This window comes from Pseudomonas sp. PS01270 (assembly GCF_029959775.1).
Taxonomy (GTDB): domain Bacteria; phylum Pseudomonadota; class Gammaproteobacteria; order Pseudomonadales; family Pseudomonadaceae; genus Aquipseudomonas; species Aquipseudomonas atacamensis.
In genome coordinates, this window is sequence record NZ_JASCPT010000003.1 from 57,672 (window position 1) to 113,505 (window position 55,834).

The 55,834-nt window shown below is 58.2% G+C and carries 59 protein-coding genes and 1 pseudogene (2 of these 60 only partly in view); 29 read left to right on the forward strand and 31 right to left on the reverse strand.

The genetic code is table 11. The annotated features are described in order from the left end of the window. The 3 genes from QMX86_RS01850 to QMX86_RS01860 form a co-directional block, all read left to right on the forward strand. A protein-coding gene (locus QMX86_RS01850) for an ABC transporter transmembrane domain-containing protein (protein ID WP_282382632.1) crosses the window boundary here: on the forward strand, positions 1–581 show its 3' portion. It extends 298 nt beyond the left edge of the window; the window shows 581 of its 879 coding nt (coding positions 299–879); its start codon lies beyond the left edge, outside the window; it ends in the stop codon at positions 579–581. Positions 582–803: 222 nt separating this feature from the next. Then, positions 804–1,466: a hypothetical protein gene (locus QMX86_RS01855; protein WP_282390380.1), complete on the forward strand. Its 663-nt coding sequence runs from the start codon at positions 804–806 to the stop codon at positions 1,464–1,466. Further along, positions 1,459–2,178: an AAA family ATPase gene (locus QMX86_RS01860; RefSeq protein WP_282382638.1), complete on the forward strand. Its 720-nt coding sequence runs from the start codon at positions 1,459–1,461 to the stop codon at positions 2,176–2,178. Before QMX86_RS01855 ends, QMX86_RS01860 begins: the two co-directional genes overlap by 8 nt. A gap of 54 nt (positions 2,179–2,232) precedes the next feature. Here the strand turns inward: QMX86_RS01860 and QMX86_RS01865 are convergent, their stop codons facing one another. The 5 genes from QMX86_RS01865 to dadA all read right to left on the reverse strand — a co-directional run bounded on the left by QMX86_RS01865 (position 2,233) and on the right by dadA (position 6,261). Then, on the reverse strand, positions 2,233–2,646 hold the full coding sequence (locus QMX86_RS01865; protein ID WP_073470925.1) for a c-type cytochrome: 414 nt from the start codon (positions 2,644–2,646) through the stop codon (positions 2,233–2,235). A gap of 181 nt (positions 2,647–2,827) precedes the next feature. After that, the gene (locus tag QMX86_RS01870; RefSeq protein ID WP_016772566.1) at positions 2,828–3,376 is read right to left on the reverse strand and encodes a cupin domain-containing protein; all 549 of its coding nucleotides are present in this window, start codon (positions 3,374–3,376) and stop codon (positions 2,828–2,830) included. Positions 3,377–3,464: 88 nt separating this feature from the next. Continuing rightward, the gene (gene alr, locus QMX86_RS01875; RefSeq protein WP_051600813.1) at positions 3,465–4,538 is read right to left on the reverse strand and encodes an alanine racemase; all 1,074 of its coding nucleotides are present in this window, start codon (positions 4,536–4,538) and stop codon (positions 3,465–3,467) included. A gap of 93 nt (positions 4,539–4,631) precedes the next feature. Further along, complete coding sequence (locus QMX86_RS01880; protein WP_016772564.1) at positions 4,632–4,985, reverse strand: RidA family protein; 354 nt, start codon at positions 4,983–4,985, stop codon at positions 4,632–4,634. Further along, positions 4,957–6,261 (reverse strand): D-amino acid dehydrogenase, encoded by a 1,305-nt coding sequence (gene dadA, locus QMX86_RS01885; protein ID WP_282382647.1) that lies wholly within the window; start codon positions 6,259–6,261, stop codon positions 4,957–4,959. The genes QMX86_RS01880 and dadA overlap by 29 nt, the downstream gene beginning before the upstream one ends. Positions 6,262–6,414: 153 nt before the next feature. Between dadA and QMX86_RS01890 the strand changes: the two genes are divergently transcribed. Next, entirely contained in the window at positions 6,415–6,903 is a 489-nt protein-coding gene (locus tag QMX86_RS01890) for an Lrp/AsnC ligand binding domain-containing protein (RefSeq protein WP_010465173.1), read from the forward strand. 120 nt (positions 6,904–7,023) lie between these two features. Here the strand turns inward: QMX86_RS01890 and QMX86_RS01895 are convergent, their stop codons facing one another. Further along, positions 7,024–7,377, reverse strand: coding sequence for a YkgJ family cysteine cluster protein (locus QMX86_RS01895; RefSeq protein WP_123441968.1), 354 nt, complete (start codon positions 7,375–7,377; stop codon positions 7,024–7,026). 146 nt (positions 7,378–7,523) lie between these two features. Between QMX86_RS01895 and QMX86_RS01900 the strand changes: the two genes are divergently transcribed. After that, positions 7,524–8,834 (forward strand): FAD-binding oxidoreductase, encoded by a 1,311-nt coding sequence (locus QMX86_RS01900; protein ID WP_282382651.1) that lies wholly within the window; start codon positions 7,524–7,526, stop codon positions 8,832–8,834. 134 nt (positions 8,835–8,968) lie between these two features. On the opposite strand, the gene QMX86_RS01905 is transcribed toward QMX86_RS01900, so the two are convergent. Next, complete coding sequence (locus QMX86_RS01905; protein WP_122692327.1) at positions 8,969–9,211, reverse strand: DUF1127 domain-containing protein; 243 nt, start codon at positions 9,209–9,211, stop codon at positions 8,969–8,971. A 175-nt stretch (positions 9,212–9,386) separates the two neighbouring features. Between QMX86_RS01905 and QMX86_RS01910 the strand changes: the two genes are divergently transcribed. After that, positions 9,387–10,808, forward strand: coding sequence for a PLP-dependent aminotransferase family protein (locus QMX86_RS01910; RefSeq protein ID WP_282382656.1), 1,422 nt, complete (start codon positions 9,387–9,389; stop codon positions 10,806–10,808). Positions 10,809–10,869: 61 nt separating this feature from the next. Continuing rightward, positions 10,870–12,438: a phospholipase D family protein gene (locus QMX86_RS01915; RefSeq protein WP_282382659.1), complete on the forward strand. Its 1,569-nt coding sequence runs from the start codon at positions 10,870–10,872 to the stop codon at positions 12,436–12,438. A 33-nt stretch (positions 12,439–12,471) separates the two neighbouring features. Here the strand turns inward: QMX86_RS01915 and QMX86_RS01920 are convergent, their stop codons facing one another. Both QMX86_RS01920 and QMX86_RS01925 read right to left on the reverse strand, forming a co-directional pair. Beyond that, positions 12,472–13,617, reverse strand: a complete 1,146-nt coding sequence (locus tag QMX86_RS01920) for an MFS transporter (protein ID WP_016772557.1) — start codon at positions 13,615–13,617, stop codon at positions 12,472–12,474. Positions 13,618–13,877: 260 nt separating this feature from the next. Then, positions 13,878–15,371, reverse strand: coding sequence for an aldehyde dehydrogenase (locus tag QMX86_RS01925; RefSeq protein ID WP_016772556.1), 1,494 nt, complete (start codon positions 15,369–15,371; stop codon positions 13,878–13,880). Positions 15,372–15,607: 236 nt separating this feature from the next. Between QMX86_RS01925 and QMX86_RS01930 the strand changes: the two genes are divergently transcribed. Continuing rightward, positions 15,608–15,970 (forward strand): cupin domain-containing protein, encoded by a 363-nt coding sequence (locus QMX86_RS01930; RefSeq protein WP_073470919.1) that lies wholly within the window; start codon positions 15,608–15,610, stop codon positions 15,968–15,970. A 203-nt stretch (positions 15,971–16,173) separates the two neighbouring features. On the opposite strand, the gene rpmG is transcribed toward QMX86_RS01930, so the two are convergent. Together rpmG and rpmB are read right to left on the reverse strand one after the other, a co-directional pair. After that, positions 16,174–16,329 (reverse strand): 50S ribosomal protein L33, encoded by a 156-nt coding sequence (gene rpmG, locus QMX86_RS01935; protein ID WP_016772554.1) that lies wholly within the window; start codon positions 16,327–16,329, stop codon positions 16,174–16,176. 11 nt (positions 16,330–16,340) lie between these two features. Continuing rightward, entirely contained in the window at positions 16,341–16,574 is a 234-nt protein-coding gene (gene rpmB / locus QMX86_RS01940; RefSeq protein WP_007920377.1) for a 50S ribosomal protein L28, read from the reverse strand. A gap of 446 nt (positions 16,575–17,020) precedes the next feature. On the opposite strand from rpmB, the gene QMX86_RS01945 reads away from it, so the two are divergent. After that, positions 17,021–18,610, forward strand: coding sequence for an ABC transporter substrate-binding protein (locus QMX86_RS01945; RefSeq protein WP_282382668.1), 1,590 nt, complete (start codon positions 17,021–17,023; stop codon positions 18,608–18,610). A gap of 84 nt (positions 18,611–18,694) precedes the next feature. On the opposite strand, the gene radC is transcribed toward QMX86_RS01945, so the two are convergent. Then, complete coding sequence (gene radC / locus QMX86_RS01950) at positions 18,695–19,369, reverse strand: DNA repair protein RadC (protein WP_056791587.1); 675 nt, start codon at positions 19,367–19,369, stop codon at positions 18,695–18,697. A gap of 133 nt (positions 19,370–19,502) precedes the next feature. Between radC and coaBC the strand changes: the two genes are divergently transcribed. From coaBC to QMX86_RS01980, 6 genes and pseudogenes are all read left to right on the forward strand, one after another. Continuing rightward, a complete protein-coding gene (gene coaBC / locus QMX86_RS01955; RefSeq protein WP_016772551.1) occupies positions 19,503–20,711 on the forward strand; it encodes a bifunctional phosphopantothenoylcysteine decarboxylase/phosphopantothenate--cysteine ligase CoaBC in 1,209 nt (402 codons plus the stop codon). A 5-nt stretch (positions 20,712–20,716) separates the two neighbouring features. After that, positions 20,717–21,172: a dUTP diphosphatase gene (gene dut, locus QMX86_RS01960; protein ID WP_016772550.1), complete on the forward strand. Its 456-nt coding sequence runs from the start codon at positions 20,717–20,719 to the stop codon at positions 21,170–21,172. Positions 21,173–21,411: 239 nt separating this feature from the next. Further along, a pseudogene (locus QMX86_RS01965) lies at positions 21,412–22,815 on the forward strand (phosphomannomutase/phosphoglucomutase); the annotation flags it as partial. Positions 22,816–22,832: 17 nt separating this feature from the next. Next, positions 22,833–23,738 carry an acetylglutamate kinase gene (gene argB / locus QMX86_RS01970; protein WP_016772548.1) on the forward strand — a complete coding sequence of 302 codons (906 nt, stop codon included), beginning with the start codon at positions 22,833–22,835 and terminating at the stop codon, positions 23,736–23,738. 436 nt (positions 23,739–24,174) lie between these two features. Continuing rightward, on the forward strand, positions 24,175–24,747 hold the full coding sequence (locus tag QMX86_RS01975; RefSeq protein WP_122748289.1) for a hypothetical protein: 573 nt from the start codon (positions 24,175–24,177) through the stop codon (positions 24,745–24,747). Next, on the forward strand, positions 24,734–25,117 hold the full coding sequence (locus QMX86_RS01980) for a hypothetical protein (RefSeq protein WP_110644510.1): 384 nt from the start codon (positions 24,734–24,736) through the stop codon (positions 25,115–25,117). Before QMX86_RS01975 ends, QMX86_RS01980 begins: the two co-directional genes overlap by 14 nt. Positions 25,118–25,257: 140 nt before the next feature. Here QMX86_RS01980 and pyrE read toward each other — a convergent pair whose 3' ends face one another. Further along, the gene (gene pyrE / locus QMX86_RS01985; protein WP_016772544.1) at positions 25,258–25,902 is read right to left on the reverse strand and encodes an orotate phosphoribosyltransferase; all 645 of its coding nucleotides are present in this window, start codon (positions 25,900–25,902) and stop codon (positions 25,258–25,260) included. An 82-nt stretch (positions 25,903–25,984) separates the two neighbouring features. Here pyrE and QMX86_RS01990 point away from each other — a divergent pair, with 82 nt between their 5' ends. Beyond that, complete coding sequence (locus QMX86_RS01990) at positions 25,985–26,764, forward strand: exodeoxyribonuclease III (RefSeq protein ID WP_016772543.1); 780 nt, start codon at positions 25,985–25,987, stop codon at positions 26,762–26,764. Between the two features lie 67 nt (positions 26,765–26,831). Here the strand turns inward: QMX86_RS01990 and gltS are convergent, their stop codons facing one another. The 3 genes from gltS to rph all read right to left on the reverse strand — a co-directional run bounded on the left by gltS (position 26,832) and on the right by rph (position 29,526). Beyond that, a complete protein-coding gene (gene gltS / locus QMX86_RS01995) occupies positions 26,832–28,040 on the reverse strand; it encodes a sodium/glutamate symporter (protein ID WP_073470914.1) in 1,209 nt (402 codons plus the stop codon). Between the two features lie 370 nt (positions 28,041–28,410). Beyond that, positions 28,411–28,779, reverse strand: a complete 369-nt coding sequence (locus QMX86_RS02000; RefSeq protein WP_016772541.1) for a DUF4870 domain-containing protein — start codon at positions 28,777–28,779, stop codon at positions 28,411–28,413. A 24-nt stretch (positions 28,780–28,803) separates the two neighbouring features. Continuing rightward, positions 28,804–29,526 (reverse strand): ribonuclease PH, encoded by a 723-nt coding sequence (gene rph, locus QMX86_RS02005; protein ID WP_024014799.1) that lies wholly within the window; start codon positions 29,524–29,526, stop codon positions 28,804–28,806. A 268-nt stretch (positions 29,527–29,794) separates the two neighbouring features. Here rph and QMX86_RS02010 point away from each other — a divergent pair, with 268 nt between their 5' ends. From QMX86_RS02010 to QMX86_RS02035, 6 genes are all read left to right on the forward strand, one after another. Beyond that, the gene (locus QMX86_RS02010) at positions 29,795–30,658 is read left to right on the forward strand and encodes a YicC/YloC family endoribonuclease (protein ID WP_016770639.1); all 864 of its coding nucleotides are present in this window, start codon (positions 29,795–29,797) and stop codon (positions 30,656–30,658) included. A 12-nt stretch (positions 30,659–30,670) separates the two neighbouring features. Then, on the forward strand, positions 30,671–31,291 hold the full coding sequence (gene gmk / locus QMX86_RS02015) for a guanylate kinase (RefSeq protein WP_039757364.1): 621 nt from the start codon (positions 30,671–30,673) through the stop codon (positions 31,289–31,291). A 168-nt stretch (positions 31,292–31,459) separates the two neighbouring features. Further along, positions 31,460–31,723 (forward strand): DNA-directed RNA polymerase subunit omega, encoded by a 264-nt coding sequence (gene rpoZ / locus QMX86_RS02020; protein ID WP_008030604.1) that lies wholly within the window; start codon positions 31,460–31,462, stop codon positions 31,721–31,723. A gap of 57 nt (positions 31,724–31,780) precedes the next feature. Further along, complete coding sequence (spoT, locus tag QMX86_RS02025) at positions 31,781–33,886, forward strand: bifunctional GTP diphosphokinase/guanosine-3',5'-bis pyrophosphate 3'-pyrophosphohydrolase (RefSeq protein ID WP_007920338.1); 2,106 nt, start codon at positions 31,781–31,783, stop codon at positions 33,884–33,886. Between the two features lie 24 nt (positions 33,887–33,910). Further along, a complete protein-coding gene (locus QMX86_RS02030) occupies positions 33,911–34,291 on the forward strand; it encodes a RidA family protein (RefSeq protein WP_014340863.1) in 381 nt (126 codons plus the stop codon). 65 nt (positions 34,292–34,356) lie between these two features. Beyond that, positions 34,357–35,097: a hypothetical protein gene (locus QMX86_RS02035; RefSeq protein ID WP_122705554.1), complete on the forward strand. Its 741-nt coding sequence runs from the start codon at positions 34,357–34,359 to the stop codon at positions 35,095–35,097. 140 nt (positions 35,098–35,237) lie between these two features. Here QMX86_RS02035 and QMX86_RS02040 read toward each other — a convergent pair whose 3' ends face one another. Continuing rightward, a complete protein-coding gene (locus QMX86_RS02040; protein WP_110644512.1) occupies positions 35,238–36,095 on the reverse strand; it encodes an SDR family oxidoreductase in 858 nt (285 codons plus the stop codon). A gap of 188 nt (positions 36,096–36,283) precedes the next feature. Between QMX86_RS02040 and exbB the strand changes: the two genes are divergently transcribed. From exbB to QMX86_RS02070, 6 genes are all read left to right on the forward strand, one after another. Further along, complete coding sequence (gene exbB, locus QMX86_RS02045) at positions 36,284–37,237, forward strand: tonB-system energizer ExbB (RefSeq protein WP_024014803.1); 954 nt, start codon at positions 36,284–36,286, stop codon at positions 37,235–37,237. A 6-nt stretch (positions 37,238–37,243) separates the two neighbouring features. Beyond that, positions 37,244–37,672 (forward strand): TonB system transport protein ExbD, encoded by a 429-nt coding sequence (exbD, locus tag QMX86_RS02050; protein ID WP_016772535.1) that lies wholly within the window; start codon positions 37,244–37,246, stop codon positions 37,670–37,672. After that, a complete protein-coding gene (locus tag QMX86_RS02055) occupies positions 37,669–38,415 on the forward strand; it encodes an energy transducer TonB (RefSeq protein ID WP_024014804.1) in 747 nt (248 codons plus the stop codon). The genes exbD and QMX86_RS02055 overlap by 4 nt, the downstream gene beginning before the upstream one ends. A 276-nt stretch (positions 38,416–38,691) precedes the next feature. Continuing rightward, the gene (locus QMX86_RS02060) at positions 38,692–39,621 is read left to right on the forward strand and encodes a hydrogen peroxide-inducible genes activator (protein WP_024014805.1); all 930 of its coding nucleotides are present in this window, start codon (positions 38,692–38,694) and stop codon (positions 39,619–39,621) included. A 9-nt stretch (positions 39,622–39,630) separates the two neighbouring features. Continuing rightward, entirely contained in the window at positions 39,631–41,706 is a 2,076-nt protein-coding gene (recG, locus tag QMX86_RS02065; RefSeq protein WP_282382987.1) for an ATP-dependent DNA helicase RecG, read from the forward strand. Positions 41,707–41,785: 79 nt separating this feature from the next. Then, complete coding sequence (locus QMX86_RS02070; RefSeq protein WP_073470910.1) at positions 41,786–43,186, forward strand: aminoacyl-tRNA deacylase and HDOD domain-containing protein; 1,401 nt, start codon at positions 41,786–41,788, stop codon at positions 43,184–43,186. Positions 43,187–43,270: 84 nt separating this feature from the next. On the opposite strand, the gene QMX86_RS02075 is transcribed toward QMX86_RS02070, so the two are convergent. Together QMX86_RS02075 and QMX86_RS02080 are read right to left on the reverse strand one after the other, a co-directional pair. Beyond that, positions 43,271–45,838: a hypothetical protein gene (locus QMX86_RS02075; RefSeq protein ID WP_282382992.1), complete on the reverse strand. Its 2,568-nt coding sequence runs from the start codon at positions 45,836–45,838 to the stop codon at positions 43,271–43,273. A gap of 186 nt (positions 45,839–46,024) precedes the next feature. Continuing rightward, positions 46,025–46,408 carry a hypothetical protein gene (locus QMX86_RS02080; RefSeq protein WP_007920327.1) on the reverse strand — a complete coding sequence of 128 codons (384 nt, stop codon included), beginning with the start codon at positions 46,406–46,408 and terminating at the stop codon, positions 46,025–46,027. A gap of 434 nt (positions 46,409–46,842) precedes the next feature. Between QMX86_RS02080 and QMX86_RS02085 the strand changes: the two genes are divergently transcribed. Then, positions 46,843–47,205 carry a DUF6124 family protein gene (locus tag QMX86_RS02085; protein ID WP_282382995.1) on the forward strand — a complete coding sequence of 121 codons (363 nt, stop codon included), beginning with the start codon at positions 46,843–46,845 and terminating at the stop codon, positions 47,203–47,205. Between the two features lie 58 nt (positions 47,206–47,263). On the opposite strand, the gene QMX86_RS02090 is transcribed toward QMX86_RS02085, so the two are convergent. The 12 genes from QMX86_RS02090 to QMX86_RS02145 all read right to left on the reverse strand — a co-directional run. Then, a complete protein-coding gene (locus tag QMX86_RS02090; RefSeq protein ID WP_240996702.1) occupies positions 47,264–47,692 on the reverse strand; it encodes a hypothetical protein in 429 nt (142 codons plus the stop codon). A gap of 73 nt (positions 47,693–47,765) precedes the next feature. After that, positions 47,766–48,839, reverse strand: coding sequence for a tetratricopeptide repeat protein (locus tag QMX86_RS02095; protein WP_282383002.1), 1,074 nt, complete (start codon positions 48,837–48,839; stop codon positions 47,766–47,768). Between the two features lie 2 nt (positions 48,840–48,841). Then, positions 48,842–48,970 (reverse strand): hypothetical protein, encoded by a 129-nt coding sequence (locus QMX86_RS02100; protein ID WP_263216313.1) that lies wholly within the window; start codon positions 48,968–48,970, stop codon positions 48,842–48,844. Between the two features lie 38 nt (positions 48,971–49,008). Continuing rightward, positions 49,009–49,554: a hypothetical protein gene (locus tag QMX86_RS02105; protein ID WP_263216315.1), complete on the reverse strand. Its 546-nt coding sequence runs from the start codon at positions 49,552–49,554 to the stop codon at positions 49,009–49,011. 4 nt (positions 49,555–49,558) lie between these two features. Continuing rightward, entirely contained in the window at positions 49,559–50,014 is a 456-nt protein-coding gene (locus tag QMX86_RS02110; protein ID WP_130928473.1) for a hypothetical protein, read from the reverse strand. Positions 50,015–50,102: 88 nt separating this feature from the next. Continuing rightward, complete coding sequence (locus tag QMX86_RS02115; protein WP_282383008.1) at positions 50,103–50,855, reverse strand: hypothetical protein; 753 nt, start codon at positions 50,853–50,855, stop codon at positions 50,103–50,105. Further along, positions 50,848–51,336 carry a cell division protein gene (locus QMX86_RS02120; RefSeq protein ID WP_282383011.1) on the reverse strand — a complete coding sequence of 163 codons (489 nt, stop codon included), beginning with the start codon at positions 51,334–51,336 and terminating at the stop codon, positions 50,848–50,850. The genes QMX86_RS02115 and QMX86_RS02120 overlap by 8 nt, the downstream gene beginning before the upstream one ends. A 137-nt stretch (positions 51,337–51,473) precedes the next feature. Beyond that, complete coding sequence (locus QMX86_RS02125) at positions 51,474–52,841, reverse strand: lysozyme inhibitor LprI family protein (RefSeq protein WP_282383017.1); 1,368 nt, start codon at positions 52,839–52,841, stop codon at positions 51,474–51,476. 20 nt (positions 52,842–52,861) lie between these two features. Continuing rightward, the gene (locus QMX86_RS02130) at positions 52,862–53,323 is read right to left on the reverse strand and encodes a hypothetical protein (RefSeq protein WP_282383019.1); all 462 of its coding nucleotides are present in this window, start codon (positions 53,321–53,323) and stop codon (positions 52,862–52,864) included. A 37-nt stretch (positions 53,324–53,360) separates the two neighbouring features. Further along, positions 53,361–53,873 carry a hypothetical protein gene (locus tag QMX86_RS02135; RefSeq protein ID WP_282383021.1) on the reverse strand — a complete coding sequence of 171 codons (513 nt, stop codon included), beginning with the start codon at positions 53,871–53,873 and terminating at the stop codon, positions 53,361–53,363. A 51-nt stretch (positions 53,874–53,924) separates the two neighbouring features. Next, complete coding sequence (locus QMX86_RS02140) at positions 53,925–54,335, reverse strand: hypothetical protein (protein WP_141681048.1); 411 nt, start codon at positions 54,333–54,335, stop codon at positions 53,925–53,927. Positions 54,336–54,342: 7 nt separating this feature from the next. Next, positions 54,343–55,834: the final stretch of a calcium-binding protein gene (locus QMX86_RS02145; protein WP_282383028.1), read on the reverse strand. 1,559 nt of this gene lie beyond the right edge of the window; the window shows 1,492 of its 3,051 coding nt (coding positions 1,560–3,051); its start codon lies beyond the right edge, outside the window — the gene reads right to left on this strand; it ends in the stop codon at positions 54,343–54,345.

The following is a 55,834-nucleotide window of genomic DNA, read 5'->3' on the forward strand; positions in this document are numbered from 1 at the left end:
TCATCGATGGCGACGTTGATGGCTCGTTATATTTGTATCACTCAATTTATCTGGATGTATCGCTGAACTGCAGCATCATTATCGCTGCGCTCCTGGTGACTGCCCACTATCATCCACTTCTGGCACTCGCACCACTTACCGGCCTCGTTTATGCTATTGCGGCATATATTATAAATCGAAAAAATAGCAACTCACTGTTTGCTGAGTACGTTCAAGAAAACACCGTAACAATAGGCGCCATCTGTGAGCTTTTGCTTAATGCAAAGCCATACACCAACAGGATCAAGATCGATATAAAAAATATCGAGCGCCTCGCTTTTCGCTCAAGCCTCAAAGCCACAACATTCGAATCCATGTCAGGTACATGTTATCCGATAGCGACAGTGGTCTTATTACTGCTATCGGCCCATCTGCTAAGCGTTGGCGAAGCGACTATAGGCTCAATTTTTGCCTCAGCCATCTATCTTGAACGCGTTCTGAGCCCCACGATGTCACTGATATCTATCTACTACTCGAGCAGAGAGGCATCTTATAGACGTAGTCGAATTCGTAGCTACGAACTGCAGCACGAGGGGCATTGAACTATGTTTATATGCTTGCGAAATAACCTGACCGTTTTTCTGCTTTCGGTTATTTGCCTTACCGTAGCAAGTATATGTCAATTGTTAATACCATCAATCGTCGCAAAGAGCCTGTCGGCTCTTAATACTGGCTCCATTAATGCTGAGTTTTATTTCACTCTTATCGCTGTTTTTCTAACCAAGCTATCAACCCAAGCTCTGGGCAGTTCCTTGGCAACGCTCATGGAAGCAAGATCCCGCTTTCTACTTATCAACTTCATTGTGCATGATAAACGCCCCTCTCCATTATGTTCTCGGGTGACATTGATAAAAGAAGACGCGGAAAAAATTGCTTCCGTCATTCATGACACAATCCATCTCATGGGCTCTTGCATTTTGACGGTTTCCGCAGCCCATATTCTGCTCCGGGAAAACATCTATTTCTTCCTGCCCATCGCTTTAATTATTGTGTTGACGTGTGTGCAATTAAGATTTGCCAAGCCTGTAATCCAGCGGTTATATGCAGCAGAAATGTCGAAGGAAGATTTGTACAAAGAGTCGCTTATCAGCGCTTTCAACGCTTCCAGCGACGGCAAGCAAAGTAAAATGCAACTCATTAGAAGCTATGGATATTTGAAGGACACGGTAAGAGCACGCTACAAGTATCTGAAAGCAAGCGCCATACAGTCCTTCTGGCCGGAAATGGCTATCTCGGCAGGTACGGTTTCAGTCATTTTCTTCAGCGCCGCTGCCACGCCGGAATTATTTGGCGAGCGTCTTATTGCCTGTCTCGGTTATATCGGAATTTTTACCATGGCCAGCACGGGTTCGATAAGACTCGGCATCACGATGATTGGCGTGAAGGTATCCGTTGATAGGATCTTTAGAGGGCATCGATATGAATGATCTGTTTATCCAGCAAATACGCCTGAAGCCAGACGTGACGGTGGGTGACCGGCTGCAAAACCTCTTCCCCCTTGAACTGCGCAACTCGATAACGGTTTTTATTGGCGAAAATGGTGCTGGGAAATCCACATTACTTGAAGCTATTGCCATCAAGTCAGGCTGCAATCCAGAAGGCGGTGGGAAGAATTTCAATTTCTCGACTGAGAACACTCATTCAAAACTGTACGAAAGCCTGACGCTCTCAAAAGGCTACCGAAGGGAGAAGGACGTTTTTTTCTACAGGGCAGAAACCTTCTACAACTTGAATACTGCAATTCGCAAGCTTGATGCAGAGGAGAGCTTTGATCCCGAAATAAAGAGCTACTACGGCGGCGTGGATATGCATTGCCTGTCGCACGGTGAAGCCATGGAGGCGTTGTTTCAACATCGATTCAAAGCCCAAGGTCTGTATGTGCTCGACGAGCCGGAAGCATCGTTATCCCCGTTGAGGCAATTGGTTTTTATCAACCGGATAATGGAGCTGTCGCGCGGCGGCGCGCAGTTCATCATCGCTACTCACTCTCCCCTCATCATGTCGATCCCGGGATGTGATCTTAGGCAGATATCAGGAGGGCGCTGCGAGCAAATAGCGCCTGAAGATACCGATGCTTACGTCGTGTACAAAGCGGTGCTCAATTCTGCCGGCGCCTACATCACGAAAAACATGCAGTGAGATTGCAGGCGCAAAAAAACCGTCCGAAGACGGTTTTTTCAAAGCCGGCGCTGATTACAGACCGGACATCTCTTTGATCGCACCCTTGAGCTCTTCATCGGTGCAATCGGCGCAGGTGCCTTTTGGCGGCATGGCGTTGATGCCGGTGATAGCTTTGGCGAGGATGCCGTCGAGGCCACCCTGATGGTCAGCGCGCTCCTTCCAGGCTGCAGTGTCCTTGATTTTCGGCGCGCCCAACAGGCCGGTACCGTGACAAGCGTTGCAGTGCTTGGCAATCACCTCGTCCGGGGTTCTCGCCCCGCCACCGCCGCCAGCCGTCGCGGCCACTTCCATACCCTTGCATTCCTGCCCTTGAACACACACCTGGCCGACGGGCTCGAGGCGTTTGGCGATGTCGTCATTCGTCGCAGCTTGAGCGCTGACAGCCCAGAGGGCCAGTACGGTTGCTGGTGCAGCCAGCATTTTCATAATTAGGTTCACGCGTTCACCCTCAATGGTGGCTATTCACGCCTGCGGCCACGGTTCGCAGGCGGGCGCAAGTATAGCGGGTAGGCCGCTGTACTGAAACAACCCCATGGTTAGAGGGGTCTTGTTGCCCATCGGTAAAACGGTTCTGGGGCCTTTGCCATATCGGCCTGGCGCCTTCTGCTTAAAAATTCGCCGGCGTGGCTGCGCTGATTAGTCGCGCCGGCACGTCGAACGGGTTACGGAAACGATGCGGCTTGGTACTTTCAAAATAGTAGCTGTCGCCGGCTTCGAGGATAAAAGTTTCCAGACCCACCACCAGTTCGAGGCGGCCTTCCACCAGAATCCCGGTTTCCTCGCCCTCGTGGGTGAGCATTTCTTCGCCGGTGTCGGCGCCCGGCGGGTAGATTTCGTTGAGGAAGGCGATGGCGCGGCTCGGGTGGGCGCGGCCGACCAGTTTCATGGTCACGGCGCCGTCGGAGATGTCGATCAGCTCATTGGCCTTGTAGACGATCTGGGTCGGTTGGTCCTGCAGGATCTCTTCGGAAAAGAACTCGACCATCGACATGGGAATCCCGCCGAGCACCTTTCTCAGCGAACTGATCGAAGGGCTGACGCTGTTCTTTTCGATCATCGAAATGGTGCTGTTGGTGACGCCCGCGCGTTTGGCGAGTTCACGCTGGGAAAGCCCTTTGAGCTTGCGGATCGATTGCAGTCGTTCACCGACGTCCAAGGCGGGAGCCTCCTGATGTTGTAAGAATATTGAGCGTTATCATGGCGACAGCGTTCAGTATTTACAACAGCTGGCCCCCGCAGCGGCGTCAACCCTCGGAATAGAGCCTTGGCACCCGTTTCAGGTTGCAGAAGATCTGATACGGGATGGTATCGGCCCACTTTGCCACGTCGCTGGCGAGGATGTTCTTACCCCACAACTCGACGGTCGAGCCAAGCCCCGCTTCCGCTACGTCGGTCAGATCGATGCAGAGCATGTCCATCGACACGCGCCCCAGCAAGCGGCTGGGTTTGCCAGCCACCAGCACCGGCGTGCCGGTCGGCGCCTGGCGCGGGTAGCCGTCGGCGTAACCCATGGCGACCACGCCGATGCGCATCGGCTTGTCGGTGATGAATCTGGCGCCATAGCCGATCGGTTCGCCGGCCGGCAATTCACGCACACTGATGACTTTCGATTCGAGAGTCATCACCGGTTGCAGGCGTTCAGCGACGGCGTTGGCTTCTTCGAACGGGGTCGCGCCGTAGAGCATGATGCCCGGACGTACCCAGTCGCTTTGGATTTCTGGCCATCCGAGCACCGCTGGCGAGTTGCGCAAGCTGACTTCCGCCGCCAGCCCCTGACGCGCCGCTTCGAACACCGCGACCTGCTCGGCACTGCTTTGCGCATGCAGTTCATCGGCGCGGGCGAAGTGGCTCATCAACACGATTTTTGCCACTTTGCCGCTGGCCAGCAGACGCTGATAGGCCGCTGGATAATCTTTCGGATGCAGGCCGACGCGGTGCATGCCGGAATCGAGCTTGAGCCATACCGTGATCGGTTTGCTCAGGACTGCCTGCTCGATCGCTTCGAGCTGCCACAGCGAATGCACCACGCACCAGAAATCATGCTCAACGATCAACGCCAGCTCGTCAGCTTCGAAGAAGCCTTCCAGCAGCAATACCGGCGCGCGAATCCCGGCGGAACGCAGCTCCAGTGCTTCTTCAATGCAGGCCACCGCAAACCCGTCAGCCTCGGCTTCCAGCGCCTGGGCGCAACGTACCGCGCCATGGCCATAGGCGTCCGCCTTGATCACCGCGAGCGCCTTGGCGCCGGTGACTTCACGGGCAATTCGGTAGTTGTGACGCAGGGCTTGAAGGTCGATCAGGGCACGGGCAGGACGCATGGCGGCAGACTTCTGGGCGGTCATGGGAAGAAAAACCGGCGCTGACTGACGACGCGAACCGCCAACAGCACCGGGAGAGGGATCTGTAAAACGTTATGGCAGCGCGGCGACGATGGAGATCTCCACCAGAATGCTCGGCTTGGCCATCTTCGCTTCGACGGTGGCGCGGGCCGGCGCCGCACCTTTTGGCAGCCACTGGTCCCACACCGCATTCATCCCGGCGAAGTGCGCTTCGATGTCGTTCAAATAGATCGTTGCCGACAACAGATGCTGTTTGTCCGTCCCGGCCAGATCGAGCAGACGTTCGATATTGGCGAGCACGTCGCGGGTCTGCTGTTCAATTCCGGCGTCGAAGTCGTCGCCGACCTGCCCGGCCAGATACACGGTGCCGTTGTGGCTGACGATCTGACTCATGCGCTCATTGGTGAGCTGGCGCTGGATTGACATGTTTTGCGGACTCCTGGGTCTGGTTGCCGTAACGGGAAATATCGAGGCCTTCAGCGCTGATCTGCGGCTTTTTCTTCGCCATCAGGTCGGCGAGCAAACGGCCGGAACCACAGGCCATGGTCCAGCCGAGCGTACCGTGACCGGTGTTGAGGAACAGATTCTTGAACGGCGTGGCGCCAACGATCGGCGTACCGTCCGGCGTGGTCGGGCGCAGGCCGGTCCAGAAACTCGCTTCGGCCAGATTGCCGCCCTGAGGATAAAGGTCGTTGACGATCATCTCCAGGGTTTCGCGCCGGCGCGGGTTCAGCGACAGGTCAAAACCGGCGATCTCGGCCATGCCGCCGACGCGGATGCGGTTGTCGAAACGGGTGATCGCGACCTTGTAGGTCTCGTCGAGAATGGTTGAAGTCGGCGCCATCGCCGGATCGGTGATCGGCACGGTCAGCGAGTAGCCCTTGAGCGGATACACCGGAGCCTTGATGCCCAGCGGCTTGAGCAGTTGCGGCGAGTAGCTGCCGAGCGCCAGCACGTAGCGGTCAGCGGTTTCCAGCTTGCCGTCGATCCACACACCGTTGATGCGATCACCGGCGTAATCGAGCTTCTGGATGTCCTGGCCGAAACGGAATTCCACGCCGAGCTTGCGCGCCATTTCGGCGAGACGGGTGGTGAACATCTGGCAGTCGCCGGTCTGGTCATTGGGCAGACGCAGCGCGCCAGCGAGAATGTCAGTCACGCCTGCCAGCGCCGGTTCGACGCGGGCGATGCCGGCGCGGTCAAGGACTTCAAACGGCACACCGGATTCTTTCAGCACGGCGATGTCTTTGGCGGCGTTATCCAGTTGCGCCTGAGTGCGGAACAACTGCGTGGTGCCGAGGCTGCGGCCTTCGTAGGCGATACCGGTTTCGGCGCGCAATTCATCAAGGCAGTCGCGACTGTACTCGGACAGCCGCACCATGCGCTCCTTGTTCACCGCGTAACGGCTGGCGGTGCAGTTGCGCAGCATTTGCGCCATCCACAGGTACTGATCGATGTCGGCAGTGGCTTTGATCGCCAGCGGCGCGTGGCGTTGCAGCAGCCACTTGATGGCCTTGAGCGGGACGCCCGGCGCAGCCCACGGCGAGGCGTAACCCGGCGATACCTGGCCGGCGTTGGCGAAACTGGTCTCCATGGCCGCAGCAGGCTGCCGGTCGACCACCACCACTTCAAACCCGGCACGGGCCAGATAGTAAGCACTGGCGGTACCGATGACGCCGCTACCCAAGACCATGACGCGCATTTTCAATCCCTCATCGCGGCTTTTCGCCGAACTGTTTGTTAGAGCAATGATGGGCGCAGTGTAAAAAAGAAATGCCAGTGCTTTTCACTATATAAGCGCCTATATTTGGCGACAATTCTCGGCAAAAACCCTTTTCACGGAGGCGCATCCCCTATGCGTACCAACACTCAGACCAAACGTGAGCTGGACAAGATCGACCGCAACATCTTGCGCATCCTCCAGGCGGACGGGCGGATTTCCTTCACCGAACTGGGGGAAAAGGTCGGCCTCTCGACCACGCCGTGCACCGAGCGCGTGCGGCGTCTGGAGCGCGAGGGGATCATCATGGGCTACAACGCCCGGCTCAATCCGCAGCATTTGAAGGGTAGCCTGCTGGTGTTCGTCGAGATCAGCCTCGACTACAAATCCGGCGACACATTCGAGGAATTCCGCCGCGCAGTGCTGAAGCTGCCCCATGTGCTGGAGTGCCATTTGGTGTCAGGAGATTTCGATTATCTGGTGAAAGCGCGGATTTCCGAGATGGCCTCGTACCGCAAACTGCTCGGCGACATTCTGTTGAAGCTGCCGCATGTGCGTGAATCGAAGAGCTATATCGTCATGGAAGAGGTGAAAGAGAGCCTTTGCCTGCCGATTCCGGACTGATCACCGCAATGATCGTTCCCACGCTCTGCGTGGGAATGCAGCCCGGGACGCTCTGCGTCTCAAAGGCCGAACGCGGAGCGTCCGAAGAGGCATTCCCACGCAGAGCGTGGGAACGATCGCTTACACCAACACCTGCCGATTCGCCGCCATGTACTCGAAAATCTGCTTCTCGACCCGCGGATGAATCAGCTCCACCGGCCGCCGCTCGTTCGGGCATGGCAGCGTCTTGGTCGTACCAAACAATCGACAGATCAGCGGTCGCTCTTCATACACCGTGCAGCCATTCGGCCCCAGGTGCACACAGTTGAGTTCTTCCAGCGCGGCATCCTGCTCGGCGCGGGTCTTGCGCGGCAGCCGGGCCATTTCCTCGGGCGAAGTGGTCACCGGCCCACAGCAGTCGTGGCAGCCCGGCACGCAGTCGAACGTGGGGATCTGCTGACGCAGGTTGCGGATTTTCTGGCTGTTGCAGCTCATCGAAACGGTGACCAAAGTGGCGGGCTGATGATTGTGCCGCAAAAGCCCGGATCCAGACACCGCAGGCCGACCGATGTTGCCCACGTTCGGGCGGGCGGCTTATGCTCCGTCAAATTTTCTCGACACTCAGCCGTTGGATGATGCCCATGACCGCCCGCGCCCAGACCACCGCGAGCCAACCCCACGTTGCCTCTTATTACGCCGCCAGCAGCCTGCCGCAGCCTGACCATCCCGTGCTGCAAGGCGAGGTGGTGGCGGATGTCTGCGTGGTCGGCGGCGGCTTTTCCGGGCTGAACACGGCGCTGGAACTCGCCGAGCGCGGTTTCAGCGTGGTGTTGCTGGAAGCCCACAAGATCGGCTGGGGCGCCAGCGGTCGCAACGGCGGGCAGTTGATTCGCGGCGTCGGTCACGGCCTTGATCAGTTCGCCAATGTCATCGGTGCCGAAGGCGTGCGCGAGATGAAACTCATGGGCCTGGAAGCGGTGGAGATTGTCCGCCGGCGCGTCGAGCGTTTCGGCATTGCCTGCGACCTGACCTGGGGCTACTGCGACCTCGCCAACAAGCCTTCCGATCTCGACGGTTTTGCCGAAGATGCCGAAGAGTTGCGCGGCCTCGGTTACCGCTACGAAACCCGCCTGTTGCAGGCCAGTGAAATGCACACCGTGGTCGGTTCCAAGCGCTATGTCGGCGGCTTGATCGACATGGGCTCCGGACATCTGCATCCGCTGAATCTGGCGCTGGGCGAAGCGGCAGCGGCGCAGCAACTGGGCGTGCAGCTGTTCGAGCGTTCGGCAGTGACGCGCATCGATTACGGCCCCGAAGTGAAGGTGCACACCGCGCAAGGCTCGGTGCGGGCCAAAACTCTGGTGCTGGGCTGCAATGCCTATCTCAATGACCTCAACCCGCAACTGAGCGGCAAGGTCCTGCCCGCCGGCAGTTACATCATCGCCACCGAACCGCTGAGCGCAGAGCAGGCGCACAACCTGCTGCCGCAGAACATGGCGGTCTGCGACCAGCGGGTAGCGCTGGATTACTACCGGCTCTCGGCGGATCGACGTTTGCTGTTCGGCGGCGCGTGTCATTACTCGGGACGCGATCCGAAAGACATCGGCGCCTATATGCAGCCGAAGATGCTTGAAGTGTTTCCGCAACTGGCCGGGGTGAAAGTCGATTATCAGTGGGGCGGAATGATCGGCATCGGCGCCAACCGCCTGCCGCAGATTGGCCGGCTCGCCGAGCAGCCGAACGTGTATTTCGCCCAGGCCTACTCCGGGCATGGGGTGAATGCCACACACCTGGCCGGCAAGCTGCTTGCCGAAGCAATCAGCGGGCAGCACAGCGGCGGCTTTGATCTGTTCGCCAAGGTGCCGCACATCACCTTCCCGGGCGGCAAGCATTTGCGCTCGCCGTTGTTGGCGTTGGGGATGTTGTGGCATCGGCTGAAAGAGTTGGTCTGAGGGTATCTCGGCGGCCCTTGATGCGCTTTCGCGAGCAGGCTCGCTCCCACAGTAAACGCGTTTATTCAGGCAGAACGCGGTCACTGTTTGGAGCGAGCCTGCTCGCGATTAGGCCGGCAAGAACGATACAGATCTCAGATTCGCCAAAACGGCTTCAACCCCTCCTCCCTTGCCTGCTCTCGCGTCAACCCGACATCCCTGAGTTGCTCCGGTGTCAGGCCTAGCAACGCCTTGCGCGTGTGCAGACGATGCCAGAACAGACCCCAGCGACTGAGGCCGGACGGTGCGTTACGCAGCAGATTGCGCGCGCTGTCCTTCTGCCCTGCCGCCAGTTCCTGACTGTGTAACGTCAGCCGCACATCGCTCAAGCCGTTCATTTTCGTTGCTCCTGTTTACTTGGGTAGCCAGAGATTCCATGATGCGCGGGCGAGCAAAACCATTACAGACTCAAAGAACCTGTATTAACTCCATACAGATTTACCGATTCATCGACTGAATGGCCGATTTTTGCCGCATCTGTACTGGTTTCCACCAAGACGCACCGAGGCCGCTATGACTCTGTATGTAAACCTCGCCGAATTGCTCGGTACCCGCATCGAACAAGGTTTCTATCGCCCCGGCGATCGCTTGCCGTCGGTGCGGGCCTTGAGTGTCGAGCACGGTGTCAGTCTGAGCACGGTGCAGCAGGCGTATCGCGTGCTGGAAGACAGCGGTCTGGCCACGCCGAAACCCAAGTCTGGCTACTTTGTGCCAGTCGGCCGCGAATTGCCGGAGCTGCCCGCAATAGGCCGTCCGGCGCAACGGCCAGTGGAGATTTCGCAGTGGGACCAGGTGCTGGAATTGATCCGCGCCGTACCGCGCAAGGACGTCGTGCAATTGGGCCGTGGCATGCCCGATGTCGGCTCGCCGACCATGAAGCCGCTGCTGCGCGGACTGGCGCGAATCAGCCGGCGGCAGGACATGCCCGGTCTGTATTACGACAACATCCACGGCAACCTCGAACTGCGTGAACAGATCGCACGGCTGATGCTCGATTCCGGCTGCCAGTTGAGCGCCAGCGATCTGGTGATCACCACTGGCTGCCACGAAGCGCTGTCCACCAGCATCCACGCGATCTGCGAGCCGGGTGACATCGTCGCGGTGGACTCGCCGAGCTTCCACGGCGCCATGCAAACCCTCAAAGGCCTGGGCATGAAAGCCCTGGAAATCCCCACCGACCCCCTCACTGGCATCAGCCTCGACGCCTTGGAACTGGCCTTGGAACAGTGGCCGATCAAGGCCATTCAGCTCACCCCCAACTGCAACAACCCCCTCGGCTACGTCATGCCCGAGTCGCGCAAACGCGCCTTGCTGACCCTGGCCCAGCGTTTCGACGTGGCGATCATCGAAGACGATGTGTATGGCGAGCTGGCCTACACCTATCCGCGCCCGCGCACGATCAAATCCTTCGACGAAGACGGCCGCGTGTTGCTCTGCAGCTCGTTCTCCAAGACCCTGGCGCCGGGGCTGCGCATCGGCTGGGTGGCGCCGGGCCGATATCTGGAGCGAGTGCTGCACATGAAATACATCAGCACCGGCTCGACCGCACCACAACCGCAGATCACTATCGCCGAATTCATCAAGGCCGGCCATTTCGAGCCGCACTTGCGGCGCATGCGCATGCAGTACCAGCGCAATCGTGACGCGATGATCGACTGGGTGACGCGCTATTTCCCGGCCGGCACCCGCGCCAGTCGCCCGCAGGGCAGCTTCATGCTCTGGGTGGAGCTGCCGGAAGGTTTCGACACGCTGAAGCTGAATCGCGCGCTGCACGATCAGGGCGTACAGATTGCTGTCGGCAGCATCTTTTCCGCTTCGGGCAAGTACCGCAATTGTCTGCGGATGAACTACGCTGCCAAACCAACAGCGCAGATCGAAGAAGCGGTGCGCAAGGTCGGCGCTGCGGCAATCAAATTACTCGCTGAGACCGACTGACCTTTTTTGCGCGCCCGGCGTCCAAATTGCCGACCTCAGCCGCCAACCGGAACGACCCTACGTGAGCTTCAGACAGCCCTTACTCGCTTTACTGATACTCGCCTCGTTCCTCAGCGGCTGCGCCAGCCTCGATGTGCCGCGCGAACCAAGCCAGGCCCTGCCGGCTTCGGACTCCAGCTTCGGCCGTTCGATTCAGGCTCAGGCCGCGCCCTACAAAGGGCAGTCGGGGTTTCGCCTGCTCTCCGACAGTGGCGAGGCGTTTACCGCCCGGGCCGAGCTGATTCGTCATGCCCAGGTCAGCCTCGATTTGCAGTACTACATCGTCCACGACGGCATCAGCACGCGGATGCTGGTGGAGGAAGTGTTGAAGGCGGCCGACCGTGGTGTGCGCGTGCGCATCTTGCTCGACGACACCACCAGCGACGGCCTCGACCAGATCATCGCGACGCTGGCGGCACATCCGCAGATCCAGATTCGTTTGTTCAATCCGTTGCACCTGGGCCGGAGCACCGGCGTAACGCGCGCGGCCGGGCGACTGTTCAACCTGTCCGTGCAGCATCGGCGCATGCACAACAAGTTGTGGCTGGCGGACAACAGCGCGGCCATCGTCGGCGGGCGCAATCTGGGCGATGAATATTTCGACGCCGAACCCAACCTGAATTTCACCGACATCGACATGCTCAGCATCGGCCCGGTGGCCGAACAGCTCGGACACAGTTTCGACCAGTACTGGAACAGCGCGCTGAGCAAGCCGATCGACGAATTCCTCTCCAGCCAACCGACCACCGCCGACCTGCAAAACACGCGCACGCGCCTGGAAGAATCGCTGGAAGAAACCCGCAAGCAGAACCACGCGCTCTATCAACAGTTGATGAAATTCACTACCGACCCGCGCATGGACATCTGGCGTAAAGAGCTGATCTGGGCCTGGAACCAGGCGTTGTGGGATGCGCCGAGCAAGGTCCTGTCCAAGGGCGAACCGGATCCGCATCTGCTGCTGACCACACAACTGGCGCCGGAACTGACCGGTGTCAGCAAAGAGCTGATCATGATTTCCGCCTACTTCGTGCCCGGCCAGCCGGGGCTGGTCTACCTGACCGGGCGCGCCGATGCCGGAGTCTCCGTGAGCCTGCTGACCAATTCACTGGAGGCCACCGACGTGCCGGCGGTGCATGGTGGTTACGCGCCCTATCGCAAGGCATTGCTTGAACACGGCGTGAAACTCTTTGAACTGCGCCGCCAGCCTGGGGATAACTTTGGCAGCGGGCCGCGGGTGTTCTACAGCAAGTCGTTTCGAGGTTCGGATTCGAGTTTGCACAGCAAGGCGATGATCTTCGATCGGCGCAAATCGTTTATCGGCTCGTTCAACTTCGACCCGCGCTCGGTGCTGTGGAACACCGAAGTCGGCGTGCTCGTCGACAGCCCGGAACTGGCCGAGCACGTGCGCGCACTGGCCCTGCAAGGCATGGCGCCGACCTTGAGTTATCAGGCGAAACTCGAGGACGGCAAGGTTGTCTGGGTCACCGAAGACAACGGCCAGATGCACACTCTGACCAAGGAGCCGGGGAGCTGGTGGCGGCGCTTCAACTCGTGGTTCAGCACCAGCGTCGGCCTGGAGCGGATGCTGTAAGTCCGTCTGTTGATGATCCCTTGTGGGATGCGCTCAGGCTGCTTCCGCCGTTGTGCCAAAGGCGCCTTGGCGCAACAACAAAAGCACCAGGCCAAACGCCCCAGCCGCCATCAACAGCGGCAACGCATGCCCATTGATCCACTGACTGCCCGCCCCTGCCGCCAACGGCCCGACCAGACAACCGACACCCCACAACTGCGCGATATGCGCATTGGCGCGAACCAGCGCATCGTCTCGATAACGCTCGCCAATCAGGATCAGTGACAAGGTAAACAAGCCGCCGGCACTGGCGCCGAACAGCACCCACAACGGCCAGATCAGCAGCGTGTCGAGCAACATCGGAATGGCCAGACTCGACAGCATCAACACCACCGCGCATCCGGCGAACAGCGTGCGCCGCGACAGGTAATCGGCCAATGCGCCGATCGGCAATTGCAGCAGCGCATCGCCGACCACCACGGTGCTGACCATGGCCAGCGCGATTTCGGCGGTGAACCCTTGTTGCAGGCAGTACACCGGCAGCAGTGTCAGGATCATCGCCTCGAACGCGGCGAACAACGACACCGCCCAGGCAATCGCCGGCAACTCACGGGCGAAGCCCCATAGATCACCAAAGGTCACGCTGTTGGCCTCGCTGCTCGGCGCACCGCTGCGCCCCAGCAGCAGGAAAGGCGAGAGCGTCAGCAGACCGACCCCGACCCAGAAACCGTAATCATGCTCGGTACCGAGCGCCCCCAGCAGCAACGGACCAGACAGTTGGCTCAGCGCATAGCTGCTGCCATACAGCGCGACCAGACGCCCGCGCCACTGCTCGACCACCAGTTGATTGATCCAGCTCTCGCCGAGGATGAACACGATGGTCAGGATCACCCCGATCAGCAGACGCAGCAGCAACCAGATCGGGTAACTCGGCAGCAGTGCCAGCAGGCCGATCGACAATGCCCCGGCCCACAGGCACAGACGCATCAGGTTCGCCGTGCCGAAATACGCGGCGAGGTGGCTGGAAATCTTCGCCCCAAGCAGCACGCCTATTGCCGGCATCGCCGCCATCACACCGATTGCGAACGAGCCGTAGCCCCAGCCCTCCAGACGCAACGACACCAGCGGCATGCTGACCCCCAGGGCCAGGCCGACACTCAAGACAGACGCCAACACGGCGAAATACGTCGCCCACCGCATGTTCCACGCTCCTGTGGATATTTTTATATGCACCACAAAATCACTGTGGGAGCGAGCCCCTGTGGCGAGGGGATTTATCCCCGTTGGGTCGCGCAGCGGCCCCAAAACCTGCAACCACGATGTACCAGGTACACCGCGTGCAATGGTTTAGCGACTGCTTCGCAGCCGAACGGGGATAAATTCCCCCACCACAGAGGCTCGCTCCCACAGGGGATCTCTGTAGGTTCGAGAGCCTGATTAACTCAGGCTCTCTTAATGAATTACAGCTTGATCCACGTGGCCTTCAGCTCGGTGTACTTGTCGAAGGCATGCAGCGATTTGTCGCGACCGTTGCCCGACTGTTTGAAGCCACCGAACGGCGCGGTCATGTCGCCGCCATCGTACTGGTTGACCCACACGCTACCGGCGCGCAAGGCCTTGGCGGTCAGGTGCGCCTTGGAGATGTCCTGGGTCCACACCGCTGCGGCCAGGCCGTATGGCGTGTCGTTGGCGATCTGGATGGCTTCTTCGGCGCTGTCGAAAGCGATCACCGACAACACCGGGCCGAAAATCTCTTCCTGGGCAATCTTCATCGCGTTGCTCACACCATCGAAAATGGTCGGCTCAACGTAAGTGCCGCCGGTCTCCTGGAGGATGCGCTTGCCGCCGGCGACCAGTTTGGCGCCATCGCTATGGCCGGATTCGATGTACGACAGCACGGTGTTCATCTGCTGGGTATCGACCAGCGCACCGACGTTGGTCGCCGGGTCCAGCGGATTGCCCGGCTTCCAGGCTTTCAGCGCCTCGATCACCATTGGCAGGAATTTGTCCTTGATCGAACGCTCGACCAGCAGGCGCGAACCGGCGGTGCACACTTCGCCCTGGTTGAAGGCGATGGCGCTGGCGGCGGATTCAGCGGCGGCCTGCAGATCCGGCGCATCGGCGAAGACGATGTTCGGGCTCTTGCCACCGGCTTCCAGCCAGACGCGCTTCATGTTCGATTCGCCGGCATAGACCATGAGTTGCTTGGCAATCTTGGTCGAACCGGTGAACACCAGCGTGTCGACGTCATTGTGCAGACCCAGCGCCTTGCCGACGGTGTGGCCATAGCCCGGCAGTACGTTGAGCACGCCTTTGGGAATACCGGCTTCAATGGCCAGCGCAGCGATGCGGATGGCAGTCAGCGGCGATTTTTCCGACGGCTTGAGGATCACCGAGTTACCGGTCGACAGCGCCGGGCCGAGTTTCCAGCAAGCCATCATCAGCGGGAAGTTCCACGGCACGATAGCGCCGACCACACCCACCGGCTCACGGGTCACCAGACCTAGTTGGTCATGCGGGGTGGCGGCAACTTCGTCGTAGATCTTGTCGATCGCTTCGCCGCTCCAGCTCAACGCCTGCGCCGCACCCGGTACGTCGATGTACAGCGAATCGCTGATCGGCTTGCCCATGTCGAGGGTTTCCAGCAGCGCCAGTTCTTCCGCGTGCTGTTTCAGCAGGCTGGCGAAGCGGATCATGGTGGCTTTGCGCTTGGTCGGCGCCAGGCGCGACCAGACGCCGGAATTGAAAGTAGCGCGGGCGTTTTCTACAGCACGGTCGGCGTCGGCGGCGTCACAGCTGGCGATCTTGCCGAGCAGGCGGCCATCGACCGGGCTGATGCATTCGAAGGTTTCGCCGGAGACGGCGTCAGTGTATTCGCCATTCAGGAAGGCGCGGCCTTCGATTTTCAGATCGCGGGCGCGTTGTTCCCAGTCGGCACGAGTCAGGGTGGTCATTCGGGTGTCCTCCTCTTATTGAATACGAGCACCGCAAGCGCTGCGGCGCTGTTCAAGAATTCTGCCCGGCCAGCCTGCACTTTCGGCCCGAGGCACCCGCCACCCTAAACCAGCGGCCGGGTTTGTTTCAATATATTTGACATAAGCTGGCCATACGGCCTTGCGGTGTTCATTTTAATAAACATAGACTTTGGCCCATTCCAGCCCACGCGCCGTCATTAGCGGAGAAAACAACAATGAACATCCAGAACGTCGTCGACATCAGCCTCGCCAGCAGCGAAGCCGAGCGCTATCGGCCGGACCCGGCGAAAGTGCTGAAGGGCGATCCTGAGCAGGCGGTGTTTCATCAATACGAAAGCCCTTGTGGGCAAATGGGCGTGGGCGTGTGGGAAGGCGCGGTAGGTCAGTGGACGGTGAATTACACCGAGCATGAGTACTGCGAGATTCTGCAGGGGGTTTCGGTATTGCGTGACAGCGATGGCAATGCCAAGACCTTGCGCGCTGGTGATCGCTTCGTGATTCCGGCGGGGTTTCGCGGCACCTGGGAAGTGCTGGAGGCTTGCCGCAAGGTTTATGTGATCTTTGAACAGAAGGCTTGAGATGTTTGCTGGCTGATCGGCCCTCATCGCTGGCAAGCCAGCTCCCACAGGTTTTGTGCATGACACAGGTTCAGTGAAGACCGGCAATCAATGTGGGAGCTGGCTTGCCAGCGATAAGGCCCAACCGGTCACCGCAGAATCCAAGGCAAAAAAAAGGCCCGCATCTCACGATACGGGCCTTTTTCGCAGTCAGGAAAAATCAATTACTTGATTTTGCCTTCCTTGTACATCACGTGCTTGCGAACAACCGGATCATATTTCTTGATCTCGATTTTGTCCGGGGTAGTACGCTTGTTCTTGTCGGTAGTGTAGAAGTGACCAGTACCGGCGCTCGAGATCAAACGAATCAATTCACGCATGATTAGCTCCCTTAAATCTTGCCATCGCGGCGAAGTTCGGCGAGCACGACAGTGATGCCACGCTTGTCGATGATACGCATGCCTTTGGCAGATACGCGCAGACGCACAAAACGTTTCTCTTCTTCAACCCAGAAGCGGTGATGCTGCAGGTTCGGCAGGAAACGACGACGGGTTTTGTTGTTTGCGTGGGAAATGTTATTCCCAGTCACCGGACCCTTACCGGTAACTTGACATACTCTCGACATGCCTCAGCCCTCTAAAACCACATGCCCAACCCGGCATGGGTTGGCCGCTTAATCTCTCAGTCATTTGGCGCCAGGCGCCGCGTTTCTTTAGAGGTCTTACCGGCTACACCTACAGTGAAGGAACCGGGCCCCTAGAAAAGAGCGCTGCTTTATACCAGAAAGACCGGGGTGCAACAACAATCGGTGTGCAATCAATCGGCAAAAGGGCGATTTTTTCCGCCGCAGACGCCTTGGACAAAGGCTGCGGCCAGTTTTGACCACTCGTCGCAGAAATCCCGTCCTACAGGCGATTCAGACTTTTCATCCCCCTGCTCACGCTCGAAACCGCGCAAGAGTGCGCCTGAAAATGCAAAAAGGGGATAGTCATTTGCAATTCAGAGCTCTAGGGTAGGACTTTTCCAGACTGCACTTGCAGATGGGCCTTCGATCTGTAAAGGAAACCGACCATGCGCCTCGCTGCCCTACCCCTGTTACTCGCTCCGCTGTTGCTGAGCCCCCTCGCCCAGGCCGCCGCGTTGAGCGTGTGTACCGAGGCCAGTCCCGAAGGGTTCGACGTGGTGCAGTACAACTCGCTGACCACCACCAATGCTTCGGCTGACGTACTGATGAACCGCTTGGTGGATTTCGACACCGCCAGTGGCAAGGTCATCCCGAGCCTGGCCGACAGCTGGGAAGTCAGCACCGACGGCCTCACCTATGTGTTCAAACTGCACCCGCAGGTGAAATTTCATACAACCGATTATTTCAAGCCGAGCCGCGAGCTGAGCGCTGAAGACGTCAAATTCAGCTTCGACCGCATGCTCGACCCGGCCAACCCGTGGCACAAGGTCGCCCAGAGCGGCTTCCCCCATGCGCAGTCGATGCAACTGCCGACCCTGATCAAGAAGATCGACGCCCTCGACCCGCTGACCGTGCGCTTTACCCTCGACCATCCGGATTCGACCTTCCTCGCGACCCTGAGCATGGGCTTCGCCTCGATCTATTCCGCCGAATATGCCGACAAACTGATGAAGGCCGGCGCCACCGACAAACTCAACAGCCAGCCAATCGGCACCGGCCCGTTCGTGTTCAATCGCTTCCAGAAAGACGCGGCGATCCGCTACAAGGCCAATCCGGACTATTTCCGTGGCAAGCCTGCCATCGACCCGTTGATTTTCGCCATCACGCCGGACGCCAACGTTCGCCTGCAAAAGCTGCGGCGCAACGAATGCCAGATCGCCCTGTCGCCAAAACCACTGGACGTACAGGCTGCGCTGAAGGAGCCGACGCTGAAAGTCGAAAAGACTGACGCCTTCATGACCGCTTTCGTGGGCATCAACAGCCAGCATCCGCCGCTGGACAAGCCGGAAGTGCGCCAGGCGATCAACCTCGCCTTCGACAAGGCCAACTACATCAAAGCCGTGTTCGAAGACACCGCCGAAGCGGCCAACGGCCCGTACCCGCCGAACACCTGGAGCTACGCCAAGAACCTGCCGGGCTATCCACACGACGTGGCCAAAGCCAAGGCGCTGCTGGCCAAGGCCGGCTTGAAGGATGGCTTCCAGACCACAATCTGGACGCGGCCATCGGGCAGCCTGCTCAACCCGAACCCAAGTCTCGGCGCGCAGATGCTGCAGTCGGATCTGGCCGAGATCGGCATTCAGGCGGAGATCCGCGTGATCGAGTGGGGCGAACTGATTCGCCGCGCCAAGGCCGGCGAACACGACCTGCTGTTCATGGGCTGGGCCGGCGACAACGGCGACCCGGACAACTTCCTCACCCCGCAGTTTTCCTGCGCGGCGGTGAAATCCGGGACCAACTTCGCGCGGTACTGCAACGCCGATCTGGACAAGCTGATCAGCGCCGGCAAGACCACCAGCGAACAAGGCGTACGCACCAAGCTGTATGAACAGGCACAGGCGCAGATCCAGCAGCAGGCGTTGTGGCTGCCACTGGCGCACCCGACGGCCTACGCTTTGACGCGCAAGGATGTTCAGGGGTATTCCGTCAGCCCGTTCGGCCGCCAGGATTACTCCAAGATCAGCCTCAAGCCCTAAGCGGCAAGCGGCAAGCAGCAAGCAAGAGCACTCCGCACGCAGCTCCAGCTTGCCGCTTGCAGCTAGAGGCTTGCCGCTGCTCTTTTACATCCAGCCACACTCCGCCATCGACAGCGGTTCGCCATCGCCGATGATGAAGTGATCGAGCACTCGCACGTCAATCAGCTCCAGCGCTTTCTGCAGGCGCTTGGTCAGCAGCCGATCGGCCTGACTCGGATCGGTGTTGCCGGACGGATGGTTGTGACACAGGATCACCGCTGCGGCGTTATTGGCCAGCGCGCGCTTCACCACCTCCCGAGGATGCACGCTGGTGTTGTCGATCGAGCCGCGAAACAGCGCCTCGAAATTCAGCACCTGATGCTTTGAATCGAGAAACAGGCAGCCGAACACCTCGTGCGGCTCGTGCCGCAGCATCGCCTTGAGGTAGTCGCGGACGACCTGAGGGTTTTCCAGTGCCGGTTTCTGTCGTGAACGCTCGGCCAGATGGCGCTTGCTCATTTCCTGCGCGGCTTGCAGCTGCGCGAACTTGGCCGGGCCGAGGCCCAGTTGTTTGCTGAATGCGTCCTGATCGGCCTCGAGCAGCAAACGCAGGCCACCGAATTGCGTCAGCAGATGTCTGGCGAGGTCGACAGCGCTTTTTCCGGGCAATCCGGTGCGCAGAAAAATCGCCAACAACTCAGCGTCCGAAAGACTCCCTGCGCCGTGTTCCAACAGCCTTTCCCGCGGCCGTTCCGCCGCCGGCCAATCGCGAATACTCATAGCACCTCCTTGTCTGTGGGCGCCGCTGTTCCGTAGCGGTCGCTGTGATATCGTAGCCCATCTTTTTGGCGGTCGATTCAACCCTGGGGAGGGGCATCGCACCGCCGTCATCAACGAAATGAAAGGCAGACCTATGCAGCGGCTGTATCGGAAACGCATCGTTCTGGGCGTCGGCGGCGGCATTGCGGCCTACAAGAGCGCCGATCTGGTTCGCCGCCTGATCGACCAAGGTGCCGAAGTGCGCGTGGTCATGACCCATGGCGGCGCCGAATTCATTACCCCGCTGACCATGCAGGCCCTGTCGGGCCACCCGGTTCACCTCGACTTGCTCGACCCTGCCGCCGAAGCCGCCATGGGCCATATCGAGCTGGCGAAATGGGCCGATCTGGTGCTGATCGCCCCGGCCACCGCCGACCTGATCGCCCGTCTGGCCCAAGGCATTGCCAACGATCTGCTGACCACGCTGGTGCTGGCCACTGATGCCGTGGTTGCCGTCGCACCAGCGATGAACCAGGCGATGTGGCGCGACCCGGCGACCCAGGCCAACCTGCAACTGTTGGAGAGCCGTGGCCTGAAGACTTTCGGCCCGGCCTCGGGCAGCCAGGCCTGCGGCGACGTCGGCATGGGCCGCATGATGGAAGCCACCGATCTGGCACTGCTCGCCGCCGATTGCTTCCAGCGCCAGGCATTGACCGGCAAGCATGTGGTGATCACCGCCGGCCCGACTCAGGAAAACATCGACCCGGTGCGCTACATCACCAACCACAGCTCCGGCAAAATGGGTTTTGCCCTCGCCGAAGCAGCCGTGGAAGCCGGCGCCCGTGTCACTTTGATCAGCGGCCCGGTGCACTTGCCGACGCCTGATCGCGTGACGCGGATCGATGTGGTCAGCGCCCGCGACATGCTCGCCGCCTGCGAATCGGCCATGCCTTGCGACGTGTTCATCTCGTCGGCAGCGGTGGCGGACTACCGCCCGGAAGTAGTAGCTCCGCATAAACTCAAGAAAGATCCTACGAGCGGTGACGGCTTCGTCCTGCAAATGGTGCGCAACCCGGACATCCTTGCCACCATCGCGACCCGTCCCGACCGTCCGTTCAGTGTCGGCTTCGCCGCCGAAACCGAACACCTGCTCGACTACGCTGCACGCAAGCTGAAGGACAAGAATCTCGATCTGATCGTCGCCAACGACGTCGCCAACCCGAGCATCGGTTTCAACAGCGAAGAAAATGCCTGCAGCGTCATCGACCGTGAGCTGCACGCCACGGTTTTCGCCCAGACCAGCAAGAGCAAGATCGCTCGCCAACTGGTCACTTTTATCGCCGAACGTCTGAACCAGGTTTAATTTACATGCACGCTTTGCAAGCCAAGATCCTCGATCCACGCATCGGTACCGAATTCCCGCTGCCGCAATACGCCACGCCGGGCTCCGCCGGCCTCGACCTGCGCGCCATGCTGGAACAGGACATCGTGATCAAACCGGGTGAAACCGTGCTGATTCCCACCGGCCTGTCGGTGTACATCGGCGACCCGAATCTCGCCGCACTGATCCTGCCTCGCTCGGGCATGGGCCACAAACACGGCATCGTGCTGGGCAATCTGGTCGGCCTGATCGACTCCGATTACCAGGGTCCGCTGATGGTCTCCTGCTGGAACCGCGGCCAGAGCGACTTCACCATGACCGTCGGCGAACGTCTGGCGCAATTGGTGCTCGTGCCGGTGGTTCAGGCGCATTTCGAAATGGTTGAAGAGTTTGTCGAGACCGAGCGCGGTACCGGTGGTTTTGGCCATACCGGCACCAAATAACCGGATAGAAATTATTGTGGTGAGGGGGTTTATCCCCTCGCCACAAAAAATGCGCTACATCGGCAGCAGGTTTTAACACCGTAAATCAAGGTTTTGCCGGCCGAAAGCCACGCCAGCCGGGGCGTCATGGCCCTTTCATAGCACGAACTCTCTGTGGAAAACGCCGTCATACCCTTCAGTTTGAGCCTGCCGTCGAATCTTTCGCCGGTCTGTCCCGCCCTTTTCGAGATGGAGCATGTCCACAGATGAGCACCCCCGCCAAGATCGCCCCGAAGCTGCCTGACAGCATTTTCCGCGCCTACGACATTCGTGGCACCGTGCCGGAATACCTCAACGGTGAAACCGCCTACTGGATCGGTCGCGCCATCGGCTCGCAGAGCCTGGCTCAGGGTGAACCGAACGTGTCGGTCGGTCGTGACGGTCGCCTGTCAGGCCCGGAGCTGGTCGCGGAACTCATTCGCGGCATCGCCGAGAGCGGTTGCCACGTCAGCGATGTCGGCCTGGTGCCAACGCCAGCGCTGTACTACGCCGCCAACGTGCTGGCCGGCAAGTCCGGGGTGATGCTCACTGGCAGCCACAACCCGTCGAACTACAACGGCTTCAAGATCGTGATCGCCGGCGACACCCTCGCCAACGAGCAGATTCAGGTGCTCCACGAGCGCATCAAGAACAATGACCTGAGCAGCGGCCAGGGCAGCGTCACTCAGGTCGAAATCCTCGACCGCTACAACACCGAAATCGTCCAGGACATCAAACTGGCCCGCCGCCTGAAAGTCGTGGTCGACTGCGGCAACGGCGCGGCCGGCGTGATCGCCCCGCAACTGATCGAAGCGCTGAACTGCGAAGTCATCCCGCTGTTCTGCGAAGTCGACGGCAACTTCCCGAACCATCACCCGGATCCGGGCAAACCGGAAAACCTCGTAGACCTGATTGCCAAAGTCAAAGAGACCAACGCCGATATCGGCCTGGCCTTCGACGGCGACGGTGACCGCGTCGGCGTGGTGACCAACACCGGCAGCATCGTCTACCCGGATCGTCTGCTGATGCTGTTCGCTCGCGACGTAGTGGCGCGTAACCCGGACGCGGAAATCATCTTCGACGTCAAATGCACCCGTCGCCTGGTGCCATTGATCAAGGAATACGGCGGTCGGCCGCTAATGTGGAAGACCGGTCACTCGTTGATCAAAAAGAAAATGAAACAATCCGGCGCACTGTTGGCCGGCGAAATGAGCGGGCACATCTTCTTCAAGGAACGCTGGTTCGGTTTCGACGACGGCATCTACAGCGCCGCACGTCTGCTGGAGATCCTCAGCAAGGAAAAATCCACCGCGGAAGAGCTGTTTGCGACCTTCCCGAACGATATTTCCACGCCGGAAATCAATATCCATGTGACCGAAGAGAGCAAATTCAGCATCATTGATGCACTGCACGATGCTCAGTGGGGCGAAGGCGCCGACCTGACCACCATCGACGGCGTGCGTGTCGATTACGCCAAAGGCTGGGGCCTGGTGCGCGCATCCAACACCACACCGGTGCTGGTGCTGCGCTTTGAGGCCGATGACGAGGCTGAATTGCAGCGCATCAAGGATGTGTTCCACGCCCAACTGAAACGCGTTGCACCTGATCTCCAACTACCGTTCTGATCCACCCGGAGCCCTGAATGACCCTCGAACGCGAAGCCGCCGCCAACACTGCCAAGGTCCTGTCCGAAGCGCTACCTTACATCCGACGCTATGTCGGCAAGACCCTGGTGATCAAATACGGCGGCAACGCGATGGAAAGCGAGGAGCTGAAAACCGGCTTCGCCCGCGACATCGTGCTGATGAAAGCCGTGGGCATCAACCCGGTGGTCGTGCACGGTGGCGGCCCGCAGATCGGTGACCTGCTCAAGCGCCTGTCGATCGAAAGCCACTTCGTCGACGGCATGCGCGTCACCGACGCGGCGACCATGGACGTGGTGGAAATGGTCCTTGGCGGTCAGGTCAACAAAAGCATCGTCAACCTGATCAACCGCCATGGCGGCAGCGCCATCGGCCTGACCGGTAAGGATGCCGGGCTGATCCGGGCGAAGAAGCTCACCGTCTCCCGCCAGACCCCGGAGATGACCCAACCGGAAATCATCGACATCGGCCATGTCGGCGAAGTCGTCGGCATCAATACCGAGCTGCTGAACCTGCTGGTCAAAGGCAACTTCATCCCCGTCATCGCACCGATTGGCGTCGGTGAGAACGGTGAGTCGTACAACATCAACGCCGATCTGGTGGCGGGCAAGGTTGCCGAAGCACTGAAAGCTGAAAAGCTGATGCTGCTGACCAACATTGCCGGCCTGATGGACAAGTCGGGCACCGTGCTGACCGGCCTGAGCACGCAGCAGGTCGACGACCTGATCGCCGATGGCACGATCTACGGCGGCATGCTGCCGAAGATCCGCTGCGCACTGGAAGCGGTTCAGGGTGGGGTTGGCAGTTCGTTGATCATCGACGGCCGTGTACCGAACGCGATCCTGCTGGAAATCTTCACTGATACCGGTGTGGGCACGCTGATCAGCAATCGCAAGCGTCCTTGATCGCTAATAGCTGAAAGCAAAAGATCGCAGCCTTCAACAGCTCCTACAGGGATTTCGCACACGCGAGAATCCGCTTTTGTAGGAACTGACGAAGGCTGCGATCTTTTTATGCGCGCAGGAAAAGCCTGACTCCACACAGCGAAACGTCCGACATCCCTTCAGAATAAATCTCCATAGGATCTTCCCCTCATCCAACGGAGATCTTCCCATGCAAAAAAACAGCGTTCCTTACGGCAGTGACATTTCGGCTGGCACTTACGCCTGCGTGGACTGCGGCCGAGAATATTCAGCCCCTTCGCAGACTTCGATGCCGCCCTGCCCTGACTTCACCGAAGCCTCTCACCCACTCAAGGGCTGGAAAGTACTCACCGGCCAAGGAGATGCACCCCAGGGTCCCTACCCAGCCGCCAGTGTCAAATAACCGGAGCGGCGACTCATGCAGATCTCGTTCACGATCGACGCCGATGCTTTCGAGCAGGAACAAAAGGAACCGGTAAAAAAGACCTTGCGCATCGGCGACGCTGAAATCGCCCATGCGCTGGAGCGCATCGCCAAAGCCAGCCTGACCGAATACCTGAAAATGCTGGTCGAGGGCGGCATGCCCAGCCGGGCCGACGAAGCCAAGCAAGATCGCCTGCTGTATCTGATCCAGAGTTACTTCGAGCAAACCCTGCCGACCGAATCGCAGATATCGACGATCTTTCAGCTGACCCAGAGCCAAAGCAAAACCCTGTTGAAAAACACCGTTTCGCGTTTTCGCAACCAGCTCGACGACATCCTGCAGCACAGCATGCGCGCCGTAATCCAGTCCGCCGAGCATGCGCAAAACGTGTTTCTGGTGGTGATCAGCTCGGACGTGATCCGCGATGAATTGAACATGCTCATCACCCAGAACGAGCCGACCTTCAAACCCATCACCAAACGCAAGGGCAGCGCCGGACAATTCGAGATCAGCGAAGATTCCCACGCATTGCTCTGTGCAACGCTGGGTCTGAATGCCGTTCAGTGACATCGTCGCGGTCAGTGGCTTGCTGCTGACCCTGACCACGTTCATGTTCAATCTGGCGTGGCCGGCGCTCAATGAAGCGCTGGCTGAGGATGAATTTCAAAAAGGTTCGCAGGGCCGCAAGCGCAGTCGAGACAAGGTGATGGCTGCTTTCTACTGGCGAGCATTGCCATTGACGTGCACGTTCGTGGCGCTGTTTTACGTTAACTTGCCGGCAGCAGTCGGGATCATGCGCAGCAGCACGCTGGACCTTTGGGATTTCGATGTGGATCGCACGTTGTACGTGATGGTGGTGGTTGCGCTGCTGGTGTTTGCGCTAGTGAACGCTGCATTGGCGCTGAGACTGCTGATGAAATGGCAAAAACTGCGTTGATCACCAACAAAAAAGACCCAATTCAGCCTGCCTGAACCGGGTCTTTTTTCTGTAGGAGCGAGCCTGCTCGCGAAAGCGTAATGTGCCTCACATCGCTGACAGGTTACGGCCATTCGCGAGCAGGCTCGCTCCCACATTGGTCACACGCCAAACTGCGCGCGGTACGCTTCCACGGCTGGCAAATGCTGTTTGAGCTGCGGATCGTCGGCGAGGAACTCCAGCACCTGATTCAGCGAGACGATGCTGATCACCGGAATGCCGAAATCACGCTCGACTTCCTGAATGGCCGACAATTCGCCATTGCCACGCTCCTGACGGTTCAGTGCGATCAGCACACCGGCGGCCTTGGCGCCGTCCTGGGAAGCAATAATCTGCATCACTTCACGAATGGCGGTGCCGGCGGTGATTACGTCGTCGATGATCAAGACTTCGCCAGTCAGCGGTGCGCCAACCAGGCTGCCGCCCTCGCCGTGGGCCTTGGCTTCCTTGCGATTGAAGCACCATGGCAGGTCACGGCCGTGATGTTCGGCCAGCGCAACGGCGGTCGTGGCCGCCAGCGGAATGCCTTTATAAGCCGGGCCAAACAGAACGTCGAAGGAAATGCCGCTCTCGGCGATGGCGGCGGCGTAGAAACGCCCCAGCTGCGCCAGGGCCGAACCCGAGTTGAACAGGCCGGCGTTGAAGAAGTAGGGACTGGTGCGCCCGGACTTCAGGGTGAACTCACCGAAGCGCAAAACGCCGCGATCGATGGCAAAACGAATGAAATCGCGCTGATACGCTTGCATGAAAAAAACCCCAAATACCACGGATTTAGCTAATTAGCTTGACGCCGTGTATCATACACGCACGCGATTTTTGGGGCCATTTATGCGGATCATCAGTGTGAACGTCAATGGTATTCAGGCGGCAGTCGAGCGCGGTTTGCTCAGTTGGCTGCAAGCCCAGAATGCCGACGTCATCTGCCTGCAGGACACCCGTGCCTCCGCCTTTGAACTGGATGACCCAGCCTTCCAACTGGATGGCTACTTCCTTTATGCCTGCGATGCTGAAGTCCCTGCCCAAGGCGGCGTGGCTTTGTATTCGCGGTTGCAACCGAAGGCTGTCATCAGCGGTCTCGGTTTCGAGACGGCCGACCGCTACGGGCGCTACCTGCAAGCAGATTTCGACAAAGTCAGTATTGCCACCTTGCTGTTTCCTTCGGGGATGAACGGCGATGAAGACTTGAACCAGAAGTTCAAGCTCATGGACGATTTCGGCAAGTACCTGGACAAACAGCGACGCAAACGTCGCGAGTACATTTATTGTGGCTCGCTGTACGTTGCGCAGCAGAAACTCGACATCAAGAACTGGCGCGACAGCCAGCAATCTCCCGGCTTCCTGGCGCCGGAACGCGCCTGGATGGACGAGATTGTCGGCAACATGGGCTATGTCGATGCGCTGCGCGAAGTCAGCCGCGAAGGCGATCAGTACAGCTGGTGGCCGGATAACGAACAGGCCGAGATGCTCAATCTGGGCTGGCGTTTCGATTATCAGATCCTGACCCCGGGCCTGCGTCGCTCGGTGCGCAGTGCACGCCTGCCGCGTCAGCCACGGTTCTCGCAGCACGCGCCGTTGATCGTCGACTACGACTGGACGCTGACCATCTAAGCGTCGTATCGCAGCCAAAAAAATGCCCGCATCGTGAGATGCGGGCATTTTTTATGCGCCGTGCTTTCTAGACGGCAGCGAAGAATGGCAAGGTCAGGTACAGCTTGATCACGATGACGTTAACGATATCGATGAAGAACGCTCCTACCATCGGCACTACCAGAAACGCGATCTGCGATGGCCCATAGCGCTGCGTCACCGCTTGCATGTTGGCAATTGCCGTAGGCGTAGCGCCCAGACCGAAGCCGCAATGTCCCGCAGCCAGCACTGCGGCATCGTAGTTGCTGCCCATCACCCGGAACGTCACGAAAATCGCGAACAGAGCCATGACCAGCGCCTGCACGGCCAGGATGATGAAGATCGGCAATGCCAGCGCCGCCAGATCCCAAAGCTTCAGCGACATCAAAGCGATTGCCAGAAACAGCGAGAGGCTGACATTGCCGAGCACGGAAACTTCACGCTCAAACACCTGATACAAGCCAAGCGCTGACAGACTGTTGCGCAACACCACACCCACAAACAGCACGCAAACAAACGTCGGCAGTTCGAATGCAGTGCCGTGCAGCAAACCATTCAAAAGGTTGCCTGCGAGCAGGCTGACGGCAATAAGCGCCAGCGTCTCGACGAACGAAAACGGCGTGATCGAACGTTCCTTGTTCGGCTGTTCAAAACCTCTTGGCAGTCGAGGCGTTTGCTGGGGACTGCAGCCCGGCACTTGCACGCGCTTGATCAGCAACCGGGCGACGGGCCCACCGATCAGCCCACCCAGCACCAGACCGAACGTCGCTGAGGCCAGCGCCAGTTCCGAAGCCGAGGCCAGGCCATATTTCTCGCTGAATACCGCGCCCCATGCAGCGCCAGTGCCATGGCCGCCGGCGAGCGTGATCGAACCCGTCAGCAAGCCCATCAAAGGATCAAGTCCGAGCAAGGTTGCCAACCCGATGCCCATGGCGTTCTGCACCACCAGCAAGCCAATGACCGCCAACAGGAAGATACCGACAATGCGCCCGCCCTTCTTCAGACTGGCAAGGTCAGCACTCAAGCCAATCGTGGCAAAGAAAGCCAACATCAGGGGGGTTTGCAATGATGTATCGAAGCGGACTTCAATATCGAAAGTGCGCAATATCAACAGGAGCACGGCAACCACCAGGCCACCCGCTACCGGTTCAGGAATATTGTAACTTCGCAGAAAGCCAACACGCGTAACAAGTCCGCGTCCGAGCAGTAGTACTAAAGAAGCGGCCACGAGCGTGCCGTAGAAATCGAGCTCAATCATGTGGATTATTCTTGGCTAAGTATTCACGAGGCGAGCGTTTACCTGGGCTCGACGGGTGAACCGGCTGATTTTATCAACACTGATTACTGGGGAATTCAAGTGCCATCGATGGCTTGAACATATCGAAATGTTTCAATCGAAACATTGCATCGGACAACTTTAACAACCCGCTCGCGTCAATAACAAGAACGGGAATAAGCACTTGCTCGATCAGTTGTGACCAAAGATGTAATGGAGAAATATCAATAAATAAATGCCAAACCGCACATCGACAACAGACTAGTCCTACAACAAAAACCAATTATTGAGTTGCACAAATAAAAATGCCCCGATAAGTCGGGGCATTTCCATATAGCGATACAACAGACTGTTACTTGATCAGTCGCCAAGTGAACGGATATCTGTACGGGAAACCTTCGTTGGCTTTGACCCCTGCAATGATCGTCAGGACCAATGCCGCGATCGCCAGCAAGCCAAACAGGAAGAAACCAATGATCAGCAGCATGAGCAGGAAGCAGATCATCGAGGCAATGGCGACAGTGATCTGAAAATTCAGCGCCTCTTTACCCTGTGCATCGATGAACGGGTCCTTCTCGCGCTTCATCTGCCAAAGGATCAGCGGCCCGATCAGATTGCCGAAGGGAATCCAGATCCCCAGCAAGGCGGACAAGTGACAGAACATCGCCCACTGGCGAACCTCCTGGCTCGGTTTGGGCAGCAACTCTTGCTCGTCACTCATCACGTCCTCCTTGTGGTCAAAACCTCAGTCGGCCAGCGCAGCCTTCTGCAATTCGAAGATTTCGTTCATGCCCTGCTTGGCCAGTTCCAGCATGGCATTGAGCTCATCAGGCTGGAACGGCGCGCCTTCTGCGGTGCCCTGCACTTCGATGAAGCCGCCGGTGCTGGTCATCACCACGTTCAGGTCGGTTTCAGCTGCAGAATCTTCAAGATAGTCCAGATCCAGCACCGGCTCGCCCTGGTACATGCCGACCGAGACCGCACCGATCATCTGCTTGAGCGGGTCACCGCCTTTCAGGCCGCCGCGCTTCTTGATCACTTTCAGGGCATCGACCAGCGCAACCATGGCGCCGGTGATGGACGCGGTGCGAGTACCGCCATCGGCCTGGATCACGTCGCAATCGACGTACAGGGTCACGTCGCCGAGCTTGGACATATCCAGTGCCGCGCGCAGGGAGCGGCCGATCAGGCGCTGGATTTCCAGAGTACGCCCGCCCTGCTTGCCACGACTGGCTTCACGCTGGTTACGCTCGCCGGTGGCGCGTGGCAGCATGCCGTACTCGGCAGTCAACCAGCCCTGGCCCTGGCCTTTGAGGAAGCGCGGCACGCCGTTCTCGACGCTGACAGTGCAGATGACTTTGGTGTCACCGAATTCGACCAGTACGGATCCCTCGGCGTGTTTGGTGTAGTTGCGGGTGATGCGGATCGAGCGGAGCTGATCGGCAGCGCGACCACTTGGACGTTTCATAGGGATACCTGTACTGAGGACGGAAAACTGCCGAGCATTATAGAGCGCTGCACTGCGAGTGGGCACTGGTTAAAACCGCCGGCCGACGACCGAAGCCCCTCAAGCGCGCATAACCGACGGGCTGCAGCGCTTTGTCACACCGTGTGTTTGGGCGCATTCGCCGCACTGCGCTACAATCCTGCGCCTTTGCTGCCAGTCGGCTTAAATTCATTGAAATCGCGCCTGCGAAACAGCGTTTCGCGCCGATCTGCATTGCGAGGTCACCGCCATGGTGCACAGCATGACCGCCTTCGCCCGCGTCGAGAAAGCCGGCGTTCAGGGCACCCTGAGCTGGGAACTGCGCTCGGTCAACAGCCGCTATCTGGAACCGCACCTGCGCTTGCCCGAATCGTTCCGCGACCTCGAAGGCGCCGTGCGTGAAGCGCTGCGTCAGGGCCTGTCGCGGGGCAAACTGGAATGCACGCTGCGCTTCACTGAAGAAAGCACCGGCAAACCGCTGCAAGTGGACCGCGAACGCGCCGCGCAACTGGTGGCCGCTGCGGAAACCGTTGCCGGGCTGATCAAGAATCCCGCTGCTCTGAATCCGCTGGAAGTGCTGGCCTGGCCCGGCGTGCTGGTGGCCGATGCGACCGACCCGCAAGCGCTGAACGCCGAAGCGCTGGCGCTGTTCAATCAGGGTTTGAAGGATCTGAAGGCTGGCCGCGAGCGCGAAGGCGCGGAGCTGGCTCGCTTGATCAACGACCGCCTGACGTCCATCGAAGAAGACGTGGTGACCCTGCGAGAACTGGTGCCGCAGATGCTCGCCACCCAGCGCCAGAAGGTCCTCGACCGCTTCGCCGACATGAAGGCCGAGCTCGACCCGCAGCGCCTGGAACAGGAAATGGTCATCCTCGCGCAAAAAAGCGACGTGGCCGAAGAACTGGATCGCCTGAGCACTCACATCATCGAAGTCCGCCGGGTGCTCAAGTCCGGTGGTGCCGCAGGGCGGCGTCTGGACTTCCTGATGCAGGAGCTCAACCGCGAGGCCAACACACTGGGCTCCAAAGCCTTCGACCCGCGCAGCACCCAGGCCGCCGTCAACCTCAAGGTGTTGATCGAGCAGATGCGCGAACAAGTGCAGAATATTGAGTAAGGCTACCCTGACATGACCCAACACACCGGCACCCTGTACATCATTTCCGCGCCATCGGGCGCGGGCAAGAGCAGTCTGGTCAAGGCGTTGACCGACGCCGACCCGGAGATTCGCGTTTCCGTTTCGCACACCACCCGCGCCATGCGCCCGGGCGAAGTGGATGGCGTGAACTACCACTTCGTGACCCGCGAAGAGTTCGTGAAGATGGGCGAGCACGGCGACTTTCTTGAGCGCGCCGAAGTCTTCGGCAACTTCTACGGCACCTCGCAAAGCCGCCTGCAGCAGACCCTGGACGAAGGTCACGACCTGATTCTGGAAATCGACTGGCAAGGCGCCGAGCAAGTGCGCAAGCTGATGCCGCAGGCGCGCTCGATCTTCATCCTGCCGCCATCGCTGCAAGCCCTGCACCAGCGCCTGACCAACCGCGGCCAGGACAGCGACGAGATCATCGACGGCCGCATGCGCGAAGCGGTCAGCGAGATGAGCCATTACGTCGATTACGATTACTTGATCATCAACGACGATTTCGCCCACGCGTTGGACGATCTGAAAGCGATTTTCCGCGCCAATCAGCTGCAACAGAAACGCCAGCAAGTGCGTTTCGGCAAATTGCTGGCTGAATTGCTCGGCTAAAACAGCACTTCCCAAAATGCCTGCAAGCGCTTTACATTGGTGCTTGCAGCGCGTTGAAGGGACTGGTCAAAAAATCAGCGCTTCCCTAATCGCTGGTGATTTTTTAAACTGCTCAGTCCGCTCGCCCAACCGGGCAGCGCGCATATTGCATTCGCTCCGAGGAATACCATGGCCCGCGTAACCGTTGAAGACTGCCTAGAACACGTGGAAAACCGCTTTGAGCTGGTCATGCTCTCTACCAAGCGTGCCCGTCAACTGGCCACCGGCGGCAAAGAGCCATTGGTGCAGTGGGAAAACGACAAGCCGACCGTTGTCGCACTGCGTGAAATTGCTGAAGGCCTGATGAGCTACGAGTTCATCGCCGAGCAGGAAATCGTCCAGGATGAACCGCTGTTCGCAGCGTTCGAGGACGAGTCGAACGAGGCCGTCTAAGCCTATGCCTGGTCGACGTAGCACGGCGCGGGGTCACAGCTTTCGGCAGGAATCATCATGCCGAGCATAGACGCCCTCGCCGATCGCTTATCGACCTACCTCGGCAATGACCAGGTCAACCTGGTCCGCCGAGCGTATTTCTACGCCGAACAAGCCCATGACGGTCAACGCCGTCGCAGTGGCGAGGCGTACGTCACGCATCCTCTTGCCGTGGCAAATATTCTTGCCGACATGCACATGGACCATCAGAGCCTGATGGCCGCGATGCTGCATGACGTGATCGAAGACACCGGTATCGCCAAGGAAGCGCTGCAAGCGCAGTTCGGTGAAACCGTGGCCGAACTGGTCGACGGGGTCAGCAAACTGACCCAGATGAATTTCGAGACCAAGGCCGAAGCCCAGGCGGAAAACTTCCAGAAAATGGCCATGGCCATGGCGCGCGACATCCGGGTGATCCTGGTCAAGCTCGCCGACCGTCTGCACAACATGCGCACGCTGGAAGTGCTGTCCGGCGAAAAGCGCCGGCGCATCGCCAAGGAAACCCTCGAGATCTACGCACCCATCGCCAACCGGCTGGGCATGCACGCGATCCGCATCGAATTCGAAGACCTCGGCTTCAAGGCCATGCACCCGATGCGTTCCGCGCGGATCTACCAGGCGGTCAAGCGCGCCCGGGGCAACCGCAAGGAAATCGTCAACAAGATCGAAGAGTCCCTCGGCCACTGCCTCGCCATCGACGGCATACAGGGCGAAGTCAGCGGTCGGCAGAAACACCTCTACGGCATCTACAAGAAAATGCGCGGCAAGCGTCGGGCCTTCAACGAAATCATGGACGTCTACGCGTTCCGGATCATCGTAGACAAGGTCGATACCTGCTACCGCGTACTGGGTGCTGTGCATAATTTGTACAAACCGTTGCCGGGGCGCTTCAAGGATTACATCGCGATCCCTAAGGCCAACGGCTACCAGTCGCTGCATACCACGCTGTTCGGCATGCACGGTGTACCGATCGAGATCCAGATCCGTACCCGCGAAATGGAAGAGATGGCCAACAACGGCATCGCCGCCCATTGGCTGTACAAATCCAGCGGCGACGAGCAGCCGAAAGGCACGCACGCACGCGCCCGCCAATGGGTCAAAGGCGTGCTGGAAATGCAGCAACGCGCCGGCAACTCGCTGGAATTCATCGAAAGCGTGAAGATCGACCTGTTCCCGGACGAGGTCTACGTGTTCACGCCCAAAGGCCGGATCATGGAGCTGCCAAAAGGCTCCACGGCGGTCGATTTTGCTTACGCGGTACACACCGACGTCGGCAACAGCTGCATCGCCTGCCGCATCAACCGTCGTCTCGCGCCGCTGTCCGAACCGCTGCAAAGCGGCTCCACGGTCGAGATCGTCAGCGCCCCCGGCGCACGGCCAAATCCGGCGTGGCTCAACTTCGTCGTTACCGGCAAGGCGCGCACGCACATTCGTCATGCGCTGAAGCTACAACGCCGCTCCGAGTCGATCAGCCTCGGCGAACGCCTGCTGAACAAGGTGCTCAACGGTTTCGACAGCTCGCTGGAGAAGATCCCGGCAGAGCGCGTCAAAGCAATGCTTACCGAGTACCGCCTCGAACTGATCGAAGACCTGCTCGAAGACATTGGCCTAGGCAACCGCATGGCCTACGTGGTCGCCCGTCGCCTGCTTGGCGAAGGTGAGCAGCTGCCGAGCCCGGAAGGTCCGCTGGCGATTCGCGGTACCGAAGGCCTGGTGCTCAGCTACGCCAAGTGCTGCACGCCGATCCCGGGCGACCCGATTGTCGGGCACCTGTCGGCGGGCAAAGGCATGGTCGTGCACCTGGACAACTGCCGCAACATCAGCGAAATCAGGCACAACCCGGAAAAATGCATCCAGCTCTCGTGGGCCAAGGATGTCACCGGCGAATTCAACGTCGAGCTGCGCGTCGAGCTGGAACATCAGCGTGGCCTGATCGCCCTGCTGGCCAGCAGCGTCAACGCGGCCGACGGCAACATCGAGAAAATCAGCATGGACGAACGCGATGGTCGCATCAGCGTCGTGCAGTTGGTGGTCAGCGTTCACGACCGTGTGCACCTGGCCCGCGTGATCAAGAAACTGCGCGCCTTGACCGGGGTGATCCGCATCACCCGCATGCGTGCATAACCTGCCTATTACAAGGAGTCCTACATGACCAAAACCGTCATCACCAGCGACAAGGCCCCGGCCGCCATCGGTACTTACTCCCAGGCGATCAAGGCAGGCAACACCGTTTACATGTCGGGCCAGATTCCTCTGGACCCGAAAACCATGGAACTGGTTGAGGGCTTCGAAGCCCAGACCGTCCAGGTCTTCGAGAACCTCAAAGCCGTGGCCGAAGCCGCCGGCGGTTCGTTCAAGGACATCGTCAAACTGAACATCTTCCTCACCGACCTGAGCCACTTCGCCAAGGTCAACGAGATCATGGGCAAGTACTTCGACCAGCCATACCCTGCCCGCGCCGCCATTGGCGTGGCCGCCCTGCCGAAGGGTGCGCAGGTTGAAATGGATGCCATTCTGGTCATCGAGTGATGCGCACGGCGCGGCCTGCACGCCGCGCCGACTGCCGCAAGAAAAGGTTTTGAAAGGATTCCACCATGCGCAAAGCGCTAGCTCTCTCGCTGCTCGCCCTGTTTCTCGGCGGCTGCGCCAGCGACCCTGCCGACCGTGACATCAGCGGCACCTGGATCAACCAGGTGGCGATCGATGCCGCCGCCAAGGGCGGTCCCCTGCGTGAAGCGCTGCAGGCTTACGGCCCGAATCTGGAATGGGACGTCAACACCAAGGCCGGTCAGGCTCGCTACACCAACGGTTTTGAGAACGTCGAAGGACGGCTGCTGGGCGAAGAGTCCGGCGCTTGGAAAGTCGACTTCTACGGCAGCTCCGCCAGCGAACTGAAACGCGATGGCGGGCGCCTGCAGCAAGCTGCCAGCGACAACGAACCCGAACAGCTTTTCGATCGCGCACAGATCCCGGTGCCGGAAGGCGCGCCAATCGGGGCCAGCTTCGAACGCGCTCTGTATTCGGCGTATCTGGGCGGCAACTGGATCATCGCCAGCGGCCAGGGTGAAGGCGGCACCGTGCAGTTCCAGGCCGACGGCCAGGTAACCGGCCTGCCGGGCGTTGACCGTTATGCCTTGTGCCTGGCCGGCGATTGCGCGTCCATGAGCAATGGCAACGACAGCATGTGGCTGCAACTCAATGGCCAGGGCAATAACTGGATCTTTGTGCGCAATGGCAAGGAGCTGGAGATTTTGCAAGCAGTCAACGCTGCGCTGGCGGATGAGCAACCGCAGTTTGCCGCAGGTGAGCGCAAATGGTTGCTGGAGAAGCAGTAAGCTGCTTCCGAAACCTCAGAAGATCAAATGTGGGAGCGAGCCTGCTCGCGAACGCGGTGGGTCAGTCAAACTGATAATGACTGACATACCGCATTCGCGAGCAGGCTCGCTCCCACAGTGGTATTTGTGTTGCTGGTAATTCAGCACTTACCTTCAAGAATAGCTGCGTAGCCTTCACGGTAGCTGGGATACTTCGGCACCCACCCCAACGCTTTCGCCCGCGCATTGCTGCAACGCTTGCTGCCAGTGCGCCGCACGCTGGCGTCTTCGGCCCATTCAGTCACACCCAGATACTCGCGCAACCAGCCCACCACCTCACCCAACGGCGCCGGCGCGTCATCCACACCGATATAGAGCTGGTCCAGCTTGACGCCCTCACGGTCTTTTCCCAGCAAGAACGCCAGCAGCCCCGCTGCATCATCGGCATGAATCCGATTGCCATACAGCGGCGGATCAATCGCCACGCGATAGCCGCGACGCACCTGAGTCAACAGCCACTCGCGACCCGGGCCGTAAATGCCGGTCAGGCGCAGCACACTTGCCGGGATGCCGCTATTGAGCGCGACCTGCTCGGCTTCGAGCATCAAGCGACCTGAATATCCGGCCGCGACAGTCTCGGAGGTCTCATCCACCCATGCTCCATCCTGCTGGCCGTACACGCTGCTGCTGGACACGAAGATCAGTCGCTCGGGCACTTGACCATAGTCACCCAGCCAGCTCAGCACATTCTGCAAACCCTGCACGTAAGCTTTGCGATAGCCCTCTTCGTCGTGATCGGTTGCCGCAGCGCAATACACCAGATAATCGACAGCGCCTACCGGCCAGGTCGCCGGACACTCTTCGCTGAACAGGTCGCCGGCGACGCCGATGACACCCTCCGGCAGCTTGGAAACGTCGCGGCGCAGGCCATGGACTTGCCAGCCAGCCGCCAGCAATTGCGTGGCCAGACGACTGCCGACATCACCACAACCGGCAATCAAAACAGAAGGCGCGGACATCAGAAAACTCCCATCGGAAAGGCACAGACTAGCTCTGGCACAGGACGAACGGCTAGCAATGAAGGAAAAAAAGTTACTCTATTACTTTTGTTAACAAGAATTACTTGCAATAATGCACGCCACTTTTGTTCTCGGCCTCACGAGGCCTGGAAGAGCAACAACGTTTTTCTATCTCAGGTCCGGCCAGCATGACACGTAATCAAACTCCCGCTTCGCCAACCACTCGACCTCGCGCCTGGAGCGCCGTCGCGGCTCTGTTGCTCAGCCTGATGCTGGCACCGACCGCCGCCTTCGCCGACGCCCAAGCGCCCGCCACCCCAGCCGCCACCGAGCAGAGCGCACCCGCTGCCGCTCCGGCTGCACCGGCCGCCACCGATCCGGTGCAGGCTGTCGACGCGGCCGACGCACCTGAAGTCCTCGAAGCCGACAACACCTTGGGCATGGCCCACGACCTGTCGCCGTGGGGCATGTACCAGAACGCCGACATCATCGTGAAAATCGTGATGATCGGTCTGGCCATCGCATCGATCATCACCTGGACTATCTGGATCGCCAAAGGCTTCGAGCTGATGGGCGCCAAGCGTCGTCTGCGTGGCGAAATTGCCGCACTGAAAAAAGCCACCACCCTCAAGGAAGCCAGCGCCACCGCTGGTAAAGAAGGCACCCTCGCCAACCTGCTGGTGCACGACGCGCTCGAAGAGATGCGCCTGTCGGTCAACAGCCGCGAGAAAGAAGGCATCAAGGAGCGCGTCAGCTTCCGCCTTGAGCGCCTCGTAGCGGCCTGCGGTCGCAACATGAGCAGCGGCACCGGCGTCCTCGCCACCATCGGTTCGACCGCGCCGTTCGTCGGCCTGTTCGGTACCGTGTGGGGCATCATGAACTCGTTCATCGGCATCGCCAAAACCCAGACCACCAACCTCGCCGTTGTCGCACCGGGTATCGCTGAAGCCCTGCTGGCCACTGCACTGGGTCTGGTTGCGGCGATTCCTGCGGTGGTGATCTACAACGTCTTCGCCCGCTCCATCGCCGGTTACAAGGCGCAGGTCTCCGATGCCTCGGCAGAAGTCCTGCTGCTGGTCAGCCGCGATCTCGACCACCAGCCTGAGCGCAGCTCGCAGCCGCACATGGTTAAAGTGGGGTAATCGGCCATGGGCCTGCATTTGAAAGAAGGCGCAGACGACGATCTGGCCGAGAACCACGAAATCAACGTCACGCCGTTCATCGACGTGATGCTGGTGCTGTTGATCATCTTCATGGTGGCCGCGCCGTTGGCCACTGTGGACATCAAAGTCGACCTGCCCGCCTCGACCGCCAAACCGGCGCCGCGGCCAGAGAAACCGGTGTTCCTCAGTGTGAAAGCTGACCAGCGCCTGTTCCTCGGTGACGACGAAGTGAAAGCCGAAACCCTCGGCGCTACCCTCGACGCCAAGACTCAGGGCAAGAAAGACACCACGATCTTCTTCCAGGCTGACAAAGGCGTGGATTACGGTGACCTGATGAGCGTGATGGACAGCCTGCGCGCCGCCGGTTACCTGAAGGTCGGCCTGGTAGGTCTCGAGACGGCAGCCAAGAAATGATCACGACGCGCCATAAGCTGACGCGTTACAGCGGTAGCCTGGCCGTGGTGCTGGGCGTGCATGCGCTGGCCATCGCGCTGGCGCTGAACTGGACTGCCCGCCCGCCCATCGAATTGCCGCCGCAGGCAATGATGGTCGAGCTGGCCCCGTTGCCTGCCCCGCCACCGCCGGCTCCGCCGAAAGTCGTCACACCGCCGCAGCCACCGGCTCCGGTGGAAGAATTGCCGATTCCGAAACTGGCTGAAGCACCGAAAGCGGAAATCGCGGTACCCAAACCCAAGCCGAAGCCCAAGCCAAAACCGCCGAAGCCGGTCGAGAAAAAGCTGCCCGAGCCGCCGAAGGAAAAACCTTCCGAGGAAAAACCGGCCGATACTCAACCGACCCAGGCGCCAACGGAGAAATCCGCCCAGCCGGCACCGGGCCCATCGCCAGCTCAAGTGGCGGCCAAGGCCAGTTGGCAAGGCGCCCTGCTCGCGCATCTGCAGAAGTACAAGAAGTACCCGCAGAGTGCGCAGTCGCGGGGCAAGGAAGGCTTGAATCGTCTGCGCTTCGTGGTTGATGGCGAAGGTAATGTGCTGTCGTTCGAACTGGTGGGCCGCTCTGGCAATGCTGATCTGGACCGGGCCACCCTGGACATGATCCGCCGCGCGCAACCGCTGCCAAAGCCGCCGGCCGACATGCTCAACAACGGCTCGATCGAAATTGTTGCGCCGTTTGTTTATTCGCTCGAACGCCGCCGCTAAGCAACACCGCAATACCTGTGGGAGCGAGCTTGCTCGCGAAGGCGCCAGGTCAGTCAGAGCAGTTTCGTCTGACATACCGCATTCGCGAGCAAGCTCGCTCCCACAAAGTGATGTGCTAACCAGTAGATCCAGCCAAGGGGCACCGAAAGGTGCCTTTTGCGTATCTGCCAGCGGCAAACCGACCTCGACCGGTGTCGCACTCAGCCCGCAGTCTGATAACGTGCGTCTATCGATTGCAGCCGGTATGCTTGGCGCGCATCTTCATGGACGCTTGCTATGACCCTCACAGAATTACGCTACATCGTTACCCTCGCCCAAGAGCAGCACTTCGGCCATGCCGCCGAGCGTTGCCACGTCAGTCAGCCGACGCTGTCGGTGGGCGTGAAGAAACTTGAAGACGAACTCGGTGTGCTGATTTTCGAGCGCAGCAAAAGCGCCGTGCGCCTGACCCCGGTCGGCGAAGGCATCGTCGCCCAGGCGCAAAAAGTCCTGGAACAGGCCCAAGGCATTCGCGAACTGGCCCAGGCCGGCAAGAATCAGCTGACCGCGCCGCTGAAAGTCGGCGCCATTTACACCGTCGGCCCGTATCTGTTCCCGCATCTGATTCCACAACTGCACCGGGTCGCCCCGCAGATGCCGTTGTACATCGAAGAAAACTTTACCCACGTACTGCGCGACAAACTGCGCAACGGCGAGCTCGACGCGATCATCATCGCCCTGCCGTTCAACGAAGCCGACGTGCTGACCCTGCCGCTGTACGACGAGCCGTTCTACGTCCTGATGCCGGCCCAGCACCCGTGGACCAAGAAAGAGTCCATCGACGCCGGCCTGCTCAACGACAAGAGTCTGCTGCTGCTCGGTGAAGGCCACTGCTTCCGCGATCAGGTGCTTGAGGCCTGCCCGACCCTGACCAAAGGCAACGACGGCGCCAAGCACACTACGGTCGAATCCAGCTCGCTGGAAACCATTCGCCATATGGTCGCGTCCGGCCTGGGCATCTCGATCCTGCCGCTGTCGGCAGTGGACAGCCATCACTACGCCCCCGGCGTGATCGAAGTGCGTCCACTGACCGCGCCGGTGCCGTTCCGCACCGTGGCGATCGCCTGGCGCGCGAGCTTCCCACGGCCGAAAGCCATCGAGATCCTCGCCGACTCCATTCGCCTGTGCTCGGTGGCCAAGCCTGCCGCGCCGGTTACGGCCGGTTAAGCGAGCGTCATGACGGAGCTGTCGCAAGTGTCGGTGACGGCACTCAAGGGTGTCGGCGAGGCCATGGCCGAGAAACTGGCAAAGGTCGGCCTGGAGAATCTGCAGGACGTGCTCTTCCACCTGCCACTGCGTTATCAGGATCGCACCCGTGTGGTGCCGATCGGTGCGCTGCGGCCGGGTCAGGACGCCGTGGTTGAAGGCACCGTCAGCGGCGCCGATGTAGTCATGGGTCGCCGCCGCAGCCTGGTCGTGCGCTTGCAGGACGGCACCGGCGGGCTGAGTCTGCGCTTCTACCATTTCAGCAATGCGCAGAAAGAAGGCCTCAAGCGTGGCACGCGGGTTCGCTGCTACGGTGAAGCCCGGCCCGGCGCCTCAGGCCTGGAAATCTATCATCCGGAATACCGCGCGATCACCGGCGATGAACCGCCGCCAGTCGATGAAACCCTGACCCCGGTCTATCCGCTCACCGAAGGCCTGACCCAGCAGCGCCTGCGCCAGCTGTGCATGCAGACCCTGACACTGCTCAAGCCGAGCACCCTGCCGGACTGGCTGCCGACCGAACTGGCCCGCGACTATCAACTGGCGCCGCTGGCCGATGCGATCCGCTATCTGCACAACCCACCCGCCGATGCCGATGTCGATGAGCTCGCCCTCGGCCATCACTGGGCGCAGCATCGCCTGGCTTTCGAAGAACTGCTCACCCATCAACTGTCGCAGCAGCGTCTGCGCGAAAGCATGCGCTCGCTGCGCGCGCCAGCGATGCCGAAAGCCACCAGGCTGCCACCGAAATACCTGAAAAACCTCGGCTTCCACCCGACCGGCGCGCAACAGCGCGTCGGCAACGAAATCGCCTACGACCTCAGTCAGCACGAACCGATGTTGCGCCTGATTCAGGGTGACGTTGGCGCGGGCAAAACCGTGGTTGCCGCGCTCGCCGCGTTGCAGGCGCTGGAGGCCGGTTACCAGGTTGCATTGATGGCGCCGACCGAGATCCTCGCCGAACAGCACTTCATCACCTTCAAGCGCTGGCTCGAACCGCTGGGCATTGAAGTCGCGTGGCTGGCCGGTAAGCTCAAGGGCAAGAATCGCGTCGCCGCGCTGGAACAGATTGCCAGCGGCACGCCAATGGTGGTCGGCACCCACGCGCTGTTTCAGGACGAAGTGCAGTTCAAGAACCTCGCTCTGGTGATCATCGACGAACAGCACCGCTTCGGCGTGCAGCAGCGTTTGGCGCTGCGGCAGAAAGGCGTCGGCGGGCGCATGTGCCCGCACCAACTGATCATGACCGCCACGCCGATTCCACGCACATTGGCGATGAGTGCCTACGCCGACCTCGACACCTCGATCCTCGATGAATTGCCGCCCGGCCGAACCCCGGTCAACACCGTGCTGGTCACCGACACCCGCCGCGTCGAAGTCATCGAACGGGTGCGTAGTGCTTGTGCCGAAGGGCGGCAGGCCTATTGGGTCTGCACCTTGATTGAAGAATCCGAAGAGCTGACCTGCCAGGCCGCCGAAACCACGTTTGAAGACCTCACCGCCGCCCTCGGCGAATTGAAAGTCGGGCTGATTCACGGGCGCATGAAGCCGGCCGAGAAAGCCGCAGTGATGGCCGAGTTCAAGGCCGGCAACCTGCAACTGCTGGTCGCCACCACCGTGATCGAAGTCGGCGTCGACGTGCCCAACGCCAGCCTGATGATCATCGAAAACCCCGAGCGCCTCGGTCTCGCGCAACTGCACCAGTTGCGCGGCCGCGTTGGCCGGGGCAGCGCCGCCAGCCATTGCGTGCTGCTCTACCATCCGCCGCTGTCGCAGATCGGTCGTCAGCGCCTGGGCATCATGCGCGAGACCAACGACGGTTTCGTCATCGCCGAAAAAGACCTCGAACTGCGTGGCCCTGGGGAAATGCTCGGCACCCGTCAGACCGGCCTGCTGCAATTCAAGGTCGCCGACCTGATGCGCGACGCCGACCTGCTGCCCGCCGTGCGCGACGCCGCCCAGGCTTTGCTGGAGCGCTGGCCGACTCACGTCAGCCCATTGCTTGACCGCTGGCTGCGCCATGGGCAGCAATACGGCCAAGTGTGAGCACCGTCGCAGTTTGTGCAGGATCGTTCCTACAGAGCTGGTTATACTCCTGCCATTGTTTCAAAAACGGATACAGACCATGACCGAAGCTGCTCTCGTCCCCGAATCTCCGCAAGCTCCGTCTGTTATTCGGCTGCTGCTCAACAAGCTGGGCGTTGCCTACGAAGAAGTGCTCGACCACCACGGCCTCAATGCCTCGCGCAAAGTGCAGGCCGTGCTGCTGGACGACGCCGTGGGCGCGTTGATGGTGCTGTTTCCACAGAGCCAGTTGCTGGATCTCAATCGCCTCGCCGAACTCACTGGTCGCCGCCTCACAGCCGTGTCCACCGAGCGCCTGGAAAAGATGCTCGGCAAACACAATCTGAGCCTGCTGCCGGGCCTGCCGGCGCTGACCAGTTCGCCGTGCCTCTACGAAGAAAGCCTGCTGCGCGAGCCGAAGCTGCTGATCAACTCCGGCGAGCCGGGCCTGCTGCTGGAAATCAGCAGCGAAGACTTCAAATCGATGCTGACCAAAGCCAGCGCGGCCAACTTCGGCGAAGCCCTGAGCAGCATTCGCCCCAACCTCGACCGCCCGGACGATGACCGCGAGGAAATCACCCAGGCCGTGCAGGCGTTCACTGCGCGGCGCATTCAACAGCGTCTGGAAGCGACCATCGAGATTCCGCCGCTGGCCGAGACTGCACAAAAAATCATCAAGCTGCGCGTTGATCCGAACGCCACCATCGACGACATCACTGGCGTGGTTGAAACCGATCCGGCACTGGCGGCACAAGTGGTGAGCTGGGCAGCATCGCCGTATTACGCCTCGCCGGGCAAGATTCGTTCGGTGGAAGACGCGATCGTCCGCGTGCTGGGTTTTGATCTGGTAATCAACCTGGCGCTGGGCCTGGCCCTCGGCAAGACCCTGAGCCTGCCGAAAGACCACCCGCAACACACCACACCGTACTGGCAGCAGTCGATCTACACCGCCGCCGTCATCGAAGGCCTGACCCGCGCCATGCCGCGCGCCCAGCGCCCGGAAGCCGGCCTGACGTATCTGGCCGGTCTGCTGCATAACTTCGGTTACCTGCTGCTGGCCCACGTGTTTCCGCCGCACTTCTCGCTGATCTGCCGCCACCTGGAGGTCAACCCGCACCTGTGCCACAGCTACATCGAGCAACACCTGCTCGGTATCAGCCGCGAACAGATCGGCTCGTGGCTGATGCGCTACTGGGACATGCCGGATGAGCTGGCCACCGCTTTGCGCTTCCAGCACGACCCAAGCTACGACGGCGCCTACGCCGAATACCCGAACCTCGTCTGCCTGGCCGTACGCCTGCTGCGCAGTCGCGGGATTGGCTCCGGACCGGATGAAGATATTCCGGATGCGTTGCTCGAACGCGTTGGTTTGAGTCGTGACAAAGCCAACGATGTCGTCAGCAAAGTGCTTGAGGCTGAAGTGCTGCTGCGTGAACTGGCTTCACAATTCAGCCAGGGCTGAAAAGCTCGCGGGCAAGCCCGCTCCCACGAGATCGATGCGATCCCCAGGAGCGGGTGTGTTGCGGCCAACTGTTGATTGGCGTAATCAACCTCGGTACCGAATCACCCAGCCCTGCGGGTTCGGGAAGCTTCCAATGAAATACCCTCCCACTACAATTCGGCCGTCCGTCAAAACCGCCATGTCATGAAGAGCTTCCAGGACGCCGTCCTCGTCGAAAATACTGAACCCTGTGCCGTTGAATGACAGGTCTGGTGTTCCGTCTGCCAAAAACTTCGCCGTAATCGCACTCGGATCATCGTCAGTGACTCCGATCCCGGTATCGCCGCTGACGACGATTGAGCCGTCAAGTCGCGCCACACAGTGCAACCACCTCAAGCCTTGCGGGACGAAGTCGGAGAACAACGGTTTACCGTTATTGAATACGAGATTGTAGGAGCCTTTGGACGTGAGGACCGCAATCACTCCACGCATGGCACCGTCCCTTACGGCAGACCCTGCAAGAACAATTTTGCCATCCACAATTGAAATGGCGGACAGGTGGATATCATCCTCTCCAGAGATGATCACGACGCCGTTACCGCTCTCGCCGAATGACCTGTCGATCTTGCCGTTAGCGTCGAATCGAATGACGTAAGCGCCCGGAGATGGTCCGCTGTAGCTGCCACCAACCACTACACCGCCGTCAGGTTGATGCGCGACCACCTGCGCAGAACTGTGCTGGTGTGCAATGCCAGCGAGTTCGACAAACGCGAACCCCGCACCATTGAATGTGATGTCGTTGAAACCATCCGGATTGAGCCGCATGACGATGCCACTCAAACGGCCAGTGCCGTCTTCGACGGAGCTGACCAGCAGGATTTTGTCGCCCAGCTGCAAAACAGCGTCGCCGGTAGGGCCCGCGCTGCCCATCTGCGCATAAGGAAGGTAACGCACACCCTGTTCAGCAAAGTCCTGATCCAGCCGCCCGTCTTTGTCTTGTTTCACGACAACCAGCCCGGCAGAAACAACAGGCCCATTATTCTGATACTCGGCACGAACGAGCCAACCGCCATCCGGGAACGGCGTCAACTCGAGCATCGAGTGCATATATAGACCGTCCTTGAGTGAGATTTCGACGAATCCGGTCCTTTCTTCACCAAACTCAAGGTCCAGTTGGCCGTTCTCCAGAAGCCGGGCGATCAGCGTTTCCAGGCCATCCTTGCGTCGACGGACAGCCACCAGCAACTTGTTGTCGGGCAGCGCCAGCAGCGCTCTTACGTCAAACTCAGACAGTCCTCCAAGGGGGAATCTGACGATGCCGCTGTCACCAAAAGACGGATCAAAATCAAGCGTGCCACCCGTCAGGTTTGCGCTGAGATAGCGAGCGATCCAGCCATCCACCCGTGAAGGATCAGAAAGGCTGGTGTGGGTCATGGACACCACTATTCGGCCGTCCTCCATGATTGCCAGATCCCGAGGAAACACTGGCCCCGCGACGTCATCGAAGAGCGTATAGCCAATACCGTTGAAGGCCGTGTCCAGTTTGCCGTCAGCAAGAAAGCGCGCGGTCATTACCGCTGAATCCCCGGCACCAACGACAATGATCGAGCCGTCGAGCTGTGATGTATGCCACCACGACAACCCGTCTGGCAGTAACGGGGAAAACAGAGGCTGGCCATTATTGAATACAAGATTGGCCGCTCCACTGGCGGTCAGCACAACCACTAACCCGCCGTGGACGTTTTCTTGCCAGGCATCACCGACCGCAACGATCCGGCCATCACTTCCCCGCACCGAAATGGCTTTCAGAGAGCGCTCGCCATCCTCGTTGAAAATCAGCTTCGCTTGTCCGTTGTTGAATTCCCTATCCAACTTCCCCGCTGCGTCCAAACGTGCCAGAAAAACTCCGGAGCCTGTCTCACCATTCTGAAAGGATCCGCAAACCAGCACCTTGCCATCGGCTTGAACAGCGATAGCGCCGGCGGTGCTCGAGGTGGCACCGACATCCACCGAGACGTACCCCGCGCCGTCAAATGATGGATCGAGCGAGCCGTTCGCCAAAAGACGCATCACGACGGGCGATGGCCATGGCTCATCGATCAGCAGGAAATGGAGCAGGACGATTTTGCCATCGGCCTGCTGAACTGCAGAGCCGGTAGAGGCATTTGTAGCGGGGGACTTTTGGCTTGACTTCGCCCCTGCCGACGACGCAAGCGTGGAGCCCGGGATCTTGTAGAAAGAAAATAAACTCACGCCTTTATCGCCGAACGAATCGTCCAGCTCACCGTTGCCTTTCAAGCGGATCATTGCTTGGCCAGCGTCGACGGCCTTCTGTGTGAAGTACTGAACACGCACCAGCCAGCCGCCGTCCTGCAACGCATCGAGCCCAAACACGGCGCTGATGCTCGCGTCCTTTAAAGATATCTCGACGAAACCTGTCTCATGACTGCCGAAGGACTTGTCGAGCGTCCCGTCTTCGTTCAATCGTGCGATGGCAAGCGGCGCATCATTTCCTTCCTGAGGAAGGGCGACCAGCAACTTCCTGTCGGGGAGTGCCAAAACGGCCGCAGCTTCATGGCTCGCGATGCCCGGTATCGGCAACTTCAATAAACCATTCAGGGCGAAAGATGGATCAGGGGTACCTGGGGTGGTTAAGACTTGAGCCTGAGTCATGTTCTTGCTCCATCAAGTGCGTTGCGTCCTTGCGGGACCGGAGCTTGAGTAGAGCATCGTAGGGATGCGCGAAGCACCTGATAGAAATGACAGTTCGACTGTCTTCACAGACCTGAACAGCGACTTTTCGAGCCAACGAGCGCACGATTTGATGATGCGCCTCGCTTTGAGCCAACCAAGAGAATCTCAAGCCTTGGCCTTTGCCTTCCTCGGCTTCAAATACTTCATCAACCCCTGAAACCACATCACCAGCGCCGGATTGCCCTTGAGCTGGATCGACTTGTCCTGAATCCCCTGCATAAACGCCAACTGCTTGTTCTTCGCCTGCATCGTCGCAAAGCCATAACCGGCATCTTTAAACGCAATCGCAAACGCCGGTTCTGCGACCACCCCAGACTTGCTGGTGATGCGCTGATCCTTGACCACGAAATGCCGCGCCACTTTCCCGTCCAGCGTCTGCAGCTGAAACACCAGATCCTTGTCACCCAACTGCTGCTGGAACGCAGGATTTGTCCGGCTGGCCTTACCCATCAACAAACCCATCATCCACAGAAGAAAACGAAATTTCATGCGCACAGCCTCAAAAGGAAAATGAACGGCCGGGGCAGTGTAAGGGATTCGAACAATAACGCCAGTATCTGAAGCTGTTGGAAGAGGATGCAGACCATTTCCCGCACGATGACTGCCAAGTCACGATTAAGCGCTCGCCCACTGATCGTTCCCCCGCTCCGCGTGGGAATGCATCCCGAGACGCTCCGCGTCTCACCACTCACCTTTCCTACACCTGTTGAAACACATACCTGTAGGAGTTGGCGAAGCCTGCGATCTTTTGATCTTCCGCCCCGCGAATCCATGGGAAGTTTCCTGCAAAGTGCGGGGCTGTCCGTGAACTAGGCGGGCTTGAAGATCACCGATAGGCTTCCTGCGTCATCGGCTATTCGGTGACCGGATGTGCAAGTCCGAATTCGGGAGCAATTTCTTCTTACTCCAAGGGATTTACACCGATGACCAATTCAACTGCCAACACCGAGGACACCTCCCCCTACGAATCCTTCGATTCAGGAAAATTACATGAAGCCGCCAAACGCACCCTTGATCACCATTTGGGCAACCCCGGCCATCCACCGGCCCCACGCCGCGAAGGCCTGTTCAGCCTGAACCCGGACATCGATGCCGAAGCCCTCCTGGCCAACGCCTCGGAAGACCTGCTATCCATCAGCATCATCGCTGCGGACCTTGCGGACGACATAGATGGCTCACGCCGCTCAGTTGCACTGGCCCTGAGCAGAATGGCGGACGGGGTGCGATTGATGGTGGAAGGGACGCTTGACCATATTGAAGTGCGGAACCTGGCTGCCAAATCTTAGCGAGATTCGCGGATGAAAAAGTGGGGGCGTTGAGTCCCCTTTCTCGATGATCCCTGTCTTACCACCGACAGCCTGTCTCTGGAGATGCATCCATGGTGATGTCTTGTTCAAATGAATACTTCTTTCCGGATTTGTAGTTCGTGTAAGTCATCCCGTAAATTCGAGCACCTTGGCTGACCATTTCATATTCGCCTGTCAGCGAGTCTTCGGACACCTCCACCCAGGTTGTCGTGAACTGAGAGGGCCGCCCCTCTGCCATGACTTCCTCTTCGACGCTCCGATAGACAAGGGGAATGACCTTTCGGGACTTCGTGTTCTTGACCCCTGCTCCGCTCCAACGTGAGACGGTGTCGTAATAGGATCGAAACTCGAAATTGATGTTCTTGCCTTCCAACGAACGGAAGCAGGAAACCTCGGTGGTAACCTCACCTAGGGCAGTCAGCGGTATTAGCAGAAACGCAGAAATAAACGCAAACGACGATTTCAAACCGATCATTCCTTAGCGACTTATGGGCAATTGAAAGTGCATTTCTGCGAACTTTACGGGAATAGGGACCGAATCATTTCTTGGAGACTCCAGCACTGCGCTCACCCACCCTCGCCGGGATCTTCGAAGCCTTCCCCGCTTCAGATATTCGCGATGAGTATTGCTTGTATGCCGCCATCGCCCGCTCTTTATCGTTCACGGCCCAATAACTGTCAGCGAGATTCAGGTAAGCAACCGTCCTGTTTGGGTGGTTGGCAATCACTGCATTGAGCAACTCAATCGACTCAGCGTAGTAACCCGCCTCGCCGAGCAGAAAACCGAGGTCATTGGACCAGCCGGGACGCTGCGGGTAGTAGTACTTTGCGACGATATAGCTATCCGGGGGACAAGTGTCATGCGAGCCACCGCCCATCAACGCGTAGCTCATCGTATCCTTGAAGGAAGAGTCATCACCCTTTCGGTAGGCTGCCAGCGCCATATCCAGCAAATCAGCCGAATCGACGGTCATCAATTTCTTTCTAACGCCCTCAATACTGCCAGTACGAGCAACCTGCAGCTTCTGCAGCGCTTCACGCCCATCGAAAGAAGCGAGAGTGATGGGGCCCAATGTCTGCACCGGCAACTCCACTACGCTGACAAGCGACCGGTCACAGGAGTCGCTGTTCGCCACTTGCAGCAGAGCTTTCAGCTCAAACTGCTTCGAACCTCTGTTGAAGGCGAACAACAGGTTGAAGTTGTAAACCGCGTTATCTTCTTCGCTGGTTACCAGCGCGATGTAATCCCCTGCCTCAACGAACGGCTGCTTGACCACAGCTTCCTCAGCCTGCGGATCAATGACAGTCATGACGCCAGGGCGACCTTTGAGTACATGGACGCTGAAGACACCCTGAAGCGCAGACGAGTACTGACTCTTGATCAGAGGCAGCGCCTTCGACGTATCGAGCAAGATGTCCTCGTCACGCGCTTGTTCCGGCGCAATCAACAATCGGTTAGAAACTTCGTCCGCATCACCTGCCAGAACAAATACGTTTTGCCGTGATGCATCACCCAGCAAGCTAGCCGGAATTTCCTTCAGGACTTGTGGGGCAGCGAGTGCGTATGAAGTGGTTAGCAGCCCAAGGCTCAACACGATAAAGCGGAAGAACATATTCACTCTTTCAGTCCCTGAATTTCGGATCGCTCAACGACGCGTTGCGGAATCTTCTGCGCTTTACCGGCGGCACTCATCGCGTCGCGGTACTCGCGGTAATAACGCTGCGCTTGTTCTTGCCGAGACATTGGTAGCGCTGAACAAACTGCTGATCATCAACACCCACTTAAGGCTGGCCATAGAAGATCCTCTTCACCACCGGGCTTTCTGACATTAACTGTCTCTTCGTAACGCCATAGGCCTTGATCAGCTCTTCCCGAGATCCCTTCGAGCCAAAAGAGCGTTGGTTATTATCGAAGCTGTATTGCTCCAATCGCCCTGCTGTCGAGTAATACCCATGCCACTCCGCGCAGGCACCACAACCGCCATATCCGCCTATCGAAACAAGGCTGCCCTGGGTGCCTTCCACGCAATCCATCGCCACAACAACATTGCTCAACATTTTCGTCTTCGCACCGTCGGAAGTGAGTTGTGAAACTTTGCTGATATCGCGACGAAGCACTTTGCCGCCGATGTTGATGGTCTGGTCGGAGCAAACCGGGATGACGTGGATTTGCGCACCATCCACCGTCACCGATCGACAGGACGAAACCAACACCACTTCAACACCGCCACACTGCATGACATCGCGCTGAGTCAAGGCGTCCGAAGGCGCGGCGAGAACTGGCAGAGAGAGCAGCAGAGAAAGACTGCCCGCGAGAAGACGGATCATCCACTCACTCCTCATCCATCGGCGACGATTCCACATCGGTCATGCTTAGCAGCCGAAACTCATTGTTCACAAATTCGTAGTAACGATCCCGGTTACCACTTTCCAACGCATTCCCTTGGGCATCTTCTTCGCCGTCGAGCGTGATGCCGGACACGATGATCAAGCGACTATCGGGCTGGTAAACCATGCCGAACGTGCTGCCGTCGTAAGCATTCGGCAGACCGCCAACCACTTCACCGGTCTGAACGTCCAGCACTTCGCCGCAAATGGCGCTACCGCCACAACCGAGCCTGTGCAGGATGTAATGGCCGGCGAAGTTGACCTTGCCTTTCAGGGCTTGCATCCGTGCCTGATCCATCATTGAGCTGCTGTTTTCTTGCGGCACCAGCTTATGGTTGGGGCCGGTGAAAACGGGCGTGACGGTGTAATCCTTGAATGCTGGATCGGCAGCGAATGCCATGGACGCGGCAGCCAATATCAAGCTGCCGAGAAGAACTGAAAATCCTTTCACGCTGTAGCTCCATCTATGCAATGCATCGTCAACATCCTCACTCGAAGGCGATGCTCCGCACTGCTGTTTTGATTTCTTCAAATCCTTCAACGCTTATCGCCAACGGGGCGGATGAGCCCGACTCCGCGGACCCAATCAGTACCTGTTCGTTATGCATAAGGCAGAAGGTGATGCGACTGAACAGACGTCGACTCTCATCGTGATAACCGATGATGAATCCTGACGACTTTGCCCCCTTCAGCGATTCAAACGTGTAGGTTTGCGGATGCCCCGCCAACAACGTTGGCCCCCAGCCGTGATCAGTCAGAGTCGCCGGACACTTGCGGTCGTTGGCTTCACGCAACAGCTGCAACTCAATCGCGCTATCGGACGGCAACTGCTGACTAGTGAGAGCGGAAAAACTTCCCGCGCTTTCACACATAACACCAAACCATGGCTCGCTCAGACCCGCTGACTTTTCGAAATTCCACTCAGCGCTGTTTGAGCTTGGTGCCTGCCACAAGTGCGGCGCGTTCAAAGTGTTGCGAAGTTGTTTCGTCGCAACGAATACCAGATCAGGCGAATTGAACTGCAGCCATTGATCTTGCGTAAGCTTCATCGAAAACCGGCAGGGTGTCATAACCACCAAGGCGGTAACTGGCCCTTGAGCGGCCTGCGATTGACCGAGAGCATCACCGATCAACACGGTCTTGTCGGCAATGGCATGACTAACCTGCATGAGGGCAAAACCAAAGAGCAGTCCGTGTAGATATCGAGGCTGTATGAAACTCAACGGTGATACATCAGCCACGGCTCTGGTCGCTCGATTCGGTTGCGCAATTGCCTTTCCGACAGTCATGTCGATAGAGCCAAAATAGCGGCGGCAAAAATACGAGCAGCGCAAAACCATCCAGCCACACGTGCGACCAGACCTGCTGTTGCGCCGAGAGCCACATGTCCTGCGGCGCCCATAACAGGATGCCGGCGATCAACCAGCCCCAGACTGCCGGAGCTTTCAAGCGATTGCCCAGGTGCACCAACGCGAGCATGTACAGCGAATAACTTTGCAGCGTCGCGCCGAACAGTGCGAGCCACCAGACTTGTTGTTCGTGGCCGGCGGTGGGAACCGCATCGGCACCCCAGAACGACAGTTCGAGGACTCGCAGGTAGCCATCGAGCAAGCCGGAGTCACCGGCCCAGGTCAGGGTAAGACCGGCGAGGATGTGTGCGATCGCAGCGGCATATAGCCAAAGCACCAACGCTGGGCGAAGCGAGGAAGAAGAGGCTGGCATTCCGTGTCCTGAGCGCGTTCCTTGGGGGTGGGGAGTTTAAATGAAAACCGGATGTGTCTGATGCTCGAAAATTAAACGTTTTACCCTGCCCCATTCAGGCGCGATGCCTGCGAATAAGCATCAAGCATGATCCGGTTTCAAATACAGTGACTGGCCTTGATCGGCTCCGGGCCATGCGAGTCCAGACGTTTTAACTGCTCAATCGCGCGGGGCTCATCTTTATCCGCCGCCATTTGATAACAAGCCAGTGCGCGTGACAGATCTTTTGTTCCCAACTCTCCAGCCTCGAACGTAGAAGCCAGATAAACCATAGCGTCCGTTGAACCCATCTCAATGGCGCGGATGACCTGCTCCTCTGCCTGCTTGGGATGAAGGCAAGGGCCGTTATAGTCGGTGGAGTTTCCTGAACAAAGAAACGTCGCATAGCCCATCGCACCCTTTGGTATTTTCGAAGCCGCTTTGAATAAAGCCTCAACCTTAGGGGTTTCCAACTGAGATGCCATTTGCGAAAGACTCAGGCTTGCCGCCGACAGGCTCGCCTGTGCATCACCCGACTCTGCAGCACACACAAAATTCTCCAGGGACGCCTCAATCAACTCCGCAGTCAGCCGGTATTGCTCAAGAGACCCTAGCCCGCCCAACGCTTCTGCACGCTGATAGCAGAAGTTCTCAGCGCGGCTCATTCCCGGGTTCTCTGTTGCGACAAGATCTTTCTCACTGATCGACCAATCCTCAATCCCCTCAAGCACCCAGCACGCCTGACGAGAGAAGTTGAAGATCTTGATATTGCTGTTGCCCGCTCGCTTATCCACCACGTTGACGTGACTGTCGTCGACCTCTTCGATCTCGACCCCAGGTGTCTTGCCGGGTGTGATTGCAGCCATCAGCGGATAGGTGAACGTTGTTCCACTAACACCCGAGGTCGAAGGCTCAAAGGTACTTCGATCCTTTCCCGCCATGGGTTTCAACACCAAGGACTTGACCGTCATTGCAGTGAGACGGCGTTGTGATTCGCTGTTGGCGGAAAACGCAGTCAGGAAAGGCGCGAACTCCTCCGAGGGACAAGCGTCGCTAGTGGAAGCCGCCGAAGCGTTCATGTCGGATGCAAGAGCAGGGACAATCTTGTCCAGGTACGCCGAACGCTCACGACTCATTCTGGCGATGCATGAGTTAACGGCGAACACATGCGCCGGCATCCCCGTCTCGATTTCGAATGCCTCCAAAGGGCAATTCGCATCGCGCAATTTCAGCCACGCACGTTGCGATTCTTTAACCTTCGCCGCGTACTCCGCACCCAACGCCGGATCTGCTCGATAGTCAGACTCAAGCCGCGACATCAACTGCTTGTAGCTGACATTCAACTGCGCATCAGCAGCCTTCTTCGCCGCCTCCGAGCAGGGCACCATTTCCAGGTTTGAGCTGACCTGGCTGCAATCGTCCTGCGCATAGGCCGCTGAAACTGGCAGTAGCAGCGCGGCTAGCAGGGTAAAAACAAAACGGTTCACTGTGTTCATCCTTGAGTCTTTCAGGCTTTGCGTTTGGTGAATCGGGTGATGCATTGCTTTGGGATGTTCGTTTCCGAGTAAGTGCTGAGCAACGCTTTGCGTTTTTGGTCGACGCGCAGGTTAACGAAGCCATCGCCGCAGTCCGGCTGCAACTCTTCGAACATTCCGGTTCTGGTTTGGTAAACGAACACCCGGTAGTAATCGTAAGTACCCATGCCGTCATCCAGCTGCCAGATCGCGAAATCCTGGGTGCCGTCGAAATTGAAATCGTCGAACTGCACGTGGAGTTCGTTCTCGGCTTCAAAATCGATTGTTCGCGACTCGCTGTGCGTTTCGCTTTTAACCGCGATGTTCAGCTTGGAGCCTTCGAGAACCAGCGTCGCGTCGACGCCTTTGGTTGGGCTGACCGTGGTGGTTTCGGCTAATGCCGGGATCGTCCACATCAGGCCGAGCAGTGATACCGCTAGAGTTTTGAATTGCATGTGCTCGCTTACTCCTCCCCGTGAAACGCGGCTCGTCTCAATTGCAGTTTTCTCGAGATTCCGCTGACTGTGGAATACGTTCACCCTTTCCGCTCTCTGTTATTTTAGCGATGTATTCCTTATAAAGCGGACACGCGTCGGACTTCATTCCGATATCCCAATAAGCATCTGCCAAATTCAATGTTGCAACGACTCTCTCCGGAAACTTTTTATGAATCTCCCTCAAAAGCACAGCAGCTAAAATATTGTTTTTGCTACGGTACAAATAATAAGCATAATCATTTAGAGGCCCGACATTATCATTGGAAATTATCAAAGTTAGCTCATACACCAGCTCTTGAGGAATACTCTTCCTTACCTTTTTCCCGCTATCATCGAGCCCATAAAATAATTCTCCTTTTTCGCCCTGAGAAAGCTTACCAAGAATATATTTGAAGTCTTTCCTGATTTCTGCAAGCTGATCCTCATTACTCAAATAGATGAAAAAAAGGGGACAGACCACGTTTTTCGGAAAATCGTGGTCTCCGTGGTCTGTCCCCATTTCCGCCATTTCCGCGATCCACCACCTCGATCACGCAGAGTTATAAATAGCGTTAAAGAATCATTTAACAACCTCAGAACAACTAAGTTCTTTTATAAGCGCACCGACCACTGGCACAACACAGTGCCTACGCTGCTCTCCGGTAGGCTGAAGAGGCGTAACGCTAAGTATCATATGAATGCCATCTTCCTGCACAGTAATATCTTCGAAACCAGCATCGGCGAAGTCCGAGCCAAATTTTTTACCTTCAAACTTACAGAAATTTGCGAAAGATAATACTTCCCAGTTTTTATCTGGGCTGATCACCTGAACCTCGAGACATGAATCATTAAATGTTTTTATATACCTCGCAACATTATCACCAATACGTCCCACTCCGACTTCAGAGACTGGCCCAATATCGGGAACTGCTGCTGCGGCACCACCTAGAAAAAATACACAAAATACGGGAGCCAACTTGAACAAATTCATATAAATATTACCTCAAATAATCAACGCGCTTATTAAACCGATCATCGGGCACATTACCCCACTTGGAACGATCACCAATCACCGCAGAAAATGCAGACAGATCATTATTTGTCATATGCCTCTGAATAAATGCTCTAGCATCTCCAGTATAGTCACCTCGGTAGATTAAATCGATTGCCATATCTTGAATTTTTGGATTCGTCGAATCCCAATTCAAATGACCATAAAGATGAACCACATCAGCCTTATCCGAGATCCTTATAACTTCACTTTTCATGAATTCATAAACCGGAACAAACAACTGATATTGCTGCTTCCTAGTTATAAAGCTTTTTCGAATTTCTGGGCTTGCACTATTCAAATAATTTCTCGCAGCGACGCCGCTTAAACCTTTTGAACCTAACAGCCAACTCAACAACGGCTCCTTGATTCCCACAGCAGCAAGATCAGTCTCCGGAGTAGGCCTTTGGCCTAGGTCATAACCTCTACCAATAGTTATCCCAGACACACCCCCAGGCCAATGCACTTTTCGGCTGAAATACATATGCAATGGATTTGCCGGGTCTTCTAGGTCATTCCCTTCTACATCAAAAGTAAGTTGCCCCCTCTCAACCTTTAGCCACTTCAGGTCATTATCATCCTCCATCGCGAGGAAGTTTGAAACGAAACCTATAGGGTGAAAATGATAACTCAACCCCGTTCCTGCCGGGGTCTTATCAGCCAACTTATCCCAAAAAACGTATGAATCTATTCTTTCTTTTTCATGTTTTAGTAATTTTTCAGAACCATCTAGAAGAGTGTCTAATCTCTTCCATTTCTCTGTTTTTGTATCATCCTTCCACTCCGTAGGATGGTGTGCCACTAATTTTGACCAGTGCTGCCTTGTCTCCGTACTTTTCAATGCGTCAGCGAGTTCAGATGGTTCAACCTTTCCGTCATGGTTTTTGTCTATTTTCTTCAAGAGGTCTTTAAAAAACTGGGGCATATCATCAGGATCGAGGAAACCGTCGGAGGCTGAGTTGCTTTCCTCTACAAGCTGAAAACCCATTTTCGTCCAATCGTGTGGAGTGATAACTTTTGCATCAGATTTTTTTACCAATCCAGAGACCGGCTGATCTTCATCATTTACGGATATCTCATACCAATCCTCATTGCCTTCCTTGACAACCGGCACCTTACCTAGGTCAATAGCGTGTTCTTCTTTTAAAGGTTCACTTGTTCCAGTAGCAGGCATTTTTTTCTTAAGTTGAGCACCTTTCGGCAGATGCAAATACTGACGCCCGACTTTTAATGCAGCTACATTATCTAGAAAATCTTTCACCTCAGCCTGAGTTGTAAATATCTCGATATGAACTTGAAATTTACTATCGGTAAGGCCCTCTTCATTTACTAGATTTTCAGTTTTACCCAAATAGCCAATAGGGTCACCAGCCTTGATTCCGACACTGGTCGTCACAACATCAAAATTTGTAGGAGTGAGTGATTCCCATTGCGTGTAC

Bases quoted from the DNA above. Each gene is read 5' to 3' on its own strand.
- QMX86_RS02060 (WP_024014805.1), top strand. From the start codon at position 38,692: ATGACCCTCACAGAATTACGCTACATCGTTACCCTCGCCCAAGAGCAG.
- QMX86_RS02095 (WP_282383002.1), bottom strand. From the start codon at position 48,839: ATGTTCTTCCGCTTTATCGTGTTGAGCCTTGGGCTGCTAACCACTTCA.
- QMX86_RS02085 (WP_282382995.1), top strand. From the start codon at position 46,843: ATGACCAATTCAACTGCCAACACCGAGGACACCTCCCCCTACGAATCC.
- gmk (WP_039757364.1), top strand. From the start codon at position 30,671: ATGACCCAACACACCGGCACCCTGTACATCATTTCCGCGCCATCGGGC.
- exbD (WP_016772535.1), top strand. From the start codon at position 37,244: ATGGGCCTGCATTTGAAAGAAGGCGCAGACGACGATCTGGCCGAGAAC.
- exbB (WP_024014803.1), top strand. From the start codon at position 36,284: ATGACACGTAATCAAACTCCCGCTTCGCCAACCACTCGACCTCGCGCC.
- radC (WP_056791587.1), bottom strand. From the start codon at position 19,369: ATGAGTATTCGCGATTGGCCGGCGGCGGAACGGCCGCGGGAAAGGCTG.
- QMX86_RS01900 (WP_282382651.1), top strand. From the start codon at position 7,524: ATGACCGCCCGCGCCCAGACCACCGCGAGCCAACCCCACGTTGCCTCT.
- QMX86_RS02055 (WP_024014804.1), top strand. From the start codon at position 37,669: ATGATCACGACGCGCCATAAGCTGACGCGTTACAGCGGTAGCCTGGCC.
- QMX86_RS02110 (WP_130928473.1), bottom strand. From the start codon at position 50,014: ATGGCATTCGCTGCCGATCCAGCATTCAAGGATTACACCGTCACGCCC.
- spoT (WP_007920338.1), top strand. From the start codon at position 31,781: ATGCCGAGCATAGACGCCCTCGCCGATCGCTTATCGACCTACCTCGGC.
- rpmB (WP_007920377.1), bottom strand. From the start codon at position 16,574: ATGTCGAGAGTATGTCAAGTTACCGGTAAGGGTCCGGTGACTGGGAAT.
- QMX86_RS02010 (WP_016770639.1), top strand. From the start codon at position 29,795: ATGGTGCACAGCATGACCGCCTTCGCCCGCGTCGAGAAAGCCGGCGTT.
- QMX86_RS01895 (WP_123441968.1), bottom strand. From the start codon at position 7,377: ATGAGCTGCAACAGCCAGAAAATCCGCAACCTGCGTCAGCAGATCCCC.
- QMX86_RS02075 (WP_282382992.1), bottom strand. From the start codon at position 45,838: ATGACTCAGGCTCAAGTCTTAACCACCCCAGGTACCCCTGATCCATCT.
- QMX86_RS02135 (WP_282383021.1), bottom strand. From the start codon at position 53,873: ATGGCGGAAATGGGGACAGACCACGGAGACCACGATTTTCCGAAAAAC.
- QMX86_RS02130 (WP_282383019.1), bottom strand. From the start codon at position 53,323: ATGCAATTCAAAACTCTAGCGGTATCACTGCTCGGCCTGATGTGGACG.
- QMX86_RS02105 (WP_263216315.1), bottom strand. From the start codon at position 49,554: ATGATCCGTCTTCTCGCGGGCAGTCTTTCTCTGCTGCTCTCTCTGCCA.
- QMX86_RS01930 (WP_073470919.1), top strand. From the start codon at position 15,608: ATGAACATCCAGAACGTCGTCGACATCAGCCTCGCCAGCAGCGAAGCC.
- QMX86_RS01910 (WP_282382656.1), top strand. From the start codon at position 9,387: ATGACTCTGTATGTAAACCTCGCCGAATTGCTCGGTACCCGCATCGAA.
- recG (WP_282382987.1), top strand. From the start codon at position 39,631: ATGACGGAGCTGTCGCAAGTGTCGGTGACGGCACTCAAGGGTGTCGGC.
- QMX86_RS01945 (WP_282382668.1), top strand. From the start codon at position 17,021: ATGCGCCTCGCTGCCCTACCCCTGTTACTCGCTCCGCTGTTGCTGAGC.
- QMX86_RS02140 (WP_141681048.1), bottom strand. From the start codon at position 54,335: ATGAATTTGTTCAAGTTGGCTCCCGTATTTTGTGTATTTTTTCTAGGT.
- argB (WP_016772548.1), top strand. From the start codon at position 22,833: ATGACCCTCGAACGCGAAGCCGCCGCCAACACTGCCAAGGTCCTGTCC.
- dadA (WP_282382647.1), bottom strand. From the start codon at position 6,261: ATGCGCGTCATGGTCTTGGGTAGCGGCGTCATCGGTACCGCCAGTGCT.
- QMX86_RS01890 (WP_010465173.1), top strand. From the start codon at position 6,415: ATGCGTACCAACACTCAGACCAAACGTGAGCTGGACAAGATCGACCGC.
- QMX86_RS02035 (WP_122705554.1), top strand. From the start codon at position 34,357: ATGCGCAAAGCGCTAGCTCTCTCGCTGCTCGCCCTGTTTCTCGGCGGC.
- QMX86_RS02040 (WP_110644512.1), bottom strand. From the start codon at position 36,095: ATGTCCGCGCCTTCTGTTTTGATTGCCGGTTGTGGTGATGTCGGCAGT.
- QMX86_RS01990 (WP_016772543.1), top strand. From the start codon at position 25,985: ATGCGGATCATCAGTGTGAACGTCAATGGTATTCAGGCGGCAGTCGAG.
- QMX86_RS02000 (WP_016772541.1), bottom strand. From the start codon at position 28,779: ATGAGTGACGAGCAAGAGTTGCTGCCCAAACCGAGCCAGGAGGTTCGC.
- QMX86_RS02030 (WP_014340863.1), top strand. From the start codon at position 33,911: ATGACCAAAACCGTCATCACCAGCGACAAGGCCCCGGCCGCCATCGGT.
- QMX86_RS01855 (WP_282390380.1), top strand. From the start codon at position 804: ATGGAAGCAAGATCCCGCTTTCTACTTATCAACTTCATTGTGCATGAT.
- rpoZ (WP_008030604.1), top strand. From the start codon at position 31,460: ATGGCCCGCGTAACCGTTGAAGACTGCCTAGAACACGTGGAAAACCGC.
- dut (WP_016772550.1), top strand. From the start codon at position 20,717: ATGCACGCTTTGCAAGCCAAGATCCTCGATCCACGCATCGGTACCGAA.
- pyrE (WP_016772544.1), bottom strand. From the start codon at position 25,902: ATGCAAGCGTATCAGCGCGATTTCATTCGTTTTGCCATCGATCGCGGC.
- QMX86_RS02100 (WP_263216313.1), bottom strand. From the start codon at position 48,970: ATGTCTCGGCAAGAACAAGCGCAGCGTTATTACCGCGAGTACCGCGAC.
- QMX86_RS01880 (WP_016772564.1), bottom strand. From the start codon at position 4,985: ATGTCAATCCAGCGCCAGCTCACCAATGAGCGCATGAGTCAGATCGTC.
- QMX86_RS02080 (WP_007920327.1), bottom strand. From the start codon at position 46,408: ATGAAATTTCGTTTTCTTCTGTGGATGATGGGTTTGTTGATGGGTAAG.
- QMX86_RS01925 (WP_016772556.1), bottom strand. From the start codon at position 15,371: ATGACCACCCTGACTCGTGCCGACTGGGAACAACGCGCCCGCGATCTG.
- QMX86_RS02070 (WP_073470910.1), top strand. From the start codon at position 41,786: ATGACCGAAGCTGCTCTCGTCCCCGAATCTCCGCAAGCTCCGTCTGTT.
- alr (WP_051600813.1), bottom strand. From the start codon at position 4,538: ATGCGTCCTGCCCGTGCCCTGATCGACCTTCAAGCCCTGCGTCACAAC.
- rph (WP_024014799.1), bottom strand. From the start codon at position 29,526: ATGAAACGTCCAAGTGGTCGCGCTGCCGATCAGCTCCGCTCGATCCGC.
- gltS (WP_073470914.1), bottom strand. From the start codon at position 28,040: ATGATTGAGCTCGATTTCTACGGCACGCTCGTGGCCGCTTCTTTAGTA.
- coaBC (WP_016772551.1), top strand. From the start codon at position 19,503: ATGCAGCGGCTGTATCGGAAACGCATCGTTCTGGGCGTCGGCGGCGGC.
- rpmG (WP_016772554.1), bottom strand. From the start codon at position 16,329: ATGCGTGAATTGATTCGTTTGATCTCGAGCGCCGGTACTGGTCACTTC.
- QMX86_RS01860 (WP_282382638.1), top strand. From the start codon at position 1,459: ATGAATGATCTGTTTATCCAGCAAATACGCCTGAAGCCAGACGTGACG.
- QMX86_RS01865 (WP_073470925.1), bottom strand. From the start codon at position 2,646: ATGAAAATGCTGGCTGCACCAGCAACCGTACTGGCCCTCTGGGCTGTC.
- QMX86_RS01920 (WP_016772557.1), bottom strand. From the start codon at position 13,617: ATGCGGTGGGCGACGTATTTCGCCGTGTTGGCGTCTGTCTTGAGTGTC.
- QMX86_RS01975 (WP_122748289.1), top strand. From the start codon at position 24,175: ATGCAGATCTCGTTCACGATCGACGCCGATGCTTTCGAGCAGGAACAA.
- QMX86_RS01980 (WP_110644510.1), top strand. From the start codon at position 24,734: ATGCCGTTCAGTGACATCGTCGCGGTCAGTGGCTTGCTGCTGACCCTG.
- QMX86_RS02120 (WP_282383011.1), bottom strand. From the start codon at position 51,336: ATGCCAGCCTCTTCTTCCTCGCTTCGCCCAGCGTTGGTGCTTTGGCTA.
- QMX86_RS01905 (WP_122692327.1), bottom strand. From the start codon at position 9,211: ATGAACGGCTTGAGCGATGTGCGGCTGACGTTACACAGTCAGGAACTG.